The 57,671-nt window shown below is 62.5% G+C and carries 53 protein-coding genes and 1 riboswitch (2 of these 54 cut by a window edge); of the genes, 36 read left to right on the forward strand and 17 right to left on the reverse strand.

The features are described from left to right. Positions 1 to 1,569: the 5' portion of a CocE/NonD family hydrolase gene (locus LDL32_RS10915; RefSeq protein WP_233066809.1), read on the reverse strand. The gene continues 426 nt to the left of window position 1, outside the view; the window shows 1,569 of its 1,995 coding nt (coding positions 1-1,569); it begins with the start codon at positions 1,567 to 1,569; its stop codon lies off the left edge, out of view. 68 nt (positions 1,570 to 1,637) lie between these two features. Beyond that, positions 1,638 to 2,996, reverse strand: coding sequence for a peptide MFS transporter (locus tag LDL32_RS10920; RefSeq protein ID WP_233066811.1), 1,359 nt, complete (start codon positions 2,994 to 2,996; stop codon positions 1,638 to 1,640). Between the two features lie 24 nt (positions 2,997 to 3,020). Between LDL32_RS10920 and LDL32_RS10925 the strand changes: the two genes are divergently transcribed. The 17 genes from LDL32_RS10925 to LDL32_RS11005 all read left to right on the forward strand — a co-directional run bounded on the left by LDL32_RS10925 (position 3,021) and on the right by LDL32_RS11005 (position 23,919). Then, positions 3,021 to 3,236 carry a hypothetical protein gene (locus LDL32_RS10925; RefSeq protein WP_233066814.1) on the forward strand — a complete coding sequence of 72 codons (216 nt, stop codon included), beginning with the start codon at positions 3,021 to 3,023 and terminating at the stop codon, positions 3,234 to 3,236. Between the two features lie 237 nt (positions 3,237 to 3,473). Continuing rightward, positions 3,474 to 5,528 (forward strand): phosphocholine-specific phospholipase C, encoded by a 2,055-nt coding sequence (locus LDL32_RS10930; protein WP_233066817.1) that lies wholly within the window; start codon positions 3,474 to 3,476, stop codon positions 5,526 to 5,528. Positions 5,529 to 6,090: 562 nt separating this feature from the next. Continuing rightward, positions 6,091 to 8,511 carry a TonB-dependent receptor gene (locus LDL32_RS10935; protein WP_233066820.1) on the forward strand — a complete coding sequence of 807 codons (2,421 nt, stop codon included), beginning with the start codon at positions 6,091 to 6,093 and terminating at the stop codon, positions 8,509 to 8,511. Positions 8,512 to 8,593: 82 nt separating this feature from the next. Continuing rightward, complete coding sequence (locus tag LDL32_RS10940; RefSeq protein ID WP_233066823.1) at positions 8,594 to 10,726, forward strand: CocE/NonD family hydrolase; 2,133 nt, start codon at positions 8,594 to 8,596, stop codon at positions 10,724 to 10,726. A 72-nt stretch (positions 10,727 to 10,798) separates the two neighbouring features. Further along, positions 10,799 to 12,325, forward strand: coding sequence for a choline-sulfatase (gene betC, locus LDL32_RS10945; RefSeq protein ID WP_233066824.1), 1,527 nt, complete (start codon positions 10,799 to 10,801; stop codon positions 12,323 to 12,325). Positions 12,326 to 12,632: 307 nt separating this feature from the next. Continuing rightward, on the forward strand, positions 12,633 to 13,562 hold the full coding sequence (locus LDL32_RS10950; protein ID WP_233066826.1) for a glycine betaine ABC transporter substrate-binding protein: 930 nt from the start codon (positions 12,633 to 12,635) through the stop codon (positions 13,560 to 13,562). Between the two features lie 16 nt (positions 13,563 to 13,578). Then, positions 13,579 to 14,427, forward strand: coding sequence for a choline ABC transporter permease subunit (choW, locus tag LDL32_RS10955; RefSeq protein WP_233066828.1), 849 nt, complete (start codon positions 13,579 to 13,581; stop codon positions 14,425 to 14,427). Further along, on the forward strand, positions 14,427 to 15,626 hold the full coding sequence (gene choV / locus LDL32_RS10960) for a choline ABC transporter ATP-binding protein (RefSeq protein ID WP_233066830.1): 1,200 nt from the start codon (positions 14,427 to 14,429) through the stop codon (positions 15,624 to 15,626). The genes choW and choV overlap by 1 nt, the downstream gene beginning before the upstream one ends. A gap of 378 nt (positions 15,627 to 16,004) precedes the next feature. Next, complete coding sequence (locus LDL32_RS10965) at positions 16,005 to 16,640, forward strand: GNAT family N-acetyltransferase (protein ID WP_233066832.1); 636 nt, start codon at positions 16,005 to 16,007, stop codon at positions 16,638 to 16,640. Further along, complete coding sequence (locus tag LDL32_RS10970; protein WP_233066834.1) at positions 16,637 to 17,518, forward strand: carbon-nitrogen hydrolase family protein; 882 nt, start codon at positions 16,637 to 16,639, stop codon at positions 17,516 to 17,518. The genes LDL32_RS10965 and LDL32_RS10970 overlap by 4 nt, the downstream gene beginning before the upstream one ends. Positions 17,519 to 17,548: 30 nt before the next feature. Continuing rightward, positions 17,549 to 17,959 (forward strand): ketosteroid isomerase-related protein, encoded by a 411-nt coding sequence (locus tag LDL32_RS10975; RefSeq protein ID WP_233066836.1) that lies wholly within the window; start codon positions 17,549 to 17,551, stop codon positions 17,957 to 17,959. A gap of 74 nt (positions 17,960 to 18,033) precedes the next feature. Further along, positions 18,034 to 18,417 (forward strand): YidH family protein, encoded by a 384-nt coding sequence (locus LDL32_RS10980; RefSeq protein WP_233066839.1) that lies wholly within the window; start codon positions 18,034 to 18,036, stop codon positions 18,415 to 18,417. A gap of 254 nt (positions 18,418 to 18,671) precedes the next feature. After that, the gene (locus LDL32_RS10985) at positions 18,672 to 19,523 is read left to right on the forward strand and encodes a 23S rRNA (adenine(2030)-N(6))-methyltransferase RlmJ (RefSeq protein ID WP_233066841.1); all 852 of its coding nucleotides are present in this window, start codon (positions 18,672 to 18,674) and stop codon (positions 19,521 to 19,523) included. Between the two features lie 83 nt (positions 19,524 to 19,606). Further along, positions 19,607 to 20,551 carry a ribokinase gene (locus tag LDL32_RS10990; RefSeq protein WP_233066843.1) on the forward strand — a complete coding sequence of 315 codons (945 nt, stop codon included), beginning with the start codon at positions 19,607 to 19,609 and terminating at the stop codon, positions 20,549 to 20,551. Between the two features lie 30 nt (positions 20,552 to 20,581). Then, a riboswitch (cobalamin riboswitch) is annotated at positions 20,582 to 20,808 on the forward strand. A 222-nt stretch (positions 20,809 to 21,030) separates the two neighbouring features. Continuing rightward, positions 21,031 to 22,530, forward strand: a complete 1,500-nt coding sequence (locus LDL32_RS10995) for a carbohydrate porin (protein ID WP_233068854.1) — start codon at positions 21,031 to 21,033, stop codon at positions 22,528 to 22,530. Between the two features lie 226 nt (positions 22,531 to 22,756). Next, positions 22,757 to 23,389, forward strand: a complete 633-nt coding sequence (locus tag LDL32_RS11000; protein ID WP_233066845.1) for a hypothetical protein — start codon at positions 22,757 to 22,759, stop codon at positions 23,387 to 23,389. A 20-nt stretch (positions 23,390 to 23,409) separates the two neighbouring features. After that, positions 23,410 to 23,919 (forward strand): peptide deformylase, encoded by a 510-nt coding sequence (locus LDL32_RS11005; protein WP_233066847.1) that lies wholly within the window; start codon positions 23,410 to 23,412, stop codon positions 23,917 to 23,919. On the opposite strand, the gene LDL32_RS11010 is transcribed toward LDL32_RS11005, so the two are convergent. Further along, on the reverse strand, positions 23,916 to 24,641 hold the full coding sequence (locus tag LDL32_RS11010) for a response regulator (protein WP_370636694.1): 726 nt from the start codon (positions 24,639 to 24,641) through the stop codon (positions 23,916 to 23,918). The genes LDL32_RS11005 and LDL32_RS11010 overlap by 4 nt on opposite strands. Continuing rightward, a complete protein-coding gene (gene phoU, locus LDL32_RS11015) occupies positions 24,638 to 25,351 on the reverse strand; it encodes a phosphate signaling complex protein PhoU (RefSeq protein WP_233066849.1) in 714 nt (237 codons plus the stop codon). Before phoU ends, LDL32_RS11010 begins: the two co-directional genes overlap by 4 nt. A gap of 171 nt (positions 25,352 to 25,522) precedes the next feature. Here phoU and LDL32_RS11020 point away from each other — a divergent pair, with 171 nt between their 5' ends. Continuing rightward, a complete protein-coding gene (locus tag LDL32_RS11020) occupies positions 25,523 to 27,862 on the forward strand; it encodes a TonB-dependent receptor (protein WP_233066851.1) in 2,340 nt (779 codons plus the stop codon). Here the strand turns inward: LDL32_RS11020 and LDL32_RS11025 are convergent. Beyond that, positions 27,811 to 29,190 (reverse strand): MFS transporter, encoded by a 1,380-nt coding sequence (locus LDL32_RS11025; protein ID WP_233066853.1) that lies wholly within the window; start codon positions 29,188 to 29,190, stop codon positions 27,811 to 27,813. The two genes, LDL32_RS11020 and LDL32_RS11025, sit on opposite strands and share 52 nt — an antisense overlap. Then, positions 29,187 to 30,017 (reverse strand): 3-methyl-2-oxobutanoate hydroxymethyltransferase, encoded by an 831-nt coding sequence (gene panB / locus LDL32_RS11030; RefSeq protein WP_233066855.1) that lies wholly within the window; start codon positions 30,015 to 30,017, stop codon positions 29,187 to 29,189. Before panB ends, LDL32_RS11025 begins: the two co-directional genes overlap by 4 nt. 108 nt (positions 30,018 to 30,125) lie before the next feature. Between panB and LDL32_RS11035 the strand changes: the two genes are divergently transcribed. The 3 genes from LDL32_RS11035 to LDL32_RS11045 all read left to right on the forward strand — a co-directional run bounded on the left by LDL32_RS11035 (position 30,126) and on the right by LDL32_RS11045 (position 34,527). Continuing rightward, positions 30,126 to 31,049, forward strand: a complete 924-nt coding sequence (locus LDL32_RS11035; RefSeq protein ID WP_233066856.1) for a formyl transferase — start codon at positions 30,126 to 30,128, stop codon at positions 31,047 to 31,049. Positions 31,050 to 31,350: 301 nt separating this feature from the next. Then, positions 31,351 to 32,346 (forward strand): hypothetical protein, encoded by a 996-nt coding sequence (locus LDL32_RS11040; protein WP_233066858.1) that lies wholly within the window; start codon positions 31,351 to 31,353, stop codon positions 32,344 to 32,346. Between the two features lie 156 nt (positions 32,347 to 32,502). Then, a complete protein-coding gene (locus LDL32_RS11045) occupies positions 32,503 to 34,527 on the forward strand; it encodes an AAA family ATPase (RefSeq protein WP_370636761.1) in 2,025 nt (674 codons plus the stop codon). A gap of 114 nt (positions 34,528 to 34,641) precedes the next feature. On the opposite strand, the gene LDL32_RS11050 is transcribed toward LDL32_RS11045, so the two are convergent. Beyond that, the gene (locus LDL32_RS11050) at positions 34,642 to 35,481 is read right to left on the reverse strand and encodes a phosphatase PAP2 family protein (RefSeq protein ID WP_233066862.1); all 840 of its coding nucleotides are present in this window, start codon (positions 35,479 to 35,481) and stop codon (positions 34,642 to 34,644) included. A 157-nt stretch (positions 35,482 to 35,638) separates the two neighbouring features. Here LDL32_RS11050 and LDL32_RS11055 point away from each other — a divergent pair, with 157 nt between their 5' ends. Further along, positions 35,639 to 35,848 carry a hypothetical protein gene (locus LDL32_RS11055; RefSeq protein WP_233066864.1) on the forward strand — a complete coding sequence of 70 codons (210 nt, stop codon included), beginning with the start codon at positions 35,639 to 35,641 and terminating at the stop codon, positions 35,846 to 35,848. A gap of 17 nt (positions 35,849 to 35,865) precedes the next feature. Here LDL32_RS11055 and LDL32_RS11060 read toward each other — a convergent pair whose 3' ends face one another. Further along, complete coding sequence (locus LDL32_RS11060; RefSeq protein ID WP_233066866.1) at positions 35,866 to 36,303, reverse strand: hypothetical protein; 438 nt, start codon at positions 36,301 to 36,303, stop codon at positions 35,866 to 35,868. Positions 36,304 to 36,461: 158 nt separating this feature from the next. On the opposite strand from LDL32_RS11060, the gene LDL32_RS11065 reads away from it, so the two are divergent. Both LDL32_RS11065 and LDL32_RS11070 read left to right on the forward strand, forming a co-directional pair. Continuing rightward, a complete protein-coding gene (locus tag LDL32_RS11065) occupies positions 36,462 to 36,998 on the forward strand; it encodes a DUF1269 domain-containing protein (protein ID WP_233066868.1) in 537 nt (178 codons plus the stop codon). Positions 36,999 to 37,093: 95 nt separating this feature from the next. After that, entirely contained in the window at positions 37,094 to 38,227 is a 1,134-nt protein-coding gene (locus LDL32_RS11070; RefSeq protein ID WP_233066870.1) for a major royal jelly family protein, read from the forward strand. A gap of 109 nt (positions 38,228 to 38,336) precedes the next feature. On the opposite strand, the gene petA is transcribed toward LDL32_RS11070, so the two are convergent. Next, positions 38,337 to 38,972, reverse strand: a complete 636-nt coding sequence (gene petA, locus LDL32_RS11075) for a ubiquinol-cytochrome c reductase iron-sulfur subunit (protein WP_233066872.1) — start codon at positions 38,970 to 38,972, stop codon at positions 38,337 to 38,339. 217 nt (positions 38,973 to 39,189) lie between these two features. On the opposite strand from petA, the gene LDL32_RS11080 reads away from it, so the two are divergent. The 3 genes from LDL32_RS11080 to LDL32_RS11090 all read left to right on the forward strand — a co-directional run bounded on the left by LDL32_RS11080 (position 39,190) and on the right by LDL32_RS11090 (position 40,337). After that, complete coding sequence (locus tag LDL32_RS11080; RefSeq protein ID WP_233066874.1) at positions 39,190 to 39,378, forward strand: YqaE/Pmp3 family membrane protein; 189 nt, start codon at positions 39,190 to 39,192, stop codon at positions 39,376 to 39,378. Positions 39,379 to 39,385: 7 nt separating this feature from the next. Next, on the forward strand, positions 39,386 to 40,030 hold the full coding sequence (gene grxB, locus LDL32_RS11085; RefSeq protein ID WP_233066876.1) for a glutaredoxin 2: 645 nt from the start codon (positions 39,386 to 39,388) through the stop codon (positions 40,028 to 40,030). A 100-nt stretch (positions 40,031 to 40,130) separates the two neighbouring features. Continuing rightward, positions 40,131 to 40,337 (forward strand): hypothetical protein, encoded by a 207-nt coding sequence (locus tag LDL32_RS11090; protein ID WP_233066877.1) that lies wholly within the window; start codon positions 40,131 to 40,133, stop codon positions 40,335 to 40,337. 288 nt (positions 40,338 to 40,625) lie between these two features. Here the strand turns inward: LDL32_RS11090 and LDL32_RS11095 are convergent, their stop codons facing one another. The 3 genes from LDL32_RS11095 to LDL32_RS11105 all read right to left on the reverse strand — a co-directional run bounded on the left by LDL32_RS11095 (position 40,626) and on the right by LDL32_RS11105 (position 43,346). Then, positions 40,626 to 41,261, reverse strand: a complete 636-nt coding sequence (locus LDL32_RS11095; RefSeq protein WP_233066879.1) for a hypothetical protein — start codon at positions 41,259 to 41,261, stop codon at positions 40,626 to 40,628. Positions 41,262 to 41,541: 280 nt separating this feature from the next. Then, complete coding sequence (locus LDL32_RS11100) at positions 41,542 to 42,951, reverse strand: deoxyribodipyrimidine photo-lyase (protein WP_233066881.1); 1,410 nt, start codon at positions 42,949 to 42,951, stop codon at positions 41,542 to 41,544. Between the two features lie 83 nt (positions 42,952 to 43,034). Beyond that, positions 43,035 to 43,346, reverse strand: a complete 312-nt coding sequence (locus LDL32_RS11105) for a hypothetical protein (RefSeq protein ID WP_233066884.1) — start codon at positions 43,344 to 43,346, stop codon at positions 43,035 to 43,037. A gap of 261 nt (positions 43,347 to 43,607) precedes the next feature. Here LDL32_RS11105 and LDL32_RS11110 point away from each other — a divergent pair, with 261 nt between their 5' ends. From LDL32_RS11110 to LDL32_RS11125, 4 genes are all read left to right on the forward strand, one after another. Then, complete coding sequence (locus tag LDL32_RS11110; RefSeq protein ID WP_233066885.1) at positions 43,608 to 43,964, forward strand: YidB family protein; 357 nt, start codon at positions 43,608 to 43,610, stop codon at positions 43,962 to 43,964. A gap of 98 nt (positions 43,965 to 44,062) precedes the next feature. After that, positions 44,063 to 44,827 carry an SDR family NAD(P)-dependent oxidoreductase gene (locus tag LDL32_RS11115; RefSeq protein WP_233066888.1) on the forward strand — a complete coding sequence of 255 codons (765 nt, stop codon included), beginning with the start codon at positions 44,063 to 44,065 and terminating at the stop codon, positions 44,825 to 44,827. Between the two features lie 28 nt (positions 44,828 to 44,855). Next, the gene (locus LDL32_RS11120) at positions 44,856 to 45,170 is read left to right on the forward strand and encodes an antibiotic biosynthesis monooxygenase (protein WP_233066891.1); all 315 of its coding nucleotides are present in this window, start codon (positions 44,856 to 44,858) and stop codon (positions 45,168 to 45,170) included. Between the two features lie 70 nt (positions 45,171 to 45,240). Next, on the forward strand, positions 45,241 to 46,452 hold the full coding sequence (locus LDL32_RS11125) for an SMP-30/gluconolactonase/LRE family protein (RefSeq protein WP_233066894.1): 1,212 nt from the start codon (positions 45,241 to 45,243) through the stop codon (positions 46,450 to 46,452). A gap of 129 nt (positions 46,453 to 46,581) precedes the next feature. Here LDL32_RS11125 and fumC read toward each other — a convergent pair whose 3' ends face one another. The 3 genes from fumC to LDL32_RS11140 form a co-directional block, all read right to left on the reverse strand. Further along, positions 46,582 to 48,036 carry a class II fumarate hydratase gene (gene fumC, locus LDL32_RS11130; protein ID WP_233066896.1) on the reverse strand — a complete coding sequence of 485 codons (1,455 nt, stop codon included), beginning with the start codon at positions 48,034 to 48,036 and terminating at the stop codon, positions 46,582 to 46,584. A 93-nt stretch (positions 48,037 to 48,129) separates the two neighbouring features. After that, positions 48,130 to 50,472, reverse strand: a complete 2,343-nt coding sequence (locus LDL32_RS11135; RefSeq protein ID WP_233066898.1) for a TonB-dependent siderophore receptor — start codon at positions 50,470 to 50,472, stop codon at positions 48,130 to 48,132. A 285-nt stretch (positions 50,473 to 50,757) separates the two neighbouring features. Further along, positions 50,758 to 51,336 carry a LysE family translocator gene (locus tag LDL32_RS11140; RefSeq protein WP_255673812.1) on the reverse strand — a complete coding sequence of 193 codons (579 nt, stop codon included), beginning with the start codon at positions 51,334 to 51,336 and terminating at the stop codon, positions 50,758 to 50,760. Positions 51,337 to 51,520: 184 nt separating this feature from the next. Between LDL32_RS11140 and LDL32_RS11145 the strand changes: the two genes are divergently transcribed. The 4 genes from LDL32_RS11145 to LDL32_RS11160 are packed head-to-tail and all read left to right on the forward strand — an operon-like array spanning position 51,521 to position 54,218. Then, on the forward strand, positions 51,521 to 51,712 hold the full coding sequence (locus tag LDL32_RS11145; RefSeq protein ID WP_233066901.1) for a hypothetical protein: 192 nt from the start codon (positions 51,521 to 51,523) through the stop codon (positions 51,710 to 51,712). A 10-nt stretch (positions 51,713 to 51,722) separates the two neighbouring features. Further along, positions 51,723 to 52,451, forward strand: a complete 729-nt coding sequence (locus LDL32_RS11150) for a metal ABC transporter ATP-binding protein (RefSeq protein ID WP_233066903.1) — start codon at positions 51,723 to 51,725, stop codon at positions 52,449 to 52,451. After that, positions 52,448 to 53,308, forward strand: coding sequence for a metal ABC transporter permease (locus LDL32_RS11155; protein WP_233066905.1), 861 nt, complete (start codon positions 52,448 to 52,450; stop codon positions 53,306 to 53,308). Before LDL32_RS11150 ends, LDL32_RS11155 begins: the two co-directional genes overlap by 4 nt. 13 nt (positions 53,309 to 53,321) lie before the next feature. Next, on the forward strand, positions 53,322 to 54,218 hold the full coding sequence (locus LDL32_RS11160; protein WP_233066907.1) for a metal ABC transporter solute-binding protein, Zn/Mn family: 897 nt from the start codon (positions 53,322 to 53,324) through the stop codon (positions 54,216 to 54,218). Here the strand turns inward: LDL32_RS11160 and LDL32_RS11165 are convergent. After that, a complete protein-coding gene (locus LDL32_RS11165) occupies positions 54,190 to 55,959 on the reverse strand; it encodes an ABC transporter ATP-binding protein/permease (RefSeq protein ID WP_233066910.1) in 1,770 nt (589 codons plus the stop codon). The genes LDL32_RS11160 and LDL32_RS11165 overlap by 29 nt on opposite strands. A 383-nt stretch (positions 55,960 to 56,342) precedes the next feature. Here LDL32_RS11165 and LDL32_RS11170 point away from each other — a divergent pair, with 383 nt between their 5' ends. Further along, the gene (locus LDL32_RS11170; protein WP_233066912.1) at positions 56,343 to 56,792 is read left to right on the forward strand and encodes a DUF2501 domain-containing protein; all 450 of its coding nucleotides are present in this window, start codon (positions 56,343 to 56,345) and stop codon (positions 56,790 to 56,792) included. 231 nt (positions 56,793 to 57,023) lie between these two features. Here the strand turns inward: LDL32_RS11170 and LDL32_RS11175 are convergent, their stop codons facing one another. Then, positions 57,024 to 57,671, reverse strand: the final stretch of a protein-coding gene (locus tag LDL32_RS11175) for an ABC transporter substrate-binding protein (RefSeq protein ID WP_233066915.1). 1,029 nt of this gene lie beyond the right edge of the window; the window shows 648 of its 1,677 coding nt (coding positions 1,030-1,677); the start codon falls outside the window, past its right edge; its stop codon occupies positions 57,024 to 57,026.

The raw sequence follows: 57,671 nt of genomic DNA on the forward strand, positions 1-57,671 counted from the left end.
CATGTCCCCATCCGGCAGGCAGGGCAGGCGCAACTGCCCGCCGGAGCGGACCGAAAGGGTCACTGCCGTGGGGGCGGGCCAGATCAGCGGCCAGTAGCAGGTGCCGATCGCGATGCGGATGCGGTGGCCCGCTGGAAACCTGTGGCCGCAGGCCTTGAGGGAAATCGCGACATCATACCATTCACCCGGCACCAGGGCTTCGGGGTGTTCGTGGCCGTTGCGGTGCGTCAGGTTGAAGACCTGGTAGCTGACACGCTCCACCTGCCCGTCGGGCAGGACATCGGACAGGCGCACCACGATCTGGGCCACCGGCGCATCGGCCGCAAGGGCCAGGCGCAGTTCCGGCTGCCCGAGCACACGGTACCCGCTTTCCAGCGGCAGTGTTTCGAACACCAGCGACTCGCCATCATCGGGGCGCTGGTCCACGGGCATTTCCCCCTTGCACCCAACGCCCATCCATTCTCCCGCCGTACGCCCCTGGCTGTGGGGGGAGCGGATGCGCCAGACCTGTTCTCCCGCCACATCGGGCGCACCCAGATGACCATCGGAACGGATCGACAGCACCTGCGCGTCCAGCGCATCCGGGTTTACCCCCACCCATCGTCCCGCACTGACGGGCCGCGTCGCGGCGGGGGGTATCGGATCTTCCAGCCAGGCCCGCAACGGTGGATCATCCATCACGCCCGTATCCGTATCCTTAAGCCACTGGTCCCACCAGCGCAGGGCTTCCTGCAGGAAACCGATGGCTGGTCCGGGCACGCCATCCTGCGGGTAGATATGCCCCCACGGGCCGATAATGCCGCGCGTGGGGACGGAAAGGCTGGCAAGCAGTCGCGGCACCGTATTGGTGTAGCTGTCGGCCCAGCCACCCACGGCCAGGACGGGACAGGTTATGCTGCCGTAATCCGTGCAGACCGAACCATGCTGCCAGTATGCGTCATAGCTCTGGTGCCGCATCCATATGGCCGGGAAAAAGGGCAGCGTACGCATGCGCTCCAGCCAGATGCGCCGCCAGTCCGCGCCCACGATGGCCGGATCCGGCGGGCGGGACTGGAACATCATCATGATGCTGCCCCACCACAGATTGTCATTGAGCAGGCAGCCGCCCATGTAGTGGATATCATCCGTAAAACGGTTATCGGTGGAATAGACGGTAATGATGGCCTTCAGCGCGGGGGGGCGACGCGCGGCGACCTGAAGGGAATTGAACCCGCCCCATGACTTGCCCATCATGCCCACGCGGCCCGAACACCATGGCCGGGCGGCAATCCACTCTATGACCTCAAGCGCGTCATCCTGCTCCTGGCCGAGATATTCATCGGCAAGATGGCCATCCGATTCCCCCGACCCGCGCATGTCCACACGCACGGCAGCGTAACCATAGGCGGCGAAATAGCTGTGCATGGGTTCATCCCGGTCACGCGTTCCATCGCGCTTGCGATAGGGGATGTATTCCAGGATGGCGGGCACCGGATGGTCCGCCGCATCATCGGGCAGCCATATCCGTGCGCCCAGACGGCATCCGTCACGCATCGTGATCCAGATATGTTCTTCTACCGTTGTGGCCAACTACTTTCTCCACTACTTTTATAAAGAAATATTTTACATTTTACTTCCGGTAAAAATCCATGAATTACTCATGTCCCCATCTGTGCGGGAGACATATATTTCCGGCACAGTGCAATACCGGCAACACCCATGGCCGTAAGCACGGCCACCGTGGCCCAGTACGGCGTGGGGGCAAGGTGGCCCCACAGCATGCCGACCCATCCGCTTGTGATGTTACCGGCGAAAATCGTGAGGTACCATATCGCCATCGGCACCGAATTGCGCACGGACGACCCCTGTCGTGAAAACAGCCCCATGGCGGCCGGACTGAAATACAGGTCGCCGATTTCCCAGGTCACCAGGTACATCACGATCGTCCACGTTGCGGGCGCATGATGATTGAGCACCATGGCAAGCACGACAAGAAAAATCTGGGATGAGAGGATGATCAGCATGCCGGTCGTCATCTTGCGCATGGCGGACGGTTCGCACACCCGGCGTGCCTGCATGCGCCATACCGCCATCAGGGCGGGGGTGCCCAGCAGCACGACAAGCGGCGGCACCGACTGCACCCACACCATGCCGACACCCGCCGTGCCCGGCACCATCCAGCGCATCATGCTGTTGGCCTGCTGTTCATAGCTTATCCAGATGAACACGCATGACAGCGCAAGCCCCGCCACCAGCCAGCCCGCATGCCTGCCTTGTGGCCCGCCAGGCCCATCCTGTGGCGCCGGGGGCGCATCCGGCGGGGGAAGCATGCGCGCGGGCAGCCAGAAATGCCCCCCCACGACATACAGCACCACCCCGAATATCATGCCCACAGACGTCGCCATGAACGCGGCATCCCACCCCGCACGGGCAACCAGAACCGCACAGACCACGGGTGCAAGGGCCGCCCCGATATTGATACCCATGTAGAAAATGGAGAAACCCCGCTCACGCCGCCTGTCACCAGGGGCATACAGATCGCCCACCTGTGCCGCGATATTACCTTTTATGCCACCGGTCCCGATGGCGATGAGCAGAAGGGCCACCAGAAAGAAACCGGATACCGGAAGAAGCAGGTGGCCCGCCACGATCAGAATGCCACCGGCAATGATCAGCCGTGACTTGCCCATGCCCCGGTCAGCAAGATAACCGCCTACAAGGGGGGTGAAATAGACGAACCCCGAATAAAGCCCATAGACCTGCGACATGACAATGGACATGTCAGCGGCGTGGGGATCGAGATGCAGCAGGCGGCAGAACGCGTTCAGGCCGAAAACGGTGCCATGGCCGGGCCGGAACAGCACGCTGCCCATGTAGAGGACAAGAAGCGCCCGCATGCCATAAAAGGAAAACCGCTCCCACATCTCCACCTGGGTCAGCACGAACAGGCCAGCGGGATGACCCAGTATTTCCTGCCGCCGCCAATTACGGCCCGACCCGGCGCCTAATCCCCCCATGCAGCCCCCGGCCAGAAAATGATCATGATCGCTGCCTTTCAGGGTATGGAAAAGGAATGCACCCGCCATCACGCCCGCGGGCCACCCGCCGGGACGTCCGCCCCCCGGCATGGTGGTCGCCGCACGGCCCTGCCCATTCCCGCATCACATGGTACGGCCACGGCAATCGGTACGGCAGTCCGGGACATGTCGGGACAGGCCAGCGCGACATGGCGCATTCCGCTGGATACGGAACCGTAACATATTCTACCCACCGGATGGCGGCATCCGTCAATATCGTTAAACGTTTTTTACCCTGTCCGGACATCATGAAGGCCCGGCCGGCATGGTGGTCCGCGCCCTCCATCCCCATAAATAAGGCTGACGGGTCGGCTGCATGCAATCCCGTGGCGTCCCTGATACTTTAACCTGATCCGGACAGATGCCATAGCTAGGGGGCGTAAGACCCATGTCAGCATCCATGCGGGATACACGTTCATGACACGATCATCCGTGACGGGCCGGCGCCGGTTCCTGCAATATGGCACGGCGGCACTTGCGGCGGCCACGCTGCCTGAAAACGTGCGGCGCGCGCTGGCCATTCCGGCACGCTCCGTATCGGGCACGATCACCGACGTGAAACATGTGGTGATCCTGATGCAGGAAAACCGCTCGTTCGACCATTATTTCGGAACCCTGCGCGGGGTACGCGGCTATTCGGACCCACGTGCCATAACCCTGCCCGGTGGCGCATCGGTGTTTGAACAGCCCGCCGGGCCGGGGCGGACGGTCCTGCCCTTCCGCTTCAATACACACGAAACGGGTGCGGAATGCCTGCCCAGCCTCAACCATGACTGGAAAGGCAGCCAGCAGGCATGGAACAGATGGGACTGCTGGGTCCCGCACAAGACCGAAATGACGATGGGATACTTCACGCGCGAAGACATTCCCTATTACCACGCCCTGGCGGATGCCTTCACCATTGGCGACAGCTACCATGCCTCCCTGTTCGGACCCACAAACCCCAACCGGCTGTTCCTGTTTTCCGGCACCAGCGGCCTTGCGGTCGGCGATAACGCGCAGCAGGCCGTGGCCAACATCGATGACGGCAACTGGACCGGCGAAATGGCGCATGACGACCCCCGTTTCCGTGCCTATCGCTGGAACACCTATGCCGACCGCCTGCTCCGCCATGGCATAAGCTGGAAACTCTATCAGGAATACGACAACTTCGGGGACAATGCGCTGGCCTATTTTGCCCGGTTCCGCAATCTGGACCGTTCATCCACCCGGTGGGCACGCGCACGGTCGATCGCGCCGGGCTCCACCGCACGGAATGCGGCGCAATCCGAAGGGCGTTTCCTGCTGGCGGAATTCGAACGTGACATTGCCGGGGGCAGACTGCCACAGGTATCATGGATCGTGGCACCCACGGCCCTGACCGAACACCCCGATGCCCCACCGGGTTATGGGGAATTCCTGATTTCGCGCATGATGGACATATTCGTCCGCCATCCCGAAACCTGGGCCAGAACCGTTTTCATCCTGAACTATGATGAAAACGACGGCTTTTTCGATCATGTCCCCGCCCCTGTTCCCGCGCTGGATCCGGCACAGGGGGCCTCCAACGTCTCAACCCGGGGCGAGAGTTATTTCGGCGTGCCGGTCGGGCTTGGCCCGCGTGTTCCCCTTCTTGCCATTTCTCCATGGAGCAAGGGCGGATGGGTATGTTCCGAGGTGTTTGACCATACATCGGTCATCCGCTTTCTGGAAAAACGCTTTGGCGTGCATGAACCCAACATCACGCCATGGCGGCGCAGCGTGTGCGGCGACCTGACATCCCTGTTCGATTTCAGCGTTGAACCACAGCCCCTGGCTGCGGACCTGCCAGATACTACCACCTACCTTGCCGATACCCATCGTGCCTGCATGCTGGCGCCACCCCGTGTTCCGGAACGGCAGTCCATGCCCGTGCAGGAACCCGGACAACGCCCGGCGCGTGCCCTGCCCTATCGCATGACCGCCAGCGCACAGGTCGTGGGGACGGATATCCATCTGGCATTCAGCAACACGGGTACGGCCGGTGTCGTACTGCGCGTAGACTGGGGGGAACCGCAGGGACCACGACATTACACCATCGCCGCCGCATCCGGCATGACGGCAACGGGCAGTATCCCGGCCGGACCCGTCATCGTACAGGGTCCGAATGGGTTCCTGCGGGAATTCAGGCTGGAATCCGCTCCGGCACTACAGGTGCATGAACACTATCATCCCCAGTCGGGCTGCATTGCCCTGTCTTTCCACAACCGGTCCCCCACCGCCATGACCGTGCATGTCCGCATGGACTCCCATGACGGCGTAGCTGCATGCGATATTCCGGTGCCATCCCGGTCCCGCGCCCGGGGGGAATGGAACATCACCGTATCCGACCACTGGTACGACCTGCACGTCACCTGCAATACCCACCCGCGTGCCTGCTGGCGGCTGGCCGGACATATGGAAACAGGCCGCCCCAGCCGCAGCGATCCCTCTATCGGACGGATCATGTCCTGACCGGTGGAAATATTGCGGCCAAATAACGTCCCGAAGCCACCAGGGCCGCAGCACGACCACGTGACCGGACACCGGCGGCACCGGACTTCACATCATAGGCCCATTTATCCTTCCGCAATCATGGTACGGTCACGAAACGGATTCGGGTTTCGCCATTCGTTTCTGGTAACAAACATTTTATGAATTTCTGAAATCAGCCTATGGAGATGGTGAATTCCGCTATATGGTGCATATGGTCCAAAACAATAATTTTGACAAATTGGCAATGTTTTCATTAATTAAGAAGTGCTGTCGAATATTTTCAATCGGATGTCGCAGTAATTATGGCCGCATCGAAGCGTGTCGTATCCTATCGTAATACCGGGCTAAAAAATCACTTCCTGTAAGAAACTAGCAAGTATCTTGGGAATTGTATCTTCCCGAATACACATCAAGACAATAATTTGGTATTCATTTTGGGGTAAGCAGACGGAATTAGGAAGCGTTCCCGATAAACCGCAACCCAGGAAATGCAGCCAGACCATGTCTCTACATATGTTTTCAAGTGTAGGAGTCTGACTAAATGCAATTATGGTCTGTTCTTCGTTGTACACTCCTGTCCGCCCTGTTCCTGTCCTGCGCGCAGGGCGCGCTGGCGGCGAGTGTCACAACACCCTCTATCGGTTCAAAGCGCACAGGTGGAAAAAGCACACCCACATCGACCGCGCACCAGGCATCCGCCACCAGCGCGTCCGCGCCGCGCCGCAGTGCGGCGGAAACGCTCAGCGTGAGCGTCGCGCGCCACCATGACCACGGCAGTGTCCAGACCATAACATCGGAAATGCTGTCGCGATCCGTGCCGGGCACCAACCCGCAGAAGGTCCTGGCCACCCAGCCGGGCATCATGTTCCAGTCCGATGACCCGCAGGGCATGGATACCTGGTCAAACCAGTTCTACATGCATGGCTTCCTGCAGAACCAGATCGGCATGACGCTTGACGGCATTCCGCTGGGTGACCAGGAATTCCATTCCGCCAATGGCCTGAACACGACAGCCGCCATTTCATCGGAAAACGTCGGGCGCATGGATGTCTCCATGAGCGCGGGCGCCGAACACGTGGCCAGCACCAGCAACCTGGGTGGCGCCGTGGAATACTTTTCCAGCGACCCGACCCACAAGCGCCACCTGACCACATCCCAGACATTTGGCAGCAACGCCACGTACCATACCTTCATCCGCGCGGATAGCGGCGACCTGAACAAGACGGGCACCCGCTTCTACATGTCCTACATGCGCAACGACATGGAAAAGTGGAAAGGCGGCGGCAACCAGTTCGCCCAGCAGGTCAACGCCAAGCTCGTGCAGCCGATCGGGCATGAAAGCTCGATTTCCGCCCTGTTCGACTGGTCGGACAAGGATCTGTACAACTATCAGGACATGTCCTTCGACATGCTCCAGAACGGTGGCTACAACATCGACAACTTCATTGGCACGCCAAACGCCTATGCCAAGGCCTACCGTTCGGCACTGTCACTGAACGGTCTGCCGGGGGGCAAGCTGCCCGCAAGCTATTCCAAGATGTCCGACCCGTGGGATGCATCCTATTATGATGGCGCGACGGTGGAACGTGACTATCTGGGCGGGATCAATTTCGATTTTGCGCTGACCCATCGCCTGCGCTGGAAAACGGTGGCGTATGGCCAGGGCCAGTACGGCCGTGGATCATGGGCCAACCCCTATGTGGCCTCGCCCGACGGGGCGCCGCTGATCGAACAGATCACGGTTACCCATAATCAGCGCTACGGCATTACCTCTGCGCTGCATTACAACATCGCGCATAACGAGATCAGTGCGGGCGTATGGTATGAAAACTACCATACCTCAATCGGGCGTAACGCCTATTCGGAACCCGTGCTGGGCCAGGGCTCTCCGTTCAACGTGCTGGGTTCCCTGCCCTCCCCGTTTGAATCACTGTGGGGGCAGAGCATCAATTCCAACAGCTTTACCGCCTTTGTTCAGGATACCTATCACCCGATTTCGAACCTTTCGGTGCATTTCGGCTTCAAGTCACTGCTGGAAACCGTCCGGGGCGGGGAAACAGACAACCTGGAATCCTATACCGGCGTGGGTGCGCTTGCATCCGGCAGTGTCACGACCGCCAAGGCCTTCCTGCCGCATATCAGCGCGGACTGGCATTTCCTGAAACATCATGAACTGTTCTTCGACGTTGCCGAAAACGTAAAAGCCTACCCGATTTCCGGCTTCAAGGAAGGTGCGTCCCCCTTTGCCGTCAGCCAGACCGCGTATAACCAGATCCAGCAGAGCGGGGGCCTGAAGCCGGAAACGGACTGGAACTACGCTGTCGGCTACCGGTATTCCGACAAGCTGATCCTGGCATCGCTGTTTGTCTATCACACCGATTTCCACAACCGCCTGCAGCAGATCACGTCAGGCACGATCGTCAACCCGATTTCAACCGTGGCCAATGTCGGCACGGTCAACATGAACGGCGTGGATGCGGGACTGACATTGCGGCCGATCAGGAACCTGTCGATCTATAACAGCATAAGCTACAACCACGCGACCTATGCGGATAACGTCATATCCGAAGGGACCGTCTACCACACCCATGGCCAGCAGATCGTCAACTACCCGCGCTTCATGTACAAAGGCAGCATCTCCTATATGTACAAGGGCGTGGATATGCATGTCGACACCCAGTACATGGGCCAGCGCAACTTCAGCTATACCGGTGACATGCGTGTTCCGGGCTACTGGATCGAAACACTGGGCCTGCGCTACCGCATGGAGAATTTCGGGCGCTTCAACCGCCGTCTCGACTTTGTGAAGAACCTGACTTTCTCTTTTGATATCTATAACCTTGCCAACCAGAAATATATCGCCACAACAGGTGAGAACGGCAACCCGATGACAGGTGACTACCAGTCCTTCCTGGTCGGCGCGCCCCGTCAGTTCTTTGGTTCGGTCAAGGCGGAATTCTAGGACAGACCCGTTTCCGTCATTTCATTTCGTTAAAGTAATGCATGCAGAGTAGTCAGAAAACATGATAAGACGCCGACGGTTCATGGAACTTCTTTCCGGCACCTGCCTGGGGCTGGAACTGGTCACGACCAACTGCTCTGCAACATTCGCGGCACCATCGCCCGATACATCAGGGGTCCATGTAACCGAAAACATATGGATTCCCATGCCCGATGGCAGACGACTGGCCGCAAGGCTGTTCCTGCCACCAGGCCAGCAGGCGACCCCTACGGGGGTCGTCATCGAATATCTCCCCTATCGCAAGCGCGATGCCTACCGGTACCGTGATGATATTGCCGGACCGGGACTGGCCAGCCGCGGCATCGGGCTGATCCGCATAGATATCCGCGGCACCGGTGATTCCGAAGGCATCATTGATGACGAATACAACCCGCCCGAACAGGATGACCTGCGCCACGTGATCGACTGGCTTGTGGCGCAGCCATGGTGCAACGGCCATGTCGGCATGCGGGGCATTTCCTACGGGTCCTTCAACGGCCTGCAGGCGGCTGAAAAGGGCTATCCCGCGCTGAAGGCCATCGTATCCGCCTGCGGGACGGAACAGCGCTATCTGGACGACATCCACTATCGTGGCGGATGCATGGTCCAGAGCCAGCTGGACTGGGGCATGGAATGGCAGGTCATCATGCGCGCGGCCCCCGATCCCGAGATTGTGGGGGCCGGGCAATGGCGCGCGTTGTGGCAGGAACGACTGGATGCGGTGGCACCTGTCGGCCTGTCGTGGATGGCGCACCAGCGCAAGGACCAGAAATGGACCTATGGCTCCATCCAGGATTACAGCGCGATCCGGTGCGCCATCTTCCATGTTGGCGGCATGCTGGACTCGTACGTCAATTCCGGGCCGCGCCTCATGGAGCTTGCGCCCCATGTGCCGCAAAAGGCGCTGATCGGGCCATGGACCCATAAATGGCCGGGCTACCCCGACCCGCCGGGCCATACCGGGGCACCGGCCTTTGTCGCCAACGGGATTCCCGGCCCCGGCATCGACTGGCTGCCCGTTGAAGCCCGGTGGTGGCGCCACTGGCTGATGGGGGAAGAAAACGGAATCATGGACGGCCCCGCCCTGTGGGCCTTCCGCGAAGATGCGCCACCCGGCCTGTTCTTCCCGCAGGATACGCCCGGCCAGTGGACCAGCAGCCAGACATGGCCGCCACGGCACCACAGGGCACGCGTGTTCCATTTCTCGTCCGACGGGCTGAAGCGCGAACCCCACCACGGCAGTCCGCTCGTCCTGCGCACGAATCTTACGACCGGTTTCTCGACCCCCACGACCTATATTACCGGGGACCCGGATTCATGGTGGCGCGACCAGTCCCGTGATGATGCGCAGAGCCTGGTGCTGGATACGCCGCCACTCGAGACCGCCCTTGACCTTATGGGGCAGCCTGTCTTCCGCATAAGGGTCAGTTCCAGCGAGCCCGTTGCCAAGCTGTTCGTCCGGCTGAACGAAGTCATGCCCGATGGCTCGTCCCGCCCGGTCAGCAACGCCATACTCAACCTGACCCATCGTGACAGCGACAGCGAGCCATCCCCCCTTGTTCCGGGGCAGGAATATGATGTCTGCCTGAAGGGACTGTTCGCGTGCTACCGCTTCGCACCCGGCAGCAGGCTGCGCGTGGCGCTGAGCGAAAGCTGGTGGCCGGTTACGTGGCCTTCACCCCGCATGGTAACGCTGCGGATCATGCCACGACATTCCTCGGTCGAACTGCCGCTTGCCCCGGACCGTGAAACGCCGCCCCTGCCCTTTACCGTACTGGCCGAGCGCTACGACCACCATGGCCTGCCGCCGGCCCCCTACCATGACAGCCTGCATGACGTACGGATTTCCGGGCCGGAGGGGCAACGGACCTTCACGCTGGAATACGGCTCCCGCCAGCCACAGGTCAGGCCGGTTCCGGGCCTGACAACATTGATGGGCGACGCAACCTATGCCCGCCGTGTCATACGTGAGGACGATCCCGGCAGCGCCGTAATGGAATCCGAATGCAGCAGCATCTATGTCCACAAGGGGCAGAAAGTCATGCTGCGGGCCAATATCGTGGTCTCCTGTGATTCCACATCATTCCATGGCACCGAAAGTTTCGAGGCATGGCTGAACGGGAAACGGATCATGCAGCGGCAATGGACACGAAGCTGTCCACGTGACCTTGCATGATCCCGCGCGCATCATGACCCGCTACCGTTTAACCCGTTTTACTTATCATTCAGTAACTGAAAAGGATTTCTCATGACCGAGCAGCCTAATATCCTGATCCTCATGGCGGATCAGTTAAGGGCATCGGCTCTGCCTGCGTATGGAAATACGGTTGCAAAAACGCCAAACCTGAACCGTCTGGCGGACCGTTCCGTCATTTTTGAAAATGCCTACTGCAATTTTCCCCTGTGCGCGCCCTCGCGCTCGGTTTTCATGTCCGGGCAGCTGGCAACGCATATCGGCGCGTTTGACAACGCAGCCGAATTCTCTTCCCAGACCCCGACCTTCGCCCATTACCTGCGCACCTTTGGGTATGAGACAATCCTGTCGGGCAAGATGCATTTCTGCGGCCCCGACCAGCTTCATGGTTTTGAAAAGCGCCTGACAACCGACATCTATCCCGCCGATTACAACTGGACGCCGGACTGGACGCGCTTTGATGAGCGACTGGAATGGTACCACACCATGCATTCAGTCACCGAAGCTGGCAAATGTGTCCGGACGAACCAGCTGGATTTTGACGAGGAAGTGGTCTTCAACGCCCGCCAGAAGCTGTTCGACATGGCACGCGAACCGGGACAGCGCCCGTTTGCAATGGTCGTCTCCCTGACCCATCCACACGATCCCTTCACCATTCCCGACCCGTGGTGGAGCCTGTACACCGATGAGGAAATCGATGACCCGGTCGTGCCTGAACCACCAGGTACGGACCCGCATGCAAAACGGCTCCGTCACGTGAACGGCGCGGAACTGCTGCAACCGACACCCGCACAGGTCAAGACGGCGCGCCGGGCCTATTATGGTGCCTGTTCCTTTGTCGACCACCAGTTCGGCATCCTGCTTGATACGCTGGAGGCAACGGGCTTTGCGGAGAATACCATCGTCATTGTCATGGCCGATCATGGCGAGATGCTGGGCGAACGCGGCATGTGGTACAAGATGAGCTTCCATGAGGACGCATGCCGCATTCCGCTGCTGATCAGCGCACCCGGCCGCTTTGCCCCGCACCGGGTGTCCGAATGTGTCTCTCTTGTTGACCTGCTGCCGACCCTGGCGTCCGTCGCATCCCCTGACTGGAAGGAACAGGCGCCCACCCGCTTCCTTGATGGCCATTCCCTGCTGCCCCACTGCATGGGGGAAGGCGGGACCGATGGCGTGTATGGTGAATACACGGCGGAAGGCGCCGTGGCCCCCATGGTCATGATCCGGCGTGGGCAGTACAAATTCATCCACTGCCCCGCGGACCCGGACCAGCTGTATGACCTGAAGCAGGACCCCTACGAACTGAACAACCTGGCGGCACTGCCGGAACACGCCGCCCTGACGGAGCAGTTCCGTGCGGAGGTCGCGCGCGAGTGGGATATTCCCGCGCTTCATGAAGCGGTACTGGCCAGCCAGGAACGACGGAGCTTCGTGGCAAGGGCGCTGGCAAAGGGCCAGCAGTCACCATGGGACCACCAGCCCGACCGTGATGCATCGTCGATGTATATCCGCAGCCACATGGACCTCGAGGTTCTGGAAAAACGCGCGCGCTTCCCCACGGTCGCCCATCACGAATGATGCCCTGATCGGCCATGCCGTAACCTGAAGCCGGTTTTCATCCCATTCGTGGGGGCTGCAAGGCCACCATGGATGGGATTTCGTTTTTTTGTTGAAACCATTTATCTGACACAAAATCATTCCTGAGCATTTGTTTACATCCGACATCATGCTGCATGATAAAGTCATGCACTTCCGAAATTCAGTCACAAATTCAGCAATTTAAATTATCTCCCGAACCGGGCCTGTTTGGCCTTGCGCTCCTGTAAGTTTCTTATGCAGAATAAATTTCCGCCCGGTTTTTCCAGTAAAGGATACGCCGTCTGTCATGCGCCGCCTTTTTCTTGTACTGTTTCTTGCGCTCGGATTACCTTCCGCCGCACGGGCTGCTGACCCGGCGGCCTGCCACACGGTCCGGCTGGCCGATGTGGGATGGACCGATGCCTCTGCCGTGACAGCCGTGGCGGCGGAGATGTTCGATGCACTGGGATATGCCACCACAACCCCCATGGTCACGCTGAGTGTCGCCTATCTCAGCATGAAATCCGGACAGATCGACGCCTTCCTGAGCAACTGGAACCCCACGGGTGTTACAGCCATCGCCCCCTACCTGAAGGATGGCAGCGTAAAGCAGATTGCGGTCAACCTGAGCGGTGGCCATTTCACCCTTGGCGTGCCGGACTATGTCGCAGCACAGGGCCTGCGCGACTTCAAGGACATCGAGGCATGGGGGCCGAAGCTCCATCGTGTCATCTACGGCCTTGAATCCGGAAATGACGGTAACGCCATGATCCTGAAGATGATCAAGAACAACGATTTCGGGCTGCAGCACTTCCGTCTGGTCGAAAGCAGCGAACAGGGCATGCTCAGCCAGGTGTCACGCTCGATCGACAGCCATCGCCCGATCGTGTTCCTGGCGTGGGAACCCCACCCGATGAACATAGACTACAGGATTACCTACCTGACCGGTGGGGAACGTATTTTCGGGGCCGGGGCGTATGTCGATACCGTCACCCGCGCCAGTTATGAAACCGCATGCCCGAATGCCTACCGCTTCCTCAGCCAGATCCGGTTCTCGGTCCAGGACGAGAACATCCTGATGAAGGCGGTACAGGACGACCACATCCCGCCACGCAGGGAAGCACGGGACTGGTTGCGCACCCATCCCGACGTTTTCGGGCCCTGGCTGAAAGATGTCACGACGTTTGACGGACAGCCGCCACTGGACGCCGTGCGCAACCATCTGGGCATTCATTAAGGACAGACCCGTCATCATGAAAAATCTGGAACTCTGGATTACATCGCACAAGCTACCGGTTGGCGCGGTCATGGCGCATCTTGTCGATTTTGTACGCAAGCATGGCATGTTCTTCTTCAACTCGGTCAGTGATGTCATCGGGTATTTCGCCGATGGCCTGACGGACCTGCTGCTCAGCATTCCGCCGCTGCTCATGCTTGTGCTCTTTACCGGGGGTGCCTATCTGGCACGCCGCTCGATCGGACTTGCAACCCTGGTCGGGCTGGGGCTGCTTTTCATCATTAACCAGGGGTACTGGCAGGAAACGATGGGCACCCTGTCCCTCGTGCTGTTCTCCACCCTGATCTGCCTGCTTATCGGGGTGCCGCTGGGCATTGCCGCGGCCCACCGCCCATGGCTTGCGCGCCTGCTCCATCCCGCACTTGATCTCATGCAGACGCTGCCCACCTTCGTGTACCTCATTCCGACCCTGATCCTGTTCGGCCTCGGTACGGTTCCGGGCATGATTTCCACCATTGTCTTCGCCATTCCCGCACCGATCAGGATGACGGAAATGGGAATCGCATCCGTGCCGCGCGCCCTGCTTGAAGCGGGAGAATCCTTTGGCACCACCCCCCGGCAGCTATTGTGGAAGATCGAGATTCCATCCGCCCTGCCCATGATCCGCGCGGGCCTGACGCAATGCATCATGCTCAGCCTGTCCATGGTGGTGATCGCGGCACTGGTTGGCGCGGGTGGACTGGGCGTTCCCGTCGTGCGCGCGCTCAACACCGTGCAGGTTGATACAGGATTTGAATCCGGATTCGCGATTGTTCTGCTCGCCATCATTCTGGACCGGCTGTGCCGTGCAAAAGGAACTTCTTGATGACTACGGCACTTGCCTTCAGCCATGTCGACATTCTCTTCCATCGTCAGAAAAACAAGGCTGCCCTTGCCCGTGCGCTGACCCTGCTGGACCAGGGCCGCACGCGTGAGGAAATTGCCCGTGAAACCCAGGTCACGGTGGGTGTGGCGGATGCGAACCTGAGCGTCGAACGCGGCGAGATCAGTATCCTGATGGGGCTTTCGGGCTCGGGAAAATCCACGCTGCTGCGTGCCGCAAACGGGCTGAACAAGACGGTGCGGGGCGAAGTACAGATTGGCAACGGGGTCGCATATGTCGATCTTGCGAACTGCGATGACGAGACACTGCGCGACATCCGCAAGACGCGCATTGCCATGGTGTTCCAGAATTTCGGCCTGCTGCCGTGGCGTACGGTACGCGACAATGTGGGGCTGGGCCTGGAACTGCGCGGTGTTGTTCCATCGATCCGGCAGAAGATGGTTGATGAAAAGCTGGAACTGGTCGGCCTGTCACGCTGGGCGGATGCGCGCATAAGCGAACTGTCGGGTGGCATGCAGCAGCGTGTGGGGCTTGCGCGCGCCTTTGCCACCGATGCCGACATCCTGCTGATGGACGAACCCTTTTCCGCACTGGACCCGCTTATCCGGCGCAAGCTGCAGGATGAACTGCTCAATATCCAGCAACAGCTCAAGAAAACGATCATCTTCGTCAGCCACGATATTGATGAAGCCCTGAAGATCGGCAACCAGATCACGATCATGCGCGAAGGCCGCATCGTGCAGACCGGCACGCCCGATGATATCCTCTTCCGTCCCGTCAATGACTATGTGCGGGAATTCATACAGCACATGAATCCCCTGCCGGTCATGAACGCCCGGTCCGTCATGCGCAGGCTGTCCGACCTGACCGAGGGGGAAGACGGCTTTGTCCTGCTTGACAGGGCAGGCTTCTACCGGTTCGACTACGTATCGGGGCAGTTGCGGAGCATGGATGGCACATTGCTCGAACTCCAGCAGCACATGGCGGTGCCCGACACACAGGAATGCACGATCCGGCCCGGCGTCACGCAGTGCGTTCCCACCGGCACGTCGCTGCACACCGTGGCCATCCTGCAGCAGCGCAGCGACATGCCGGTGCTGATTCATGACGGGGGTGAAATCATCGGCCTGTGTGACAGTAGCGACATCATCAACGGGATGACCGGCATACTCAAGGGCTAGTATCAGGACAGAAACGACCGGATCGGGGCAATCATGCCGGAGCGTTCCATCACGGCCTGTCGTAATTTGAAAACATGATGACGCCATTTTCAATTCCACTGTCAAATCCTGCGGGCCCTAATATATGATCCTGGCGTGGCCCGGCCTGGTTGCATCCGCCTGCTGCCCGTATTATTTGGCTCTCTTGCCTTTTCCGGAGTTTCATCATGTTGGGTATCCTTGACCGGGCTGTCTCCCGGCCACTTTTCCATACAATGGATGTGGTCGGGGCCATCAGGCGCATCGGGATGGTGCACGCGCCTGCCCATCCCTCCCCGACAAGGATGACATGACGGCATCCGGCCATAATTTTCTTCATCACGCGTTTTATGGAATGCAATGTCCTTAACTGTTGAGACCATGACAGGGGCAGGGATCGCCAGCGTCATACCGGCCCTGGCGCGACTGCGTATTACGGTATTCCGTGAATGGCCCTACCTCTATGCCGGCGATGACCCGGTTTATGAGGAAGCCTACCTGGCCCCCTATGTAAACAGCCCTGGCACCGCCATCATCATTGCCCGGCATGGCACCGAGATCGTGGGGGCGTCGACCTGCCTGCCCCTGAAGGACGAGGCACCGGCCATACAGGCGCCCTTTGCCCGGCGCGGCCTGGCGCTGGAGCCGTTCTTCTATTTTGGTGAATCCGTGGTACTGCCGCAATGGCGGGGGCATGGGCTGGGCAAGCGCTTCTTCATGGAACGCGAAAAGCAGGCGCGGCGCATGGGCGCAGGGTTTGCCGTCTTCTGCGCGGTCAGGCGTGCGCCGGACCATCCCCAGCGGCCTGCCAATGCCCCGTCCCTGCATGAATTCTGGCGCAGGCGTGGCTTTGTTCCGCTGCCTGCCGTGTCATGCTCCTTTACATGGCGTGAACCGGGCAGCCCGGAAGAACGCGACCATGATCTGGATTTCTGGATCAAACCCCTTGATGGCCCGGACATTCCCCCGGCACTGCTTGAAAGAATTCCGGCATGAGTGTTTCCTTACGCCTTGGCACCCATTCATGGCAGGTTGAACAGTGCAACACGCTGGATGACTACGCGGCCCATCTGGACCGGGTTACGGCGGAAGGCGCGCGCAAGGCCGACCTGCTCGTGCTGCCGGAATACAGCTGCATGGAGGTGGCGGCGGCCTTCGCCACGGCGCAGTCCGACGCCATGAGCGAACTGCACGCGGTATGCGAGCACGCCAGCGAAATCCTGCACATCATGTGCAGTGCCGCGCGCAGGCATGATGTGTGGCTGATGCCCGGCACGCTGCCGTGGGCGGATTCCACCGGGCGCATCCGCAACCGCGCGCCGCTGATCGCGCCCGATGGGCGGCATGCCTTTCAGGACAAGCATGTCATGACCCGCTTCGAGACGGAAAGCTGGGATGTGAAAAGCGGCAATCCACCGGGCTTTTTTGAAACCCCATGGGGCCGGATCGGGACCAGCATATGCTATGATTCCGAATTCCCCGCCCTTGCGCGCAGCCAGATCGAGGCAGGGGTATGGCTTCTGCTGGTCCCGACCTGCACGGACACGATGCACGGTTTCAACCGGGTCCGCATTTCCGCACGCGCCCGCGCGCTGGAAAACCAGTGCTTTGTTGCGGTCTCCCCCACCGTCGGGGCCGCGCCATGGCTTGCCACCCTTGATGAAAACAGGGGCACGGCCGGAATTTACGGCCCGATGGACCGCGGCTTCCCCGATGACGGGATCATCGCGGAAGGTGGAAAGGATGTTGCCGACTGGGCATTTGCCACCCTTTCCCCCGATGCGCTTGAACAGGTCCGCACCAATGGCGCCGTGAAGAACTGCCATGACTGGCCACAATCCGTGCCAGAGGCGACTGCCCTTTCCTTTTCGTGAATATTTTCCCTTTATTTAGGAGACAGCAGAATGTCCGTTGCGGCAACACGCGCACTGATACAGTCCTACTACGATGCCTTCAATGCCAATGACCATGAAGCCTTCATTGCGCTGCTGAGCGATGATGTCGCGCATGACATCAACCAGGGCGGCCGTGAAACCGGCAAGGACGCCTTTCGCGTATTCCTGAAGAAAATGGATGCCCATTACAGGGAAGCCATCAAGGACATTGTCGTCATGGTGAACGAGGATGGCAGCCGGGCCTCTGCCGAGTTCATGGTCCATGGCAAATACCTGAGCACCGATGAAGGCCTGCCCGCTGCGGCGGGACAGACCTACATCCTGCCTGCCGGCGCGTTCTTCACCATCAAGGACAACAAGGTTGCCCGCATTTCCAATTACTACAACCTGACTGACTGGATAGACCAGGTTTCGAAATAAAGGTCCCGCCCTGCATTCAGGGCCAACAGCAAGACAGGCCAGCGCCCCATGCGGAATAGTGAAAGTCCAGCCCGATGATACCCCGCTATACAGATCATGCGGCGAATGAACGGACATTTCTCGCATGGGTCCGCACGGCACTGGCGGTCATGGCCTTTGGCTTTCTGGTGGAAAAATTCGATCTTTTCCTCCAGATCGCTTCCGCTACCCTGACCTCGCGCCGCTTCTCCACCGGCGGGCATGTTCTGGGTAACACGGTGGGACTGGTCCTTGTTGTGCTGGGCGGCACCATGATGCTGGTCTCCACGTTGCGTTACCGTCAGACCCGCACGGCAATCGACGCCAAGGACATACAGAGCGGCCATGCCCGTGGTGGTGAACTGCTCATGATAGGAATACTTATGTTCCTTGGAATAATACTGTTCTCCTATCTGAGTTATACCGTATTGCATACCTGATGAACTGCGGCATACGCCATCAGGAACCTTCTTCCCACATCGTTGCAGCCAGTGAACGCCACCTTTTTACAGGGCAGGCGGCATTCAGGGGCCTTCATTCTTCATCGGTCATGCGCCGGGGCGCGAGCCCTGCCATGCCAGCGCATCGGCAGGCCGCCAGCCCGACCGGGCCCGGCATGAAAAAAAACACCGGCATGCATTAACACTCCGCTGCACCCCGCTGCTGGGGTGCGGGCTTTCGGGGCAGGAAAACGGTGAACTACAGGCACAGCTATCACGCGGGCAATTTTGCCGATGTCATGAAACACGCCCTGCTTGTGGCGCTGATCGACGCGCTGGGGCGTAAGCCGTCCCCCCTTGCGGTGCTGGACACGCATGCGGGTATCGGCCTGTATGATCTCTCGGGGCAAGAAGCCCAGGCAACCGGGGAATGGCGCGACGGCATCGGCCGCCTGCTGGACCTGCCATCCGATCCGGCAATGCCCCCCGCCCTGCGGCAATGGCTGGATATGGTCAGGGCCGTGATCGGGGCGCATGACGGCAGGCTGTTCTATCCCGGCTCCCCCACCGTCGTCGCCCGCATGCTTCGCCCCGGCGATACGCTGACCTGCTGTGAACTCCACCCCGACGACCAGAAAAGCCTGCGCCGCCTGTTCCGGCACGACAGCAACGTGTCCGTGCACGGCCGGGACGGCTATGAAGCCATTACGGCCCTGCTGCCGCCCCGGCAGGCGAAACGCGGGCTGGTACTCATGGACCCGCCCTTTGAACACAGGGATGAGTTTGCCCGTCTGGCGCAGGCCATCATCACGGCCAGACGGCGCTTTGCCACCGGCATTGTCGCCGCCTGGTACCCCATCAAGCACCGGGCGCCGACGCGCGCTTTCCTCAACAGCCTCAGGGATGCGGGCCAGCGCAACCTGCTTGCCCTTGAACTGACACTGCGCCCACCACTTGACCCCGCACGGCTTAATGGCAGCGGCCTGCTGGTCGCCAACCCGCCTTTCCGGTTCGATCACACCGCGCGCGCCATTCTGGACAGCCTGTGCCCTGTTCTGGGCGATGAGGGCGCTCAGGCCAGCGTGGAATGGGTCGTGCCAGAATAAGGCGGCAATCCGCGCCCGCACGGTTGCATCGGGCAGCGGCATGGCTGATCCTGCCTTTTTCCCGGTCCGTGTCAGGTTGTGCCATGTCAACGCCAAGCGCCCATATTGCCGTCATTGGCAGCACGAATATCGATTTTGTCATGCATGTTACCCGTTTCGCCCGGCCGGGGGAGACGATGCATGTGCTGTCCTCGGCCACCGGGCTGGGGGGCAAGGGCGCCAACCAGGCCATGGCAGTGGCCAGGCTGGGGCGGGCCGTGGCCCTGGCGGGCTGGACCGGGCGTGACATGCTGGCCACCATGGCACGCACGACGCTGGAGGATGCCGGGGTCGATACACGCTGGCTGCTGGAAGATGCCGCCACGGGCACCGGGCGGGCCTTCATCACCATCAACCATGCGGGCGAGAACCAGATCCTGGTGGATGGCGGTGCGAACATGGCGCATACCCACACATCCTGCCCCCGGATCCTGCCTGCCCTGACAGGCGCCGGACTGGTCATGATGCAGATGGAAATGGACCCCGACCTCATGCTGGCCGTGGCGCGCCACGCGCGGGCGCATGCCATACCGGTCATGCTGGATCCGGCCCCCGTCCCCGCGCATGGCCTGCCGGACGCACTCTGGGCGCTGGCCGATATCCTGACCCCCAACGAACACGAAACCGCTGCCCTGACCGGCGTCATGCCCGTGGATGAAACAACGGCCCTTGCCGCCGCGCGCATCCTGCACGGACGCGGCGTAGGCACCGCTATCATCAAGCTGGGGCACAGGGGTGTGGTCTATTCCGCGCCCGGCGCGCAGGGGTTCGTGCCACCCTTCCGGGTTCATGCCATTGATACGGTGGCGGCAGGTGACTGCTTCAACGCGGGGCTGGCCACGGCACTGGTGGGGGGCGCCACGCCGGGTCAGGCCGTGCGCCTTGCCGCCGCATGCGGCGCGCTGGCCACGACGCGCGCGGGCGCGGCGCAGGCCGCCCCCACGATGCCGGAGGTGAAGGCCCTGCTGGCGCAGCAGCCAGAAGCATGATCTTGCACACTTATCGGGAAACGCTATAGTCCTGCCCGACAAGTCAACGGTCCCGTGCAGACGGGTGAGAAAGGGAATGCCGTCAGTTCCGGCAGGGTGAATGCCCGGGGACGCAGTCGGCAGCTGTACCCGCAACTGTAGGCGGAGAGTACGTCATCCGGCGCTGCAGCCGCAGCAACCACTGGCCCCGGCCGGGAAGGGGGATGACATGCAAGGACCCGCAAGCCAGGAGACCTGCCGTTGTCCTTTACCATGTCGCCGGGCGGGCCTGACCGGAGATGGATGCCAGAGCATGCGCCAGATTACCTGAAATCCCGTTACACCGCACCAGCGGCGGCACCGGCATGGGGCTGCCAGTCTTCCGGTTCCATCGGGGCCGGACCCATCCTGACGGGATGTTCCCTTTCATGAAGATATTCCATACGCCGCAACAGCGCACGGCCCTGCCATGCGCTGTACTTGCAGCCTGCACCTGCGCCATGACTGCCCACGCGCAGGTCCCCCGCACCCAGATTGCCGACGGGCGCGCCCGCCTGGGCAATTCCACACCGCTGATCCAGCAGATCGACCCGGCAACGGTGCGTGAGTCCCAGCGCGCGCAGGCCGATGCGCAGGAGAAGACCGCCGGTGAGGACAGGCCGGACACCAGCGGCAACCTGCTGGGTGACATGGGTGGGGCCCGGCCGTGGCTGTACAGGCACGGCATCAGCTTCGACATTCAGGAAGTGGATGAACTGTGGGGCAACGCCACCGGCGGCACCCCCAGCACCAATGGCGATGGACAGGGATCAGGCACCGGCCCCGCCTATGATGGCGTGACAATGCCGACACTGACCGTCGATCTCGAAAAGCTCTTCGGCCTGAAGGGCGGGCTGTTCAATGTCAGCGCGCTGCAGACGCGCGGGCGCTCCATCTCGCAGGATCACCTGAACAACTTCAACCCCGTAAGCGGGTTCGAGGCCGACCGCTCCACCCGCCTGTTCGAACTGTGGTACCAGCAGTCCTTCCTCGGGGGGAAACTGGACGTGAAGATCGGCCAGCAGGACCTTGATACCGAATTCCTGATCAGCGATTACGGGGCGCTCTACCTCAATGCCAATTTCGGCTGGCCCATGGCGCCATCGGTCAACCTGTATGGGGGCGGCCCGTCCTGGCCGCTGTCCTCGCCCGCCGTGCGCATCCGCTACCGCCCGAGCGAGAAATTCACCTTCATGTTCGCCGCCGCCGATGACAACCCGCCGGGCAACCGCTCCAACTCCTTTGGCATCCAGGGCGGCAACCCGGTCGATCCCACCAACCAGACCACCAATGATGGCAGCGGCACCCGGTTCAACATGGGCACCGGCGCGCTGCTGATCACCGAACTGCAATACGCGCTCAACCCCCAGCCCGATGACATGTCCAACGTCACAAAAAATCCCGGCCTGCCGGGCGTGTACAAGCTGGGTGGCTATTACGACACTGCAAAATTTCCCGATTACCGCTACAACACCCAGGGCCAGTCGCTCGGCGCCAGTGGCGGCACCCCGCGCTGGGACCGGGGCAACTGGATGGTCTACGGCATCATCGACCAGATGGTCTGGCGTCCCTCGCTTACCTCCGCCCGCTCGCTAGGCGTGTTCGCGCGCGCCACCGGCAACAGCGGCGACCGCAACATGATCAGCTTCGCCATTGACGCGGGCGTGAACCTGAAGGCCCCGTTCCGCGGTCGCGACAACGACACCATCGGCCTGGGCTGGGGCATCGGCCGCGCCAGTTCGGGCCAGCGCGCATACGACCGCACCAGCGGGTCACTGGTGCAGGGCAACGAGAACCATCTGGAACTGACCTATCAGGCACAGGTCACGCCATGGATGGTGATGCAGCCTGACTTCCAGTACGTCTGGCATCCCGCCGGCGGGGGCAGCGACCCGTCATATCCCTGGTGCCGCACGGGGAACGAGGCGGTATTCGGACTGCATGCCAGCGTAAATTTCTGACCTGCGCGACTGTCCCGTGAAGGAGGATGGCAACCGGACGGGTGGCCTGTCCGTGACAGGGAATGGCAGTGCTGCCGCCCGTCATCTTCCAGAAGACAAGAGAAGACAAAAGCACAGACCGGGCTTGTAAATTTATCTTGTTGTGGGGGCGTGTTCCCTCCTGTACCCCGGATGGCACGGGCATGTGAAATCACCATGTGCCGCAATGTAAAAAGGATAAGAACCATTGCGCCGTCTTGTTGCTTTATGTCTTCCGCTTGGTATGGCCGCCTGCGCGCAGCACACGCCCCGCCCGATGGTGAATTACTGCCAGCAGCCCGCCGTGGCATCCGCCATCGTGGCCATTGCCAACCAGACCACGCCCGGCGCATCCCCCGCCCGGCATTTTGAGGATGGCACGATAAAAAGCGCCGTCTATAACGACCACATGCAGGTCATGTCCTGCCACGGCACGCTGCTGCGCCAGGACGGCACCCGGCAGGATGGCGTGGCCGTTGCCCGCCTGCCCCACATGCGCACGGGCTGGAAGGAAATATGGACAACCACCGCCGCCAGCCACCAGTGGGTATCGGATGCCGATATCAGCAGGAACAGGCAGGAACGCTACGCCACCTATTACGAACACACGCCACAGGCGTGCAAACCCTACGCCCATGACCTGTTCTTCGGTACACCCAAATCGGACAGGGACACCCAGCACCTGCGCGAGACGCTGTACGACTGTCTGGCCGAACACAATGTCAAGCCGATGCGCCCCGTATCGGGGGTGGACCATACCTACAGCCCGTTTGGCATGAACTTCTACATTCCGTACTACACGAATGTCAGCCCGGACGATAACGGTCCCTTCCTGTACTGAACGGAGCCATATGCCGCGCCATGGCCATCCTGCCGCTCATCCGCTTCCCGCATGCCTGCCTGCAGCAGGTGGCCGATCCTGTTGACGCCACCAGCGCACGGACCGCGCAACTGGCGCGTGACCTGCTGGAGACCATGCATGCCGCACCGGGCATAGGCATCACGGCATGTCACGTCGGCATTCCGCTGCGGCTGGTGGTGATTGACCTGCCCGATGGCCCCGGCCCGCGCATCTACGCCAACCCCGACATCATCTGGCACAATACCGAAACCGCCACGGCGGAAGAAGGCAGCGTGTCCATGCCCGGCATCCATGCTCCCGTCACCCGCCCCGCACGCGTGCGGGTGCGCCATACCGGGCTGGATGGCATCATGATGGAAGAGGAAGCCGGGGGGCTGCTGGCGGTCTGCCTGCAGCACGAAATTGACCAGATCAACGGCATTTTCTGGACGCGCCGCCTCTCCCCCCTGCGGCGCGACCGGGCAATGAAGCGCTACAGCCGACAGGCGCGCCTGAACGGGGCTGGCTAGTCCACCCTGCCATCATCAAGCATGTAGCCGCTGGAGCGTACGGTACGGATCAGGTCCGCCCCTCCATTGGCATTCAGGGCGAGACGCAGCCTGCGGATGTGTACATCCACCGTGCGTTCCTCCACATGGATGCGGTCATCCCACGCGGCGGCCAGGATTTCCGCGCGTGAGAACACCCGGCGCGGGTTGCGCAGCAGGTGCAGCAGGATCCGGTATTCGGTGGGGCCAAGGGCGATGGTACTCCCGCCCCGCGTGACCCGGCGGCCACCATGGTCCACCGTTATGTCGGCAAAGCCGAGCACATCGGCATGCTGGTCCGCCGCCCCACGTCCGGCGCACCGCCGCATGACGGCACGCACGCGCGCATGCAACACATCCATCCCGCATGGCTTGACCAGATAGTCATCCGCCCCGGTATCGAGCGCATGGATGGAATCATGCTCCTCCCCCCGCGCGGTCAGCATGATGACCGGCAGGTAACGCGTGGCCGTGGCCATGCGCAGCCTGCGGCACAGATCCACCCCGGACAGGCCCGGCATCATCCAGTCCAGCAGCACCAGATCGGGCTTCCACTCCGTTACCTCCCGCAGGGCGTCCAGGCCGTTGTCCACCGGCATGACGGCATGCCCCGCCGCTTCAAGGTTGTAGGACAGCATGACGGACAGGGCGGCATCATCCTCGGCCACAAGAATGCGCAGCGGCCGGTCAACCTGCGGGTTCACGGCACCTGGCTCCCCTGCCCCGAAAAGCTGCCGCGCGGGCGAACCACCGGCAGGATCTCGCCGGTTGCCGTGTAGTACACGCGCTCGGCAATATTGGTGGCGTGATCGCCGATACGCTCAAGGTTCTTGGCAATGAACAGCAGGTGGGTGCAGGCGCCGATGTTGCGCGGGTCTTCCATCATGTAGGTAACCAGTTCACGGAACATGGCGTTGTAGAGTTCATCCACCGCCGTGTCGGACTGCCAGACTTCACGCGCAAGGCCGGCATTGCGCTGGCTGAGTGCATCGATCGCACGGCGCAGGTTGTCCTGCACCAGCCGCCCCATGCCACGCAGGCCACTGAGAGAGACGCGCGAGTTCACCAGTTCCACGCGCAGCGAACGCCGGGCGATGGAAGCCGCGCAGTCCCCGATGCGTTCCATGTCCCCCGTGATCTTGAGTGCGGAGACAACCTCGCGCAGATCTTCCGCCACGGGTGAGCGCAGGGCGAGGATGCGGATGACCATGGCCTCCACGTCGCGCTCCAGCGTGTCGACCTGGGGGTCGAGGTCGGAGGCGATGCCTGCGGCATTTTCATCCATGTCGGCAATGGCGGCGACAGCCTGCGAGGTCTGCCGTTCCACCAGCCCGCCCATGCGTGCCATCATGGAGCGCAACTGCTCGAGTTCCTGTTCGTAACTGCTTACGATATGTGCCGATTCCTGTCCCACCCGCAAACCTTTCCACCTGTCCGCACATTTATGCGGGATATGCCCGATATCCGGGCTTACGATACGCCACACGAGTATACTATATCGGTCCCGCATTTGTTCAAGGCGATGTCATACCCGCCCGCGCTGGCACATAATAATGAAATAAAAAGATTTTTGCAGGAACATCCCATGCCGCATGCCCCCTACTGCCCCGATGCGCCGCCTGTGTGCCCCCTTTCGTACCGGCTGGCGCTGGGCGTGGCCCTTGGTGCCCTGATGGGCATGGGGTCGGGGCCCGCGCGCGCGGCGGCAGCCAGCGGCACGTCCGCGCCCGTTCCCTCCACCCACCCGCGGCAGGGCGTGACCGCCCCGCAGCCAGGGGTGGAAACCCTGACCGTGACCAGCCAGCATGTGGTGGGCACCCAGCCCGGCGGTGGCCTGATCCGGGAGGAAGACGCCCCGAAATCGGTCAGCACCATCGGCACGGACTTCATGCGCAAGCAGGCCCCGAGTGCCACGGCATTCGACATGGTCAGCCTGCTGCCCGGCGCCAATGTCGCCTCATCCGATGCGCTGGGGTTTTCGCCCCAGACCAACATCACCGTGCGCGGGCTGGGGGGGGATTCCATCGGCTACCTGCTTGAGGGCATGCCGCTGAATGATATCGCCTATTACAACGGCTATCCCGGCCAGTTCGCCGATACCGAGAATTACCAGAGCGTCTCGCTCGCCCAGGGGTCGGCCGACCTCGATGCCCCGGTGCTCAACGCGGCGGGGGGGCTGATGGACATGACCTTCCGCGACCCGTCGCTGCGCGCGGGGGGATATGCGGATGTCTCTTACGGGTCATACAACACCAACCGGCAGTTCCTGCGGCTGGAAACCGGGCAGATCGGCAATACGGGCCTGCGTGGCTTCGTATCCTACTCCCACGGCTATACCGATAACTGGCGCGGTCCCGGCCATGACGAGCGCCAGCACATCGACTTCAAGTTCCTGCGCGAATGGGGCGATGGCAACCGGGTCTCGCTGATCGGCACATGGAACACGATGGTGGCCAGCTACTACCCCACGGTGGACAAGGCGGACTGGCAGGCGCAGGGGCCACATGGCGTGGCCAACAACCTGGCCGCCACCTACAACCCGAACAATGCCGCTGGCGGCACCGATTACTGGGAACTGTACCGCCAGCCCGAACGCATTGCCTACATGGCCGCCCCCGCGCGCTTCACGCTGGCGCGCGGCCTGCACCTCAAGGTCACGCCCTACGCGCAGTGGAGCTATGGCAACGCCCCCAGCGGCACGACCATGGGGGATGCCGGGCTGTGTGAGGGTTCGGGGGGCTGTGATGCGGATGCGGTCGTACGCGCCAACTGGACCCAGGCCAGCTACCGCTCTGGCTTCAACACCACGCTGGACTGGCAGCTGGGCAACCATGACCTGGTGTTCGGCTACTGGTACGACTATTCCGATGACAGCGAGCACCAGCCCTTCACCGCCGTGAACGCACAGGGCCATGCAGCGGACATATGGGTGGACCGGATCAGCCGCACCCTGCTTGAAGCCGATGGCCAGCAGGTGGATGCAGGCAGCTACCACATGATATCCCAGACCAATGCGCTCTATATCGGTGACCGGATGCATTTCCTGCGCCGCAGGCTGATGGTTGACGTGGGCTTCAAGGAAGTGATGCTGGACCGCCACGGCACCACCACATCCGCTGGCGTACAGACGGGGGCGGGTAGCAACAGTGCGACCCCCCTGCCCCGCATCGCGATCCGCTACGCGATCACGCCGCACCACATGGTGTTCTTCAACACCACCACCAATTTCCGTACACCTGACGAGACCGCCCTGTTTGGCGGGGTCACGGCCAGCGGCATCGCGACCCAGCTGAAAAACGAGTATTCCGTGTCGGAAGAACTGGGCTACCGCTATAACGGCAACCTGCTGGTCGGCAGCCTGACGCTGTTCAACTACGATTTCACCAACCGCGAGATCCAGACCCAGATCGGCCAGATCGAATCCACCATCAATGGCGGTGGCCAGACATCACGCGGTGTGGATGTGGAAATCGGGATGAAGCCGTGGCACCACTGGGCGCCCTACGTGTCGGGCGAGTACCTGCACGCCACCATCGACAGCGACATCCCCGATGGAAGCGGCCTGCTGGCGACACGGGGCAGGACGGCGGTGGAAAGCCCACGGCTGCAGGCCTCCGCCGGGCTGAGCTATGATGACGGGCACTTCTTCGGCATGGCGTCCATCCATTATACCGGACGGCAGTATTCCACCTTCATGAATGATGAACGCATGCCCGACCATACCACCGGCAATCTGGCCATCGGTTACCGGATGGATGACCATGCCTTTCTCTCGCATCCTGAATTCAGGATGAATTTCAACAATATCACCAACCAGCATTACCTGTCCGGCGTGGCCACCCCCACGCTTACGGCAGCCGACGGGCCGCAATATTACGTGGGCGGCGGACTGGCGGTGCTGTTCACGGCGGCCACCGGGTTCTGACTGGCGCAGTCGCGCAGCACGACCCCGCCCGCCAGCAGGTACAGAAGCGCGGGTACCAGCAGGAATCCCATATGGATGCCCGCCTGCGCCTGCGCGGACTGCACACCGCCCCCACTGACAAGGCCGAATGCCGCAAGCACCCCGGCCAGCAGGCTGCCCCCAATATCGAACGCCATCTTGGATGCGGTGGAATTGAGCGCCCAGGCCAGGCCGACCGTACGCACGTCCCCCTCCATGCCGTCGCGGTCGAGGCAATGGGCCAGCAGCGTGAAGCAGGCGGGATTGCATAGTCCCACACACACGCCAAACAGCGCCAGCAGGCCGCCCGTCACCTCCAGCCGCACGGGCAGGCCATAGGCCACCAGCAGGACCACCCCCGCCGCCATGGTGCCCCCGCGCATGACACGCCCCGGCCCCAGCCGCATCGCCAGCGGCAGCGACAGGCAGCAGCCCGCCAGCACCATGAAACTGATCATGCCCAGCAGCCAGCCCGCCACATAATCCTTTTCACCCAGCACATAGCGCACGTCATAGACCAGCGCGCCAAACAGGAAGGTGCTGCCCAGCATGGTCAGCAGCATGGCCCCGGTCAGCCGCCGCCAGTCGCGGTTGGCCAGAAGGACCGTGACAAGGGTGCGCACGGGCGCGCGGAGCCGGGCAGCGTCGTGACCGGTTGACACGCGTTCATGGCAGAAACGGGCGGGCAGCCACAGAAGGCCACCCGTCACGCACGCCACCCCCACCATGAATACGGCGAAGCCCGCCCGCCGGTCGCCATGGCCCAGCCAGTCCACGGCGGGCAGGGTCATGACACTGATGGCAAAGCCGCCCAGCGTGGCCCCGACCATGCGGCTGGTCGCCAGGCGCAGGCGCATGCCGGGTGCCGCGGTGATCAGGCTGGTCATGACACCATAGGCGGTATTGACCACGCCATAGGCCACGCACAGCCCCATGTAGCCCACGCCGGCACACACGCCACGCGCCACCATGGACCACCCGCGCGGCAACGGCACGAAGGTCAGCACAACCAGCACCATGAACGGCACGATCCCCGCGCGCAGCAGCGGCAGCGCCTGCCGGCCCGCCGGCCTGCGGTCGATCCACAGGCCCACCGCCGGATCGGTCACCAGACTGGCCGCGCGCGCGGCCATGAGCATGAACCCCACCATCCGCGGGGGAAACAGGCAGATCTCGGTATAGAAATACGCAAGGTAGCTGAGCATCAGCCCCCAGATGATGTTGAACCCCATGTCACCCGCGCCAAATGCCACGATCTCCCGCATCCCGATCCGGGATGGGGCGGGCACCGGCGGGGGCGGGCGCATCATCCCGGCATGACCTGGCGGCGGGCGCCAAAGCATTCTTCGGGCCCCGGGAAGTCACGGTTGCGCACATCCCGCGCATAGCGGGCCACCGCATCATCAACCAGGCCGCCCATGTCGGCATAGCGGCGGACAAAGCGCGGGGTCGCGGTGCCGAACATGCCCAGCATGTCATCCACCACCAGCACCTGCCCGTCACATGCGGGGGAAGCGCCAATGCCGATGACGGGCACCGGCACGCTGGTCGCGATCTCACGCGATACGGGTTCCACCGTGCCCTCCAGCACCACGGCAAAGGCGCCCGCGGCGGCAATGGCGTGGGCATCCGTATGGACCTTGCGCGCCTGGTCGGCATCACGCCCCTGCGTGCGGAAGCCCCCGGCGGTGTTGACCGCCTGCGGCATGAGACCGACATGCCCGCAGACGGGAATGCCACGCTGGACAAGGAAGCGGACGGTTTCCGCCATTTCGACCCCGCCTTCCAGCTTGACCGCGCCGCAGCCGGTTTCCGCCATGATACGGGCGGCATTGCGGAACGCGCGGGCGGGCGATTCCTGATAGGAACCAAAGGGCATGTCCACCACCACCAGCGCCTGACGCGACGCCCGGACCACTGCCGCGCCATGGGCGATCATCATGTCCATGCCGACACCCAGCGTATCGGGCATGCCATACACCACCATGCCCAGCGAATCCCCGACCAGCATCACGTCCACATGCGTGTCGAGCCTGCGGGCCATGGGGGCGGTATAGGCCGTCAGCCACACACCCGGCACCCCTGCCTTGCTGACATCGCGTATGGTCCGGCGACGGGGCTGTTCCACATTGCCCATGCTTGCTATTCCCCTGACATGTCCATCTGGTACAGATGATATCTGGCATATTGCAGCACATGCGTGTTTGCAAATCCGCCGCCGCAGGGATGATCGAGGACAGAACGCATGGGACTGGGCCGGACCGACATATGGCAGACGGGCATCATAAACCGCCCGCTGCCCGATGTGCTGCGCGCCGGTGGGCTGAAGGGAATGCCGGTTACGTGGCTGCCCGACCCCGGCCCCTTCCGCTTCATTGCCGACCCGTTCGGCATCTGGCACGAGGACAGGCTGTACCTGTTTGCCGAGGCCTATGACTACCGGGTCAGGGTCGGGCGGATCGATGTATTCATCCTTGACCGCGCCCTGCGCCTGCTGGCGCATGCCCCCGTGCTGGTGGAACCGTGGCACCTGTCCTATCCCGTCATCCTGCGTGAACGCGACGGCTCGTTCCTCATGATGCCGGAATCGGGCGGTAGCGGCAGGCAGCGCCTGTACCGCGCAACGGATTTCCCCTATCAGTGGAAAGAAGTGGAAGGCTGTGCCTTTCCCGGCGCCATGATCGATGCCTCCCCCCTGTTCCATGATGGCCGGTGGTGGCTGTTCCATACCCCATGGCACGAATGCGAGCAGCCCCGCGTCGATACCCTGCATGTGGCCTGGGCCGACCGGCTGACCGGGCCATGGCACCCGCATCCCGCCAACCCCGTGCGCCGCGACATTCATGCCGCGCGCCCCGGCGGCACGCCGGTGGTGATGGAAGATGGCACCATCATCCTGCCCACACAGGACTGCGCGCGGACCTATGGCGGCGCCATAACACCGCTGGCCATCACCACCCTGACCACGCGGGAATTCGCCGCCCACCCGCTGCCCGCACTGCACGCGCCCGCCACGTGGCGCCCCGCGACCGACGGACTGCATACCCTGTCCGCCGCGGGACCCGTGACGCTGGTGGACGCGAAGCATACCAGCCGTTCGGTCATACGCCGGGCGGGGGTGGATATTGGCCGGATCACACGTGAACTTATCCACGCCGTGACGCGTTAGGACCAGGCGTCAGGACAGGCTTGAGTAAAGACGCATCCGGTGACGGGCGTAAAATTCTGTCGTGGATTTAATGTGATATTAATTAGCAATATCATATAACCTGCCTATGATATACATCAATACGGCAGATATATACACCTTGCCCACTGCTCCATCCCGATAACCGGGTCCATGCCGTATCCCGTGTACCAAGGTCGCTGGAAAGCCATGGCACATGGGTCCGTCGCGTACGGGTGCCACCCGCACGTGCGAGCCTGCCACCCCAACTCCTTCCAGCCACAGATACTTCAAGGACTGCCTGATGCGTGAACTCCGTACCGCCCCGGCTGCCTGGCATCTGCAGCATTCGCGCCCTGAAAGCCTGGTCAGCTATTTTGATCCGTGGCAGCCGGTCGCGCGCCAGCTTGACATGCTTGTCCACCGCTTCGGCATCGTCAAGGCGCTGTGCGACGCGCAGAAGGACAGCCCTGCCGTGGAAAGTGCCGAACTGGCACAACTCCGCGACTCACTTGCGTTCCATCTGCTCAAGGCATGTGTGTGGTGGCAGGTCGATTTCTCTCCCCATGCCGTGACCGGGATGCAGGCGACCAGTTTCATGCAGCATGTCCGCCGTCATACCGACAGGATGATGGATGACGAGACGCTGCTTGATGTCATGACATGGCAGCATTACATGCACCGCGCCGATAGCGGCCATATCATGGTGACCGGCGCGGACCCGCTATGCCGGGGCAACACCACCATCATGTACGGCATCGATGGCCATCGGGGCTTCCGCTTCGCCATGCGGCGCGCGGGGCAGCCGCTGGCGTGGAATGACATCACCCATACGGATTTCATCGCCGCCTGCCTGAACGCGCGTGCGCTGCACTGCCTGATCGAGACGGAATGCGCGGCCATCGGTGAATGGGATCTGGCGCGGGAGGAACATATCCAGGCTTCACGCCATCACACCCAGTATTTCCGTAATGCAAACCAGGCCAGTGCGGTGGAAGGCTACGCCACGGCGCTGGAGCAGCTGAGCCGCTGCCAGTCGCGCTTCGGCCGGTTCGAGTTCGAGAACATCGTGAACATGATGGCGTTCTCGGTAGTGCTGGCCGCCCGTGAACAGGATGCCAGCATTGCCGACCTGCTGCGCCATGCCGCCACGCGTCCGGTCAGTTCCCGCGTGGCGGGCGGCCTGAAGAAACGGGCGCGGGCCCATGTGGCAACCGGCACCGACCCCCTGCGCCGCGCGGAACTTGAAACCCTGCTGGACCAGGTTGAAACCGGCTTCGCCCTTTCGGGTAGGAACTGAAGGCGGGGCGGGAAAACATATTCCTGCCCCCCACGCGACATCCGCGCCTGCAATCCCTATATTGCACAGGAGTAGCAGGAGACCCGATACATGGCGTTAGCCAAAAGCAGAAGACCGGCACCCCGCCGCAGGACGGCACCGCCCCGTTCCCCCCGCGTGCGGGGCGAGACGCGCCGCCTGCTGGAAATGCTGTGTACCCTGCATGGTTCGATCCACCGTGGATCGCGCGATGCGGGCGCGCTTGTGCGCTGTGTCGTGCAGGCGCAGCCCGATCTGGGACTGCCCGACAAGGATCTGCCCGCCAGCCCCCGCCATGATGGCGAGAACCCGCCAACCGCCACGGAATGGAAGCGGCTGGGCCACGCGCTGGAGGAAGTGCGCCTGCAGCACGCGGGTGACCGGGGTTACGTGGATACATGGCTGGAGGAACTGACCCGGGCCACCGGGCTGGGTCGGGTAGCAAGCGAGATACTGGGGCTTGCCATGTGCTACCGGCTGAACGGGCATTTCGAACAACTTTGGGATGACCTGTGCGAAAACCGTTCCCGCGGGCCGTTCCTGTGCGAGGACATTCCGCTGCTCCACCTGCTTTTGGCGCAGGAGGAGGATGCAATCGCCGCCGCACTGGCCCCCGAGGGACAGCTGCGCATGAGCGGCCTCATGACCGTGGACGAGGACGGCGACATTACCCTGCTGCCCCGGCTCATGGCGCTCATGAACCGGCGCGCGAACGTGGTGGGGGATATCCGCTCCCTGCTGCTGGGCCAGCCGCGCACGGCAACACTGCCGTGGGATGCCTTTGCCCATCTGGGCCAGCAGGCCGAGATCGCGGCAAAACTGGTCAAGGCCGCCATCGCCCAGCATACGACAGGCATCAATATCCTGCTTTACGGGCCGCCGGGCACCGGCAAGACCGAATTCGCGGCAACCCTGGCCGATCATATCGGTGCCACCCTCTACCCGGTGGGGGAGGCTGACAGCGCGGGTGATGAACCTTCGCGCCATGAACGCCTGGCCGACCTGCGGTGCAGCACCCGGCTGCTGCGCAATACCGATTCCATCCTGCTGTTCGATGAGGCGGAGGACCTGTTCACCGCCAGCCTGTTCGACCCGCCGCAGTCCTACAGCCGCGTGTTCTTCCACCGCCTGCTGGAGCAGGGGGGCACGCCGGTCATCTGGACGGCAAACGACCTGGACACGCTCGGTCCCGCCATCGCGCGGCGCATGGCGCTGTGCATCGAGGTCCGCCAGCCCGGCATCGGCGTGCGCACCCGCCTGTGGCAGGACATGGCACGCGAGGAGAAAGTGGCCCTGGCACCCGCTGATGCGGCGGATCTTGCCCGCGCCATTCCCGCAGCCCCCGCCATCTTCCGCAACGCGCTGCGTTCCACCCGTCTGGCAGGCGGGGATTCGGCCATGGCCAGCATGATCGCGACCGGCATTGCCCGTGCTGCCGCAGGCGGGCAGATGCCCATGCCATCGCAGCCCGACGTGACGGATTACGATGCGGCACTGATCAACGCGGATTGTGACCTCAATGCCCTGACCGCACGCCTGGCCCGCCCCGGCGCGCCACGCGCGGTGTCGCTGCTGCTGTCCGGGCCGCCGGGTTCGGGCAAGAGTGCCTATGCCCGCCATCTGGCGGCAAGGATGGACATGCCGGTGCTGCAGAAGCGTGCCTCCGACCTGCTGGACAAGTATGTAGGCCAGAGCGAGCAGCAGATTGCCGCAGCCTTTGCCGAAGCGTGCGACAGTGGCGCCTTTCTGGTGATCGACGAGGCCGACAGCCTGCTGGGTGACCGCCGGGCGGCTGAACGGTCATGGGAGATCAGCCAGGTCAACGAAATGCTGACATGGATGGAACAGCACCCGCTGCCCTTTGCCTGCACCACCAATCTTGTGGAAAAGCTGGACCCCGCCAGCATGCGGCGCTTCCTGTTCCGCGCCCGGTTCGGCTACCTGACCGAACAGCAGGCGGTACATGCGTTCCAAAGCTTCTTTGGCAAGGCGCCGCCGACCGCGCTGCGCCATGTGCGGACACTGGTGCCATCGGATTTCGCTCTGGTGCTGCGCCGCGCGCGCCTGCTGGATGAAGACCCCACGCCGGATGACCTGCTGGAACGCCTGCGGGCGGAAACGGCGGGACGGGATGGCAGCCGACGGATCGGCTTTCTGTCCTGATCCGTCAGGATGTGGAACGTAGAAAAGTTTTTGGTGAAGGTTTTTTCAAAAAGCTTCAGGGAACGTCGCTTTTTTGAAAAAAGGCGGCGCCCGAAAACTTCTATTATTGACGCATTACTGCGGTGGATGGGCGGCGGCATCCGCCTCCACCGCGCATTCGGCGGCGGGGGGTGCCGCCATGGTGGTGCGCAGGGCCGTCACCTCGGCACGGGCTGCATCCATTTCCTGACGGAAGCCATCATCCTGCTCCATGGCGGAATACAGTACGCCACCATTGAGCCACCCTGCCGTGACATCACTCTGCCACTGCACGCCGCATACGACACGACTTTCACCAAACACACGTGCGCGCTGCATGATCCATGCGGTGCGTTCAGGCAGGATATCGGACAGGATCAGCCCCGCCACCCAGCCCTGCGTGGCATGGAGCGAGGGGTAGGATGGATCCTGCCGCAGGCTGGCACGCAGGGGAATGCATAGTGGCAGTTCGGCTTCGGTAAACGGGCGTGGGCGATTCCACAGCATCTTCTGCGCGTGCACGGCCGGGTCAAGACGGTGTTCGATGCGCGCGAACAGGCCCACCAGTTCCGGCAGGTGTTCGGGCGGCAGGGTAAAGCCCACCGCGCAGGAAAAAGCCGAGACCATATGGGCAGGTGTGTCGCGGTTGTCAGCCTGCGCCAGCTTCCAGCGCGGCGTGTCCTCCAGCGCACGGGTCGCGGCATAGATGGAGGCATCGGCCGCGCGCTGCGCCGTATCCGGCCCCGGCGGCGGAGGCAGGAAAACCTGGCCATCAGGCAGCGGGGGGCCAGCCGGCTCCGCAGGGGTGGCCGCGCGCTGCACGGCCGCTTTCGTGCCATGATGATGGGGGTGCGCCCATGCGGGTGCGGCCAGCAGCAGGGCCGTCAGGGCACAGGCGGCAGGCATGCCGGTGGACGCACGACGGTCAGGGCGCATTCTTTTCCTGTCAGTTCACCGGTTGCCATGACCGCTACGGTCTGAAGCATGCGCATAGCATGCACAGCGGGCAGGGCAAGTCCTGACACGAAAGTCGTGGCTTCTGCCATGCCGGATTTTATGGCATGCTGCCCCGAAATTCCGGAGGCACGCCGCAATGAACCGCAGAAACCCGATATGGCCCGTTACGGTCAGCCCCGTGCGCATCGGCCTGTGCGTGGTCGGGCTGACGCTGGTGGTGGTCCAGTTCATTTATGGGCTGAACATAACGCCCGACTACATGCCGGGACAGGTCATGTTCCATATCGCCATGCTCGCCCTTGGGGCAATCGTGTTCGTGGCGGGCATGTGGGGGCCATCGCTCTAGGGCCGGCCTGGTCCCGCCTATTCGGAATCCGCGCCGCTGCCCCCCTGCGTGATACCGGCGCGCGAAGGCGGGTCGGCTTCCGGTTCCACCGTGCGGCTCATGCGTGCAACGCCCGCATCATCCCCGAAGCCCTGCCCCGATACGCGGCGGCGGGGAACGGGATTGTCCCGTAGCACGGTTTCCAGCGCCTCGGGGTCGGTACGCCCGGCTTCGTCGAACAGTGCATCGGCACGGGCCTGATCGCCCGCGCGTTCGGCGCGCAGCCCGGCCTCCGCCAACTGGCGCGCACCGGCATGCTTGCCTTCGCCCCCATCATTGGGGCGATTGTCCTGATTGGTGAAACGGGGCATGGGCTTCCCTTTCATGGCAGGTACGCGGGCCTGACCCGTGGCCCGCCAGCAGACAACACACAGCGCGTGCCAGGGTTCATCCCCATGCACCCCGATCATCGTCATGACAGGCCACCACCCCGTGCAGGGCACCGCCAGACCTGCACCCGGCCGGGGGCAACCATGTTCAAAAACCACCACGGAATGCGGCGTCCATGCATGTAATATCAAGATGATCCTGTGCCGCCGCCGACAGGTGGTGGCCATCGCAAACGGAGTACCCCATGTCCGATCTGATCGTTGTCGGTTTTGACAACCCGGCCGAAGCCACGGCCGCACTGACCGAATGCAAGAAACTGGAAAAGGAATACCTGCTGGACCTGGAGGACGCGGTTGTCGTGGTCCGGGGTGCGGATGGCAAGCTGCACCTGCAGCAGAGCGTGAACCTGGAAAAGCTGGGCGCGTCCTACGGCCTGTTTTCCGGCGGGTTCTGGGGGGCACTGGTGGGGCTTTTGTGCCTGAACCCGCTGGCCGGTTTCGTGGCGGGCAGCCTGGTCGGTGCGGGTGCGGGCGCCATTGCGGGCAAGATGTCCGATTACGGAATTGATGACAACTTCATCAAGTCGCTCGGTTCCACCATTCCCGCCAATACCTCCGCCCTGTTCGTGCTGGTGCGCAAGTCGCAGCCTGACAAGGTGCTGGCCGATCTGGCCCAGTTCAAGGGCCATGCCCGCGTGCTGCAGACCTCGCTCTCCCCCGAGAACGAGAGCAAGCTGCGCGCGGCCCTGGGGCAGCTCGCGGCACCGACCGCCGCGGCCTGATCCGCTATCGCCCCGCATGGCCCGGATGCCAGTGCGGGGCCTGTCCACACGGACCCGTGATGCCGCATGGCCGCAACCGGTGATAGGGTGGGGCCATGCCGATCACTCGCCCCCGCTGGCGCCTGTGCCGCGTCCTTCTTGCCGCCAGCAGCGTGCTGGCCTGCACCGTGCCCATGCGTGCCGGCATGGCCCACCCCGATGAAAAACTGCATGCAGCCTGGACATCCGGGCGAATCCTCAACGCCGTGGCCGTGGCGGATGATGGACGCAGGTTTGTCTCCTTCCCCTACTGGGGCGGGGGCGGTAGCGGCGGCCCCACGGTGGCCGAAATCGACGCAGGCGGCCAGCCCCACGCCTTTCCTGATGCGCGCTGGAACCACCCTGACGGCACGAAAGGCATGCTGCAGCCCTTCGTACGGGTCAACGCCATCCGTATCGGCCCGGACGGGCTGTTATGGGTCGTGGATTCGGGTGATGCGAACGTGGGCGGACCACCCAACCCGGCGAATGGCGCACCGGCCCGCCTGCTGGCCTTTGACATCACGACCGGCCAGCCGGTCCATGCCATTTCGCTGCGCGCGGCCAGCACGCCGCACAGCTACATGGATGACATCCGCTTCCATGGCGATACGATTTTCGTAACCGATGCGGGGGACCCGGCGCTGGTGGTGGTCAACCTGTCCACCGGCGCCCAGCGCCGTGTACTGTCGCATGACCGCTCCACCACGGATGAACGACCCATGTATGCCGAAGGCAGGCTGCTGACGGTACACGGCAAGCCCGCGCGCATCCATGCCGACCAGCTTGAAGTCTCGCCCGATGGACGGACACTCTATTTCCAGCCCAGTTCCGGCCCGATGTGGGCCGCCCCTACGGCGGCGCTGGAAAATCCGGCCCTGCCTGCCGCCGATCTCGCGCGCACTGTCACCCTGTTCTACGATACGCCCAGCAGCGGGGGGACCGCCATTGATGGTGATGGCAACCTGTATGTATCGGATGTGAACCGGCTGCGTATCCTGCGGATCACGCCGCAGGGCAGGGCCAGCACGCTGGTCCATGACAGGCGGCTGGTCTGGGCGGACGCCATGTGGATCGACAGCCATGGCGTACTCTGGATACCCGCCGTGCAACTCAACCGCACCGCCACGTTCCAGCCCGACGGTGTATCACGCGTGCAACTCCCGGTTGCGATCTACACCATGGACCTGCACCTGCGGCCCGTGCGCTAGAGCAGATCCAGTTTGAATGGACACATTCAAACTGGTGAAAATGCTCGAAAACAATAAGTTAGGGCAATTCCACTGAGCCAGAATTCAGTGGAATTGCCCTAGGTCCAGGTCATAGCTGGCGAATGGTCGAGAAATCGAATGACTGCCCCTGCGGGTTCTCCCCCAGACGGATAACGGTGGGAGACGGCATGCTGTAAGGCGGCACCGGCAGGTTGTAAGGCGCAGGCGCCCCTTTGAACACGCGCCCCGCCAGATCGAATCTGGAACCATGGCAGGGACAGGCATACCCCCCCGCCCCGCTGCCGTTTCCCTGTCCTTCGGGCAGGGGGCGATAGGCGGGCACGCAGCCCAGATGGGTGCAGATTCCCACCACCACGCCGTAGCGCGGTTCGATGGAGCGGTGCCAGTTCGCGGCATAGGGTGGCTGCTGCAGTTCCTGCGATGCGCCATCACGCAGGCGGCCAACCAGGGCAGCATCCTGCAGCGCGGCAAGGGCCGCAGGTGTGCGGTGGGTAATGAAAACCGGCCTGCCCTGCCATGTCACGACAATCTGCTGCCCCGGCGGCAGGGCCGAGACATCCACATCAACCGGCAGATGGGCTGCGGCACTGTCACGCGGGGCCAGGCTCTGCAGGAACGGCCACAGGCATGCACCCGCACCGGCAGTGGCCGTGGCGGCAGTGACAAGCCCAAGGAAATTCCGGCGTCCACCGGGTGCCGATTGTGTATCCGACGTGTCTTCCATCCCAGCTTTCCTATCGTGATCACCCGCCAAAAGAAAGGACATAGCTGCCCCTGCGCCATCATGCCGCCGGGCCATGGCCGTGCCCGGCCTGCCCATCCCGACCCGTTGCGGGGCAGGCGGGAAAAAAGATCCGGCTGCACCGCAGGCCAATCCACACTAGACTGGCCTGCCCCCGACCGGGCAACCATCTGGCCGGGTAACCACAAGGAGGCCCGCCATGCGGCTCATTCTCGCCCTGCTTCTGCCCTGGCTGCAGTTCTTTACCATTGGCCGCCCCATTTCGGGTATCATCTGTCTTGTGCTGCAGATTACCGTCATTGGCTGGATTCCGGCCACGATCTGGTCCGTCTATGCGCTGAGCCAGTACAGGACCGATCGCAAGATTGCAGCCCTGAAACGTTCCTGAGGCCTGAATGAAGCTCTATACTTACGATCATTGCCCCTTCTGCGTGAAGGCGCGCATGATTTTCGGACTCAGGCACCTGCCGGTGACCGATATCGTGCTGCTCAATGATGACGTGGAAACCCCGACCCGCATGATCGGGCGCAAGCTGTTGCCCATTCTGGAGCAGGACGGGCATTTCATGGGTGAAAGCATGGATATTGTCGCCCATGTCGATGCAATGGACGGCAGGCCCGTCCTGACCGGGCCAACACGCCCCGAAATCAGCCAGTGGATGCGCGATGGGCAGCAGGCGTGGGTTCATCTCGTGCTGCCACGTTTCGCGGCGGCGCCGCTGCCGGAATTCGCCACCACGGCCGCGCGGCTGTACTTCATCCGCAACAAGGAGGACATGATCGGTCCCTTCAGCGACAGTCTTGCCGACAGCGCAGCCCTGCGCGCCAGCGCCAGTGCAGGGCTTGCCCGGCTGGCTGGCCTGATACAGCGGCCCGATGCGGTCAATGGCACCCTGTCCAGTGATGACATCCATCTGTTCGCATACCTGCGTAGCCTGACAATCGTGGCCGGGCTGGACTGGCCCGCACCGGTATGGGCTTACTGCCGCCATATGGCGCGGACAACCGGCATTCCCCTGCTGGATCACATGTCAGCCTGATACCAGACCCGCAGCCAATGCCGGAAGTGGGGTGGAAACTGTCGGGCCGCCCTGGCCGTTCCCTTGCCGACAGTTCATGCAGCAGGCAGGGAGGCAGCCCATGTCACCATCACATGAAATCGCACGTTCTTCTGTGCACCGGCGCCCTTTTTCGCCGTTCGAGTCATGGGTACGGACCTCCCTGCATGACCGCTTCGAGATGGTGAGCAATGAAAACCTGCCGCCAGAAATCCTGCTCCAGTTTGACGGAACACATGACGTACCCGGCACCACCGTACCTGCCGCCGCCTGCACGAACAGGCGATAAGGCCCGGGCCGGAACGGAAAAATGACCCGGGCGCCCGGATGTGGATTTTTTTGCTGGACTCAACCCGAGTCCAGTCGATAACAGCACAGGCCGAAACATGCAGGGGGCAAAAAGAATCTTCCTGATGGCGGAAAATAGCCATTTATTGTCTCTTTGCCGCAACACGGAGCCAGAGTCGCAAGGCTGAATCTTATCCATACACCTGTGGATAACTCTGTTGGCTTTTTGGCAGTCGGGCTCTGTGCTTACAGAGTCCCCCGTTTTTCAGGGCATGTCCGTGACGTGCATTCAGCCTGACAGGCTGAGCGTTACGGTCTCGCATTCATCCGCCTGCCATTCCCGTCGCAGGACAGGTTTGTGCACGCCGGGGGGCTGGACCATCTTGCTGATATGCCACGGGTTGCCATCCATCCTGATCGCAACCCAGCCATGGGGCAGTTCATATTCGGGTACCAGGCCCACCAGGGTGATGTCCGTCATGGGGTCGTACTGGGCAAACTGTAGCGCGCACCCCTGAAAGACAAGCTGAACGGGAGCATGGCCCTGCCGGGCGCGGACCAGATTGACCAGCAGGATGCCGGTCGTATTCTCCGCCGCACCGAAGATCAGGCTGCCGCCATGATCATGCACGTCAATCGGCAGCATGGTGACCGTGTCCACAGGAGACGGATGGATGACGAGCGTACCGCCATCAAGACTGAAAAGCCCCTGATTCCACGCATGTAGTTCATGCAGGCGCAGGCTCAGCCACGCCCCGGCGCGCACCAGCAGGGGCTGCAGATGGGGGGGATGGTACAGGAAACCGGACCTGCGGTACCGGGTAATGGCCTGTTTGACCATGGCCACGTCAAAATGACCGGTGGTCAGGGATAATCGTCCTTCCTCGTATGAAATAGCGGATGCATAATCCTCTTGCCTGTCCATGGAATATTGCCCTCCGGTTCAATGTGCGCGTCACCGATGCCGGAAGGCAGGGCAAAAACCACACGACTTCTGAAAATAAAAAATAAAATTTACGCTTTTATATGGAGACCAAATAAAAATGTCAAAATTTTGGTAATATTTTACTTTTATATTTTATCAATGTGAAACAATTCGGCCTTCTCTTTTCTAAATTGTAATAAATTCCATTTTTACATTTGGAAACAATTTTATACTTACCATTTAAGTCAGAGCGGTCCATATTTAGAATTAAAATTCTGATTTATGCTTTCACAGCGTTTTTCCACGCATCCAGCGCACGCGCACGCCCCCCTGCCAGATCCACGATACAGGGCGGATAACCACGGGGGGCACCTGTCGCCATCTTCCATGGTGCATGGATGGTCTTGCCATCAAGATGGGCGATTTCAGGCACCCATCGACGTACATAATCGCCCGCGGGATCGAATTTCTCGCCCTGCAGGACCGGATTGAAAATACGGAAATAGGGGGCGGCATCCAGCCCGCACCCCGCGACCCACTGCCAGTTGAAGGCATTGCTGGCCGCATCGGCATCCACCAGCGTATCGGCAAACCACCGTTCTCCCGCACGCCAGTCCAGCAGCAGGTGCTTGGTCAGGAAGGAGGCAACAATCATCCGCACGCGGTTATGCATCCATCCCGTATGCCACAGTTCACGCATGCCCGCGTCAACAATGGGGTATCCTGTGCGCCCCTGCTGCCACGCCCGCAGCCCGACAGGGTCGGTACGCCAGGGCATGGCGTCATATTCAGGCCGCAGGCTGCGCGTTGCCATGTCGGGACAGTCAAACAGGGTGGCATGCGCGAAGTCCCGCCAGCCCACTTCGCCAAGAAAACAGGTTCCATCCGCATCCGGTGCCCCCCGTGCCATGACCGCATGCCAGATCTGGCGGGGGGAGACATGACCAAAACGCAGGTGGGGCGAGAGGCCGGATGTCGCGGGCTGGCCCGGCAGGTCACGCAGCCGGGCATACCCCGCCAGCCGTTCCGACAGGAAATGATCAAGCCGTTCATGGGCTGCCCGTTCCCCTGGCTGCCATGTCTCGCGCAGTCCCTGTGCCCAGTCCGGGCGGGCAGGCAGCAGGTCCAGGCCGGCCGGGGTTTCCAGCCGTTCCGCAATGTGGGGGGCAATGGGGGCAAACGCCAGCGTAGCGGGCACGGGCACGGGCGGAGGCGGCGGCCCCATGGCCTGAACGGCCCGCCACCATGGCGTATAGACCCGAAAGGAGGTACCCTGCCTGGTCCGCACCTGCCATGGCTCATGCAGCATGTTGCCGGGATGGCTGCGGGCCTGCAGGCCCATTGTCCTGAGCGCGGTCTTGATATCCGCATCAACCTGCCGCGCGGGGCCGCCGTAACGGCGGTTCCATACAACCGCTCCGGCCCCGACCTGCTGTGCCAGCCACAATACACAGGGCTGTGTCGGACCCGCCATGATGCACAACCGCCCACCACGTGCCTGCAGGTCCTGGTCCAGCGCCGCCAGCGCGCCATGCAGCCACCACCGTTCGGCCCCGCCAGACGGAAAGGCCGGATCATGGACATACAGGCATATGACCGGCCCGGTGGCCGCCGCATCCGACAGGGCCGGATTATCCGCCAGACGCAGGTCATCACGAAACCACATGATGGTCGGGGCATTCTTGGTCATCGGCATCTTTTTCCGGTTCAGCTGGCGTGCAGTCCTGTGTGGGGTACACAGCATCAGCCGTCAAATGCCGTATGACCTATCCCTCAGTGCATGGTGGCGGGCGGCGGCCGGTCGGGTGCCACATGGGCCTGCGCGGGCGGCGCACTGGCTGGCGTATCGTCCTCGAACATGGCGCGGCATCCGGGGGAAAGCCGGTCCCGCTTGCTTTCCAGGCATTCCGTCATCAGCTTTTCATTGGGAATGTCGAGAAAGCACAGCCGGAAGACATCTTCCCGGCATGCGCGGGTCTGGTCCTCACGCTCCCCCGCGCGTGCGGGCAGGGCCAGGATCAGGGCAATGATGAAAGGGGTGGTCCAGGTCAGGCCATGCGCTCCATAACGCCGGGCGGCTGGCATGCTGTGCATCCTGCTCTCCTTCGCTCAAAGTCAGGGCGGTTTTGTTATATCACGCCAGCGCATTGCAGTTTGCCCCTCAAGTCAAGTCACATCCCCGCAGCGCAGCCATCGGACAGCCAGCAGGCGGTCCGCAACGCGCAAGTGCATGAAAAGTTTCCGAAATAATGTGGAACAGCCTTCATAAATCCGTGATGGCACGAATGCCGTCTTCCTTACGTTGCTTCGGCATGAACCCAATACGGAACTGAAGGAGTACGTATCATGGCCACGACCACCACAAAGAAGATCGGTACCGTCGCCAACCAGGTTGCCGATACACTGACCGGCGCCCGCACCGATACGTCCGGTCTCATGAGCGCCGTCATCGCCTATATGGGCGATGCGAACGGCCCGGGCCGCCGCGAGGTGCATGAACGCGCCCGCCACGCCGGCCTGGAAGCCCGGCTGAGCCAGTGGGAAAAGGAACCCGGCAACGAACCGGCAGGGGAAGATACGGTCAGGACACTCTTTCCCGACTCCGTCATCACCCGCTTTTCGGAGGAGACCGGCCACTCCCGCAATGCCACGGTCAAGGGCCTGGCGGACCTGCTGCCCCACCTGTCGCGACTGGATGGCTGACACATTTCCGGCACCTGCAGGCGGCCATGTTTGCCGTTTGCAGGCAGGCGGTTCTATGATCGGCCCATGCGGTACGACACAGCAGGCAGGACAGCCCCATGAACAGCGTCACCCCCTCCCCCACGGCACCATCACCCGGCGTCGTGATCGTGACGGGCGGCAGCAGGGGCATCGGCCACGCCATCAGCGCCCTGCTTGCGCAACACGGCCATGCCGTTGTCATCAACTACGCCAGCAACGCCACCCCGGCGGAAGAACTGGCCCACAGCATTACCGTGCGGGGCGGGCGCGCACTGGCCATCCGGGCCGATATTTCGCAGCCGGATGAAATCCGCACCCTGTTCGATCGCGCGGCGGCCCTTGGCCCGCTTGCGGGACTGGTCAACAACGCGGGCATTACCGGCACCAAGGTACGGATTGACGAGCAGACGGCCGAAACGCTCGACACCCTGTTCAACATCAATGTGCGTGCCGCCATCCTGGCGGCGGGGGAAGCCGTGCGCCGCATGTCCACCCGCCATGGCGGCCAGGGTGGCGTGATCGTGAACCTGTCCTCCGTCGCGGCACGGCTGGGCGGGTTGCCGGGGCTTGTGCCCTATGCCGCAACCAAGGCGGCGGTCGAGACCTTTACCCGTGGCCTTGCCAACGAGGTCGCGCGTGAGGGCATACGCGTCAATGCCGTGGCCCCCGGCCTGACCGCAACCGACATGGTCCCGCCCGAGACCGCGAAACTGGCCGAAACCGTGGTGCCCATGGGCCGCGTGGGCCACGTGGACGAAATTGCGCAGGCGGTGGCGTTTCTCCTTTCACCCGCATCATCCTATATGACAGGAAGCGTGATGACGGTATCCGGCGGGCGCTAGCCCGGATACCCCAGCAGGAGAATCGAGCATGTACATCGCCATGAATCGCTTCCGTATCCCGCCCGGGAACGAGCAGGAATTCCGTGAACGCTGGCTGGGCCGCGAAGTGCATCTACGCACCGTGCCCGGCTTTGTCAGTTTCCAGTTCCTCAAGGGACCGCAGCACGAGGACTACATCCTCTATGCCTCCCATACCGTGTGGGAATCCTACGAAGCCTTTCTGGGCTGGACCCAGTCCGAGCAGTTCCGCGCGGCACACGCCCATGCGGGCAACCGCAAGCCGCTGATGGCGGGACCGCCGGTGTTTGAAGGATTCGAGGTACTGCAGAACATCGAGAACTGACCGCTCCGCCCGGCCCCGGCATGTTACGGGGCCTTTCATGTTTCCTGACCCGCGCCGGAGAAAAAGATCCATGCCGCCAGCTATCCGTCCGTCCCCTGTTTCCCGCCGTATCATGCTTGCAGGCGGGATGGCGGCGGGCGGGTTATGGGCCGGCGGGGTCGTAGCCCGTGCGGCGGCGGCGGATGGTCTGGCACAGCCCGCGACGGTCATTTCCAGCCCGCCACGGCAATGGGGGCCGGATGCCCCGGTCAGCCCGTTGCCGGACCCGGATATTCTGGTGCTTGACCCCGGCTTCGGCAATCTGGCCTATGCCAATGCCAATATCAAACTGGCATGGCGCGGCGGTGGCTGGCTGGAGGGGCCGGCGTGGAACAGCGAAGGCCGCTTCCTGCTGCTGAGTGACACGATCCGCGCCGTGCAGTACCGCTACCTGTGGGAAAATGGCGCGATCTCGATCTTTCGCAGCTATTCTTACAACAGCAACGGCAACATATTTGACAATGAAGGCCGTCTGGTCAGCTGCGAGCACGGCATGCGCCGCGTGGTGCGCTGGGAGCATGACGGTTCCTGCCGCGTGCTGGCGGACAGTTACGGCGGCGCACCACTGAACTCCCCCAATGACGTGGTGGCCCACCCCGATGGCAGCATCTGGTTCACCGATCCCGGTTATGGCGACACGATTGTCGAAGGCCACCCCGATGCCCCCGGCAATCCCGCCAACCGCAACGGTGTGGAACGGTGGACACTGGATGGCGAGATCGTAGCCCAGTTTGGCGGTCACAGGCGGCAGGAGGATCATGTCTTCCGCGTTGATCCCACCACGGGCGAGGTGCGTGCCGTACTGACCCAGAAGCAGCTGGCGGACCCGAACGGGATCGCCTTCTCGCCGGACGGGAAGACCGTCTATGTCATTTCCGCGGGACCGGGACCGGGGCAGGATGGCCATGGCGGCGACCTGCACATCCATGCGGGCGATGTAGTGGGAGGGGAGGTACATAACCTGCGCCCCTTTGCCGACATGATGCTGGAGGGCCACCAACTGATTGCCGATGGCATGCGCGTGGATGTGTTCGGCAACCTGTGGTGCGGTGCGGGCGGCCCGCTGGGGCTGTGCGGGGTGGTGGTCTATAACCCGCAGGGCCGCATGATCGGGCGCCTGCGCCTGCCGCGCGGCGTATCGAACCTGACCTTCGGCGGCCCCAAGCGGGATATGCTGTTCATGTGCGCGGGCGATGCACTGTTTACCCTGCAGGTGAACACGCAGGGGGCAGCACCTTCCTGAAGATATGTTTTTAAAGGAATGGAAAATTCCGGGTGCCGCCTTTTTTCAAAAAGGCGGCGTTCCCTGACGCTTTTTGCCCTGACGCTTTTTGAAAAAAGCTGCACCAAAAACTTTCAGCTGTTTCCCTGTTCAGGCGCCAGCCACGCCCCTCCCCACCATGTCCAGCGGGCGGACAAGGCGGTCGAAGGTCGCGCCATCCACAAAGCCCGAAGCAAGGGCGGCTTCACGCAGGCTGATGTCGTGCTCCATGGCCTGGTGGGCAATGGCGGAAGCCCGGTCATAGCCGATTTCGGGGCTGAGTGCGGTGACCAGCATGACCGATCCCGCCACATAAGCATCGATGCGCTTGCGGTTGAGCGTGGTCCCTTCCACCGAAAACACACGGAAGTTGTGGCAGCCATCAGCCAGGATGCGGATGGCATGCAGCACATTGGCCACAATGACCGGGCGCATCACGTTCAGATCAAGCTGGCCCTGACTGCCCGCAAACGCCACCGTCGTGTCATTGCCCAGCACCTGTGTGCAGATCATCACCATGGCCTCGCACTGGGTCGGGTTGACCTTGCCGGGCATGATGGAGGAGCCGGGTTCGTTTTCCGGCAGGTGCAGTTCACCCAGACCACAGCGCGGGCCGGAGCCAAGCAGGCGCATGTCATTGGCGATCTTGAGTAGGCTGACCGCCACCCCCCGCAGCCCGGCGGATGCCCGGACCATGGCATCCAGCCCGCCCAGCGCCGCGAATTTGTTGGGTGCCGTCACGAATGGCCTGTCGGTCAGTGCGGCAATGCGCCCTGCAATGGCGCGACTGAAGCCCGGCGGGGCGTTCAGCCCGGTGCCCACCGCCGTGCCACCGGCAGCCAGTTGCAGCAGGCCGGGACGGGCGGCCTCCACTGCCTCCAGCGCATCTTCAAGCTGCTGCGCCCAGCCCGACCATTCCTGCCCCACGGTCAGCGGTACCGCATCCTGCAGATGCGTGCGGCCGATCTTGACCACCTGCATCCATTCCTCCGCCTTGCTGCGCAGGCTTTCGATCAGTTCGCGCACGCGGGGCAGCAGGCGGCTGTCAATTTCCAGCAGGGTGGCGACATGCATGGCGGTGGGAAACGAGTCATTGCTCGACTGGCCCATGTTCACGTCATCATTGGGATGGATCGGGCTTTTGGACCCGACCACACCGCCCAGAAGCTGGATGGCGCGGTTGGCGATCACCTCGTTCACGTTCATGTTCGTCTGGGTGCCGGACCCGGTCTGCCAGACAAAAAGCGGGAATTCGGAATCCAGCCTGCCCGCGATCACCTCATCCGCCACGTGACATATGGCGTCGGCCTTCCATTGCGGCATGCGGCCATCCGCCGCGTTGACCTGCGCTGCCGCCTTTTTCACGATGCCGTAGGCGTGGCAGACCTCGATGGGCATGTGGTCACGCCCGATCGAGAAATGCACAAGGCTGCGCTGGGTCTGCGCGCCCCAGTAATGGCTGGCGGGGACATCGATTTCCCCCATCGAATCCTTCTCGCGCCGGGTGCCGGTGGCATCAAGGCCGATGGGGCAGTCTTTGAATGTCGGGATCGTGGGTTCGGTCATGGTGGCGTTCCTTCCCTTATGGTTTAAGGGAATATGGGAACACCACCCGCCTTTCGCGCCCCCGCCCGGGATCACAAGCGGGTGCGCTGATAATCAGAAGTCGGCTTCAAGCGTGAAGTGGAACGCACGCGGCAGGCCGGCATAGGCGGCACTCGTGCCCGTGCTGGTGGCCGACGAACTTGCATAGGTGCCGTTATAGACCGACGACCAGTACCGTTCGTTTGCCACATTGGTCACGCCAAAACGCGCCATCCATGGATGTCTGGCCGCACGGAACGGGTAGCGTACCCCCATATCCAGCGTGACATAGGACCCGGCATAGGTGGTGTTATATACATCCGCCGCACGGCGCCCCGTGTAGTGGACGTTGGCGTTGACCGCGAGACCGTTGAGCGCAAAGCCGGTCGCGAACGGAATGCGATAGTCCAGCAGTACGTTGGCCTGGAGTGGCGCGGCCCCCACGGCTTCCTTGTTGGATGTTTTGGCATTGCCCGTATTCAGCACTTCCGCATCGATCCACGTCATGCCGCCGATAACGGACAGGCGGGGTGTTATGTGGCCCATGGCCTGGAATTCGACCCCGTAGTTCCGCTGGGTGCCGTAATTGCCATAGATCAGGGTGGTGGGATCAATATAGGCGTAGCTGCGCGTGGCGCGGAAACCCGCAATATTGAACTGCATCTGGCGGAACATGTATTTGTAACCGACCTCGAATTCCTCGCTCCGTACGGGGCTGGTATACTGGTTGTCGTTTACCGCACCGGTGGAGATGGACGTGCCCGCCTGCAATGAACGGCCATACGTGAAATACGCCGTCTGGTTATCGGCAGGCTTGTAGACAAGGCTGGCCATGGGGCTGAAGGCGGCGTCAACCGGTGGCGCATGCGTGGTCTTGCCCTTGGTCAGATGCGTGGTGGTGACTACAAAGCCGTCAACGGTCTGCTTTGTGGGGGCTTCCGCCGTTACGGTGCTGGTGCTGTCCTGGTCCAGCCAGCTCCATGCCAGCGTGCCCATGGCCGACCAGTGGCGGTTGAAATGCACCGTGTCGCCCAGGATCATGGACTGGTAGCGCACGTACTGGGATTCGTATTTGCCCTTGTAATAGGTCTGCGGGCCATTGACGGCAACGGGATTGTCGAGCGACCCGGACGGCACGGACACATAGCTCTGCCCGCTCAGCGGGTTGTAGCCGCCTTCCATGTAGCCATTCGTGCCGATGACCAGGTCATGCCTGATGAAACCGGTGCGGACATGGCCATTGATGTAGGCCATGTTACTGCCGACCTTGAAGTCATTGACCGTGGTGGCGGCGGCCATGGACTGCTTGTAGCCACCGTTGTTGTTGATCAGCGTATCGGCCGATTCAAAGACCTGACGGCCCGAATCCTGATACAGCCCCCCGATCACGAAGCTCCAGTCATCATTGATGCGATGCCTCAGCTTGGCCAGGAACACGTTGTTTTCCGAATTGAAGCCCGCATTCGACTGCCCCATGTGCGGCTTGCTCAGGTCCGGGGCCTCGGGCAGGCGGTAAGCGTCAGAGCCGCCACCGGGATTGCCAAGGTTTATCCCCGCGGGCATGCCACGTTCATCATACGTGTAATGACTGGCATCAAGTTCAAGCACGGTATCGCGGTCGAAATGGATATCGAAATCCGCGCTGACCATGTTGCGCCGCACCCAACTGTCCTGCACATAGGTCGTGCCATCACCATGCAGCAGGTTGATGCGGTAGCCAAACCAGCCATGCTTGCCAAGACGGCCCGACGAATCCACGTTTTCCATCAGCGTGCCGATGGAATCGACCCCCACCACCAGGCGGTTGATACGCTCGTCCGTCGGGCGCTTGAGGCCGTATTCAAACGTGCCCGCCGGGTTCTGGGGGCCATACAGCGCACCCGACAGGCCGTTGAGCACCTGTATGTTGTCGAACTGCTCGGCGGCGTAGGGGGTAACGGTAAAGGCGTTCAGCCCGTCGATACGGCTGTTGGAGATCACGTCCGCCTCGAACCCGCGCGACTGCGGGCGGCTGGTACCGGGGTCGGCACGTGTTTCCAGCTGGACCGAGGGGATGTACTGCATCAGGTCGTTGACGTTACGCGCCTGCTGGTTGACGATCACGTCATGCGGCACGGTCATGATCGACATGGGCGTATCAAGCGTGCGGCGCGTACCCAGCGGGCCGAGATTGGCAGTCTTCTTGTTATAATTGGCCGCAGCGCCCGCCACCATGTTGTGGTGACCGATGACCGTCATTTCCTCTGCATTGGCAGAAGCAACGACATCGTCAGCGGCCTTCTTGTGCGCCTGGTCCGCCGGGGGGACGGTGGTGGTGTTCGGGGTGGCGGTATCCGTCGCCCTGTCCTGCGCATGCGCTGCGGGGGCCAGTAGCGCACCAAGACTGCCCGAAAGCATCAACACCATACCTGCGGTCATTCTGGCCATGCCGGTTCCTGTCCCATTAGCCGTTCTGTTCATATCGGGCCGTATATATTTGCAGGGTGGCCAGTGTCTATATTCGTGTAAATATCTTGTGTGTTCATGCGCCGGATAAGCACACACTGTGTCTTTATGGATACAGTTGTCCATATTCATATGAATATAGACGGAGGCACTTTACCTTGTGCCGGCCGCATCGCCCAGATCTCTTCACGTTATTCTCTTATGGAATAATTTTATTATTTATATCAATGACATGCATTGAAATAACACCTGCAGCCACTATACATGCGCCGCCAGCAGCATGGCACCGAACCCCATGAAGACCGCCCCCGTTACCAGTGCGAATACTTTCTGCACCCGCCGCGTCCGCAGCCATGCGGACAGAAGCCGCCCGCCCGTGGCGTAAACCCCGTACCAGAACGCCTCCACCCCCGCGAATGTCACGACAAGCAGGATATATTGCGGCAGGCGCGCCGCCGCGGGATTGACGAACTGCGGGACGAAGGCGGCGGCGAACAGCAGCAGCTTGGGGTTGCTGATCCCGGTCAGGAAGCCATCACGGAACAGATCGCGCGTGGCGGCGACCGGCCGGGCCGGGAGATCATCATCGGCATCATCATGCGCCACATTGCGCGCCATCCATGCCCGCACGCCCAGAAACACCAGATACCCCGCCCCGATCACGCGCAGTACGGCAAACAGACGGGGGGATGCGGCCAGCACGCCCGCCATGCCACCCAGGGATGCACTGACCACCAGCACGATGGCCAGCATGCATCCGGCCATGACCGCGATACTCCGCCCCACCCCATGGCGCACGCTGACCGACAGGACATGCATCATGTTCGGTCCCGGCATGGCCGACAGCACACATGCCGTCGCCGCGAATAAAAGCCATGTATGGACCGTCACCTGCTTCGCGTGCTCCCTGCGTTGTGTTGCCAGCGTCGTGGCCCCGTGGGCCTGACCATGCCGCCTTCACTTGACGGCGGGCAAGCCCCTGGTATAGACGGATGTTATATTATAACACTCCGAGTACTTCATGCCTTCACCCGCCCACGCCCCGGCCAACGAACAGGACACAGGGACAGCCATGCCCGTTCCGGCTTCCCGCACCGTGCACGCCCTGCCGCTGACATGGATGGCGCGCGCGTGGTGGCAGCGGGTGGCATGCGTCGCCCTGCCCTGCGCCCTGATGTGGGGGCTGATTGCCTGGGCCGTGGTGCAGCCATGACCGCCCGTTCGTGACACAGGGTACCATCAGGCTGGACAATGCCGGCGTGGTGCTGAACGGCACACCGGTCTGGCAGCACGTGACCGGCAGTTTTGCCGCAGGCAGCATGACCGCCATAGCGGGCGCCAACGGGGCTGGCAAGTCCACGTTGCTGCGCGCCATACTGGGTGAGGTGCCGCTGGCTGCGGGCACGATCACGCTGGGTGGCCTGCGCGCGCGGGATTTTGGCTATCTGCCGCAGGCGCGCAAGATCGACCGCGCCTTCCCCATCAGTGTCACGGACATGGTGCTGGGGGGGGCGTGGCACCTTACGGGCGCCTTTGGCCAGGCGGGGCGCGTGATCCGCCAGCGTGCGGCCGATGCGCTGGCGCGTGTCAATCTGTCCGGGCAGGCGGGGCGCATGATCGACGCCCTCTCCGCAGGCCAGTTCCAGCGCCTGCTCTTTGCCCGCCTGCTCATGACCGATGCCCGTGTCATCATGCTGGATGAACCCTTTACCGCGCTGGATGCGCCAACCACGCGGGACCTGCTGGAACTGGTGTGCGAATGGCACGCACAGGGCCGCACCATCATTGCCGTGCTGCATGACATGCACCAGATCCGCAGCTGTTTCCCGCATGTCGTCCTGCTGTGTGGCGGGCAGGCGACATGGGGAGAGACCGCCCGCATCCTGACCCCCGCCACCCTGCGCCGCGCCTATGGCGGGACGGACGCCGGCTGGCCGGATGCGCAGGCATGAGCCTGCTTTCCATCCTGTGGGACCCGTTTGCGGATTTCGGGTTCATGCGCCGCGCCCTTGTGGCGTGCGTGACACTGGGCATGGGGGCGGGGCCGGTTGGCGTGATGCTGCAGCTGCGCCGCATGAGCCTGATCGGCGATGCGATGAGCCATGCCATCCTGCCCGGTGCCGCGATCGGTTTCCTGCTGGCGGGCGGGCTGTCGCTGACCGCCATGGGGCTGGGTGGCATCGGGGCGGGGCTGGGGGTGGCGCTGCTGGCGGGACTGGTCAGCAGGCGGACCCATCTGGCGGAAGATGCCAGCTTCGCCAGTTTCTACCTGACATCGCTGGCGCTGGGGGTACTGATCGTTTCCGCGCGCGGGTCGAACATCGACCTTCTGCATGTGCTGTTCGGCACCATCCTCGCCATTGACGGCCCGGCGCTGTACCTGATGGGCGGCATCACCACGCTCAGCCTGGCCCTGCTGGCCGTGATCTGGCGGCCACTTGTCATGGAATGTGTCGATCCCGGCTTCATGCGCATGAGCGGGGCGCAGGGCGGGCTTTATCACATGGCGTTCCTGTTCCTGGTGGTCATCAACCTGGTGGCGGGGTTCGAGGCGCTGGGCACGCTCATGTCGGTTGGCATGATGATGGTGCCCGCCGCCACCGCGCGGCTGTGGACACGCCGCCTGCTGCCCATGATGGCGCTGTCCGCCACGGTGGGCATGGTGGCGGGGCTGGTGGGGCTGCTGGTGTCCTACCATTTCCAGCTGGCGGCGGGGCCGTCCATCATCCTGACATGCAGCGTGCTGTATGTCCTCTCCCTGCTCGCGTCCCCCACCGGCATCCGGGCGGGACGGAGTTCACCCCTGTAGGAAAGTCCTGATCATGCGCCGCCTGTCCTGCCTGCTGGGCCTTTGCGGGGTCCTGTCCATCATGCCTGCCCATGGCGCACCCGCGCCCCGCACCGTGCATGCGGTGGCCAGTTTTACCGTGCTGGCCGATGTGGTGGCGCATGTGGGGGGCACGCATGTCACCGTTACCTCGCTGGTGCCGCCCGATGGCGACCCGCACGAATTCGAACCCGCCCCGAATGACGCGCGCGTGCTGCGGCAGGCCGATATCGTGTTCATGAGCGGCGAGGGGCTGGAAAGCTGGTTTGGCCGCCTGGCACATGCGGCAGGCTATCACGGCACGCCCGTCATCGTGTCCCGCGGGATCAGCCTCCATATTCCGCCGGGTGGCGGACAGGCGGAAGCGGACCCGCATGTGTGGAACGACGTGGCCAACGTGATCATATGGGCCAACAACATCCGTGACGCGCTGATTGCCATCGACCCGGCTGATGCGGACAGTTTCCGCGCATCGGCGGCTACCTATGTCAGCCAGCTTGAAACGCTGGACCATGACATCCGCACCCGCATCGACACCATACCGGCCGAGCGGCGGCGCATCCTGACCAGCCATGACGCTTTTGGCTATTTTGGCCGTGCCTATGGGGTCACGTTCCTTGCCCCGCAGGGTTTTTCTACCGAGACGGAAGCATCGGCCGGTGACGTGGCCCGTCTGATCACCCAGATCCGGGCCAATAATGTAGCCACCTATTTCATGGAAAACGCCACCGACCCGCGCCTGGTCCAGCAGGTGGCCCATGCCACCGGGGCCGCGCCGGGGGGCGAACTGTATGCCGAGGCCCTGTCCCCCCCCACCGGCCCCGCACCGGACTACATCACCATGATGCGCCACAACACCGATCTCATGCTTGCGGCGATGCGTCCGCACTGACCCCTGACGCCCCCGCCACGGCGAAGGGGGTGATGTCGATACGGCTGGCATGCATGTCCACCACCGACTGCCGGTGCGTGATCGAGACGACCGTCATGTCCGGGCAGGCATGCCGGAGCAGGGCGTAAAGGGCCGTTTCCGACGCCGCATCGAGGTTGGAGGTCGATTCATCAAGGAAGACCCATTGCGGCCGCGCCAGCACGATCCGGGCGAAGGCCAGGCGCTGGAGTTCACCCGGTGAGAGGATCTGCCCCCATGGTTCCTCGCTGTCCATGCGGGGTACCAGTGCTTCCAGCCCGACATCGCGCAGCGCCTGCGCCACGTCCTGCACCGGATAGGCATCGACCCCGGCGGGATAGGTCACGACACGGCGCAGCGTGCCGGTGGGCACGTAGGGGCGCTGGGGCACGAACATCATGGACGCATCGGGCCGGGTGACGCTGCCCGTGGCAAACGGCCAGATCCCCGCCAGCACGCGGAACAGGGTGGACTTGCCGGTACCTGATGGTCCGGTCACCACCGTCATCCGCCCGTGCGGCAGGGTAAAGTTCACGTTGCGCAGGAGCGGCGCGCCATCGGGACGGAAGACATCCATGCCGCTGACACGCAGGTCCGCGCCAGCGGGGGCGGGCAGCATCGTGACTTCATCACGCATGGCGCGCGCGCGGTCCATTACGCGCTGGAAGGTAGCCAGACGCGCCACCTCCGCATGCCATGTGGTCAGCGATGCGTAGGAGGTGGACAGCCAGCTCAGCGCGCCCTGCACGCGTGAGAACGCCATGACAAGCTGCATGAGCGTGCCGAAACTCATCTTGCCGGCAAAATAGCGGATGGAACCGATCAGCAGGGCAAAATTGCCCGACACCACTTCCAGCCCCGTGGTCAGCAGTCCCAGCCACTTGGTCCGCCGCATGATGGACAGGAAATTGCGATAGACGGCGGCAAAGGAGCGATCCAGCCCCGCCTGTTCCTCCCCCTCGCCACGATACAGTGCTATTCCTTCCGCGTTGTTGCGGACATGGACAAGGCTGTAGCGGAAATCGGCCTCGGCGCGCTGCTGGAAGAACTGCAGCCCCGCCAGCCTGCGCCCGGCCAGATGCGTGACCCAGGTCGCCCCCACGGAATAGAACAGCGCCGCCCAGAAGAAATAGCCCGGTATGGAAATTCCCAGCACCTCCAGCGGGCCGGACAGCGCCCACAGCAGCCCGATATAGCTGAACAGGGTCACGACATTGGTCACAAGGTTGATGAACTGCGTCAGCGTATCGGTCACGAAGCTGTTCAGGTCTTCCTGTATGCGCTGGTCGGGGTTGTCGGCCCCGGTTTCCAGGCCGGATGTGGTGATGGCGATGCGGAAGAAGGTCTGGTCCTCCATCCACTGCCGGGTCATGCGCGCGGTCAGCCACCGCCGCCAGCGCAGGCCCAGCATCTGCTGCAGGTAGGTCGCGTAGATGCTGCACAGGATCGCCGGAATGGTGATGATGAAAAAGCCGAGAACGAAGCCTTCGTCATTATGCACGTACCAGAACAGCCCGCGCAGGAACGTCGTGGCATCACGCTGCTGGAGCGCGGTATAATATACATTGCGGGAAAAGGACTGGAGCAGGTCCAGCCCCACCATGGAAAAGGTCAGGACCAGTACCGCGGCCAGCAGCCCCCACGCCCACTTCCTGTCCTCCGAGACAAAATAGGGGCGGGTAAGGTACCAGACGTCTTTCAGGAGAAGGCGCAGATGCTGCATGTCGATCCCGTGCAGTGGGTTGGGGCGTGAAGCCCCAGCATTCCCACGAAGTGGGGACGGACTCAATCTTCATTGCGGGCAGACGGCAGCCCCGGCACCGCGCGGAAGGCGATTTAAGGCTTCTCACGACTTCTTGACGACCCGGGCCGCATCTGTCCGCCCTGCCGCCCATCCTGCCCGAAACCGCCATTACCGGCTGATAACAGGGATTTATGATGAATCACCCCATAGGAAAAAGAGTGTGATATATCCAAAAGATGAATGCCTGTCATATCAGAGACAGGGGTACGGAGCCGGATCATCGTGACTATGTTTGACACATAGATTCACAAAAGGGGGAGGCTGCGCCCTGCCCCGGATGAACAATGCAAGGAAGAATGAATATGGTGTCGTTCAGTCGCGTCCTGTCCGCCGGTGCCGTTGCAACCCTGCTGGCAACAGCACCGCTTGCGGCCCATGCCGCAGAAGTCTCTCCCCCCACGGGCGCGGGCGTTGCAAACCAGGTCGAGCAGGTCGCACCGGGTTCCCTGTCGGCCGATACGGTCTATTCGGCCGTTGCCTCGGCCAAGCCGGCTGATCTGGGCGGGATCATGAACTACTGCATCCAGTCCAACTACCTGACCGCATCCGAAGCGTGGCCCGTGCTGTCCGCCTTCAACAAGAAGACGAATGATGTGCCGTCCAACCAGAAGGGCAACATGTCCTATGCCGATGGCTCCACCGGCCTGCTGAAGGTGGGCGGCAAGGAACCCATTTCGCTGGAAGACGCATCGACCGACATCCGCAAGCAGGCCTGTGCGAAGGTTGAGGCACGCGCGAAGTCCATGCTCTGATCCGCTTGCGCGGTCCTGTCTGCCTCATGATGCCCCGCCGGTCTTTCCGGCGGGGTTATTCATGAAGCACGCCCGTCCTGTGGCGGAATGATACGCGGCCCCTGCTCTCTTCGTTTTTTCATGAAGGACAGGACCGAACGGTTCCGGGGCCACTTTATTTTCAGACGAACGCTGTTTCCCGAAGCTTTTTGAAAAAAGCTTCACCAGAAACTTCCTGATGATCTACGTCGCCTACCGTACCCACACGCGTGAGAACGCCATGTGGTACAAGCGGGTGGAAAAGTAATGGCCCAGCCGGGGCGAGACCAGATCTACGTAACTGATGCTTATCATGGGGGCCGCGGGGGCAAGGCGGGTAATACGGTCATCCACCTGCTGCCACAGGGTCCGTGCCGCCTGCGGGTCGGATGCCTGCCGGATGCGCGCCACCAGTGACTGCACCGTAGGGTCGCACAGCCCCGATATGTTGATGGAACTGTCCGAACCGGGATGGAAATTCTCGCAGCCGAATATGGTATCAAGGAAATTGGAGGGGGACGCGTAATCCGCGTACCATCCGATCAGGCTGATCTGGACGTGATTGGCCGTGTTCTGCGCATAGGACAGTTCCATGGCGGGTGAGAGCGGATGCAGCCGCGCGTGGTAGCCGATGGCCTGCAGCATGTCACGCAGATAGGTGCCCATGCTGGTGTCCATGGCCGTGGCCTCCACGATCAGGGTCACGTCCTGCCCCTCCGTCCCGCTTTCATGCACTAGCTGGCGGGCGCGGGGCAGATCGGGATGGGTCCATGCAGGGGCCGGATGGTCTGGGTCGGCATCACGGGTCCAGGCACAGGCGCCATCACCGGGCAGCAGGCCCGGCGGCACCATGCGGCAGAG

The organism is Komagataeibacter sp. FNDCF1, from assembly GCF_021295335.1.
GTDB lineage: Bacteria > Pseudomonadota > Alphaproteobacteria > Acetobacterales > Acetobacteraceae > Komagataeibacter.

Coding starts and splice junctions, on each gene's coding strand:
- LDL32_RS11005 (WP_233066847.1), top strand. CDS start 23,410: ATGGCCATCCTGCCGCTCATCCGCTTCCCGCATGCCTGCCTGCAGCAG.
- LDL32_RS11090 (WP_233066877.1), top strand. CDS start 40,131: ATGTCACCATCACATGAAATCGCACGTTCTTCTGTGCACCGGCGCCCT.
- LDL32_RS10990 (WP_233066843.1), top strand. CDS start 19,607: ATGTCAACGCCAAGCGCCCATATTGCCGTCATTGGCAGCACGAATATC.
- LDL32_RS10940 (WP_233066823.1), top strand. CDS start 8,594: ATGGAACTTCTTTCCGGCACCTGCCTGGGGCTGGAACTGGTCACGACC.
- LDL32_RS10970 (WP_233066834.1), top strand. CDS start 16,637: ATGAGTGTTTCCTTACGCCTTGGCACCCATTCATGGCAGGTTGAACAG.
- LDL32_RS10965 (WP_233066832.1), top strand. CDS start 16,005: ATGTCCTTAACTGTTGAGACCATGACAGGGGCAGGGATCGCCAGCGTC.
- LDL32_RS11170 (WP_233066912.1), top strand. CDS start 56,343: ATGGTGTCGTTCAGTCGCGTCCTGTCCGCCGGTGCCGTTGCAACCCTG.
- LDL32_RS10980 (WP_233066839.1), top strand. CDS start 18,034: ATGATACCCCGCTATACAGATCATGCGGCGAATGAACGGACATTTCTC.
- LDL32_RS11125 (WP_233066894.1), top strand. CDS start 45,241: ATGCCGCCAGCTATCCGTCCGTCCCCTGTTTCCCGCCGTATCATGCTT.
- grxB (WP_233066876.1), top strand. CDS start 39,386: ATGAAGCTCTATACTTACGATCATTGCCCCTTCTGCGTGAAGGCGCGC.
- LDL32_RS11070 (WP_233066870.1), top strand. CDS start 37,094: ATGCCGATCACTCGCCCCCGCTGGCGCCTGTGCCGCGTCCTTCTTGCC.
- LDL32_RS10995 (WP_233068854.1), top strand. CDS start 21,031: ATGACTGCCCACGCGCAGGTCCCCCGCACCCAGATTGCCGACGGGCGC.
- panB (WP_233066855.1), bottom strand. CDS start 30,017: ATGGGCAATGTGGAACAGCCCCGTCGCCGGACCATACGCGATGTCAGC.
- LDL32_RS11140 (WP_255673812.1), bottom strand. CDS start 51,336: ATGCCGGGACCGAACATGATGCATGTCCTGTCGGTCAGCGTGCGCCAT.
- LDL32_RS11145 (WP_233066901.1), top strand. CDS start 51,521: ATGCCTTCACCCGCCCACGCCCCGGCCAACGAACAGGACACAGGGACA.
- LDL32_RS11080 (WP_233066874.1), top strand. CDS start 39,190: ATGCGGCTCATTCTCGCCCTGCTTCTGCCCTGGCTGCAGTTCTTTACC.
- LDL32_RS11050 (WP_233066862.1), bottom strand. CDS start 35,481: ATGCGCCCTGACCGTCGTGCGTCCACCGGCATGCCTGCCGCCTGTGCC.
- LDL32_RS10975 (WP_233066836.1), top strand. CDS start 17,549: ATGTCCGTTGCGGCAACACGCGCACTGATACAGTCCTACTACGATGCC.
- LDL32_RS11165 (WP_233066910.1), bottom strand. CDS start 55,959: ATGCAGCATCTGCGCCTTCTCCTGAAAGACGTCTGGTACCTTACCCGC.
- LDL32_RS10930 (WP_233066817.1), top strand. CDS start 3,474: ATGACACGATCATCCGTGACGGGCCGGCGCCGGTTCCTGCAATATGGC.
- fumC (WP_233066896.1), bottom strand. CDS start 48,036: ATGACCGAACCCACGATCCCGACATTCAAAGACTGCCCCATCGGCCTT.
- LDL32_RS11060 (WP_233066866.1), bottom strand. CDS start 36,303: ATGACGATGATCGGGGTGCATGGGGATGAACCCTGGCACGCGCTGTGT.
- choW (WP_233066828.1), top strand. CDS start 13,579: ATGAAAAATCTGGAACTCTGGATTACATCGCACAAGCTACCGGTTGGC.
- LDL32_RS11095 (WP_233066879.1), bottom strand. CDS start 41,261: ATGGACAGGCAAGAGGATTATGCATCCGCTATTTCATACGAGGAAGGA.
- LDL32_RS10950 (WP_233066826.1), top strand. CDS start 12,633: ATGCGCCGCCTTTTTCTTGTACTGTTTCTTGCGCTCGGATTACCTTCC.
- LDL32_RS11040 (WP_233066858.1), top strand. CDS start 31,351: ATGCGTGAACTCCGTACCGCCCCGGCTGCCTGGCATCTGCAGCATTCG.
- LDL32_RS11105 (WP_233066884.1), bottom strand. CDS start 43,346: ATGCCAGCCGCCCGGCGTTATGGAGCGCATGGCCTGACCTGGACCACC.
- LDL32_RS11120 (WP_233066891.1), top strand. CDS start 44,856: ATGTACATCGCCATGAATCGCTTCCGTATCCCGCCCGGGAACGAGCAG.
- LDL32_RS10935 (WP_233066820.1), top strand. CDS start 6,091: ATGCAATTATGGTCTGTTCTTCGTTGTACACTCCTGTCCGCCCTGTTC.
- LDL32_RS11155 (WP_233066905.1), top strand. CDS start 52,448: ATGAGCCTGCTTTCCATCCTGTGGGACCCGTTTGCGGATTTCGGGTTC.
- LDL32_RS10925 (WP_233066814.1), top strand. CDS start 3,021: ATGATCGCTGCCTTTCAGGGTATGGAAAAGGAATGCACCCGCCATCAC.
- petA (WP_233066872.1), bottom strand. CDS start 38,972: ATGGAAGACACGTCGGATACACAATCGGCACCCGGTGGACGCCGGAAT.
- LDL32_RS11115 (WP_233066888.1), top strand. CDS start 44,063: ATGAACAGCGTCACCCCCTCCCCCACGGCACCATCACCCGGCGTCGTG.
- LDL32_RS11110 (WP_233066885.1), top strand. CDS start 43,608: ATGGCCACGACCACCACAAAGAAGATCGGTACCGTCGCCAACCAGGTT.
- LDL32_RS11135 (WP_233066898.1), bottom strand. CDS start 50,472: ATGACCGCAGGTATGGTGTTGATGCTTTCGGGCAGTCTTGGTGCGCTA.
- choV (WP_233066830.1), top strand. CDS start 14,427: ATGACTACGGCACTTGCCTTCAGCCATGTCGACATTCTCTTCCATCGT.
- LDL32_RS11160 (WP_233066907.1), top strand. CDS start 53,322: ATGCGCCGCCTGTCCTGCCTGCTGGGCCTTTGCGGGGTCCTGTCCATC.
- LDL32_RS11035 (WP_233066856.1), top strand. CDS start 30,126: ATGGGACTGGGCCGGACCGACATATGGCAGACGGGCATCATAAACCGC.
- LDL32_RS11055 (WP_233066864.1), top strand. CDS start 35,639: ATGAACCGCAGAAACCCGATATGGCCCGTTACGGTCAGCCCCGTGCGC.
- LDL32_RS11025 (WP_233066853.1), bottom strand. CDS start 29,190: ATGATGCGCCCGCCCCCGCCGGTGCCCGCCCCATCCCGGATCGGGATG.
- betC (WP_233066824.1), top strand. CDS start 10,799: ATGACCGAGCAGCCTAATATCCTGATCCTCATGGCGGATCAGTTAAGG.
- LDL32_RS11065 (WP_233066868.1), top strand. CDS start 36,462: ATGTCCGATCTGATCGTTGTCGGTTTTGACAACCCGGCCGAAGCCACG.
- LDL32_RS11100 (WP_233066881.1), bottom strand. CDS start 42,951: ATGACCAAGAATGCCCCGACCATCATGTGGTTTCGTGATGACCTGCGT.
- LDL32_RS10920 (WP_233066811.1), bottom strand. CDS start 2,996: ATGGGGGGATTAGGCGCCGGGTCGGGCCGTAATTGGCGGCGGCAGGAA.
- LDL32_RS11020 (WP_233066851.1), top strand. CDS start 25,523: ATGCCGCATGCCCCCTACTGCCCCGATGCGCCGCCTGTGTGCCCCCTT.